Source organism: Uliginosibacterium sp. H1 (assembly GCF_036017065.1).
Lineage (GTDB): Bacteria > Pseudomonadota > Gammaproteobacteria > Burkholderiales > Rhodocyclaceae > Uliginosibacterium.
The window spans coordinates 1-57,671 of record NZ_JAYXHR010000003.1; the positions used below are offsets into that span (position 1 = coordinate 1).

45 protein-coding genes (1 of these 45 running past the window's edge) are annotated in these 57,671 nt (G+C 65.7%); 25 read left to right on the forward strand and 20 right to left on the reverse strand.

Annotation, left to right across the window (positions count from 1 at the left end):
- The coding region (locus VVD47_RS16780) for an extracellular solute-binding protein (protein WP_327604662.1) at nt 1-309 on the forward strand (309 nt) is incomplete at its 5' end.
- 82 nt (nt 310-391) lie between these two features.
- Here the strand turns inward: VVD47_RS16780 and VVD47_RS16785 are convergent.
- On the reverse strand, nt 392-1,153 hold the full coding sequence (locus VVD47_RS16785; protein ID WP_327604663.1) for an FTR1 family protein: 762 nt from the start codon (nt 1,151-1,153) through the stop codon (nt 392-394).
- A gap of 154 nt (nt 1,154-1,307) precedes the next feature.
- Here VVD47_RS16785 and VVD47_RS16790 point away from each other — a divergent pair, with 154 nt between their 5' ends.
- On the forward strand, nt 1,308-1,634 hold the full coding sequence (locus tag VVD47_RS16790) for a hypothetical protein (RefSeq protein ID WP_327604664.1): 327 nt from the start codon (nt 1,308-1,310) through the stop codon (nt 1,632-1,634).
- 288 nt (nt 1,635-1,922) lie between these two features.
- Here VVD47_RS16790 and VVD47_RS16795 read toward each other — a convergent pair whose 3' ends face one another.
- The 7 genes from VVD47_RS16795 to VVD47_RS16825 form a co-directional block, all read right to left on the reverse strand.
- On the reverse strand, nt 1,923-10,670 hold the full coding sequence (locus VVD47_RS16795; protein ID WP_327604665.1) for a GH36-type glycosyl hydrolase domain-containing protein: 8,748 nt from the start codon (nt 10,668-10,670) through the stop codon (nt 1,923-1,925).
- 366 nt (nt 10,671-11,036) lie between these two features.
- Nucleotides 11,037-11,516 carry a polyhydroxyalkanoate granule-associated phasin gene (locus VVD47_RS16800; RefSeq protein WP_327604666.1) on the reverse strand — a complete coding sequence of 160 codons (480 nt, stop codon included), beginning with the start codon at nt 11,514-11,516 and terminating at the stop codon, nt 11,037-11,039.
- Between the two features lie 96 nt (nt 11,517-11,612).
- Entirely contained in the window at nt 11,613-11,927 is a 315-nt protein-coding gene (locus VVD47_RS16805; RefSeq protein WP_327604667.1) for a BON domain-containing protein, read from the reverse strand.
- Nucleotides 11,928-12,055: 128 nt separating this feature from the next.
- Nucleotides 12,056-12,310: a GlsB/YeaQ/YmgE family stress response membrane protein gene (locus tag VVD47_RS16810; protein WP_327604668.1), complete on the reverse strand. Its 255-nt coding sequence runs from the start codon at nt 12,308-12,310 to the stop codon at nt 12,056-12,058.
- A 636-nt stretch (nt 12,311-12,946) separates the two neighbouring features.
- Entirely contained in the window at nt 12,947-13,150 is a 204-nt protein-coding gene (locus tag VVD47_RS16815) for a CsbD family protein (RefSeq protein WP_327604669.1), read from the reverse strand.
- 168 nt (nt 13,151-13,318) lie between these two features.
- A complete protein-coding gene (locus VVD47_RS16820) occupies nt 13,319-13,657 on the reverse strand; it encodes a DUF883 family protein (RefSeq protein ID WP_327604670.1) in 339 nt (112 codons plus the stop codon).
- Between the two features lie 150 nt (nt 13,658-13,807).
- Nucleotides 13,808-14,287 carry a hypothetical protein gene (locus VVD47_RS16825; protein ID WP_327604671.1) on the reverse strand — a complete coding sequence of 160 codons (480 nt, stop codon included), beginning with the start codon at nt 14,285-14,287 and terminating at the stop codon, nt 13,808-13,810.
- A gap of 412 nt (nt 14,288-14,699) precedes the next feature.
- Between VVD47_RS16825 and VVD47_RS16830 the strand changes: the two genes are divergently transcribed.
- Nucleotides 14,700-15,416 (forward strand): Crp/Fnr family transcriptional regulator, encoded by a 717-nt coding sequence (locus VVD47_RS16830; protein WP_327604672.1) that lies wholly within the window; start codon nt 14,700-14,702, stop codon nt 15,414-15,416.
- Between the two features lie 74 nt (nt 15,417-15,490).
- A complete protein-coding gene (locus VVD47_RS16835; protein WP_327604673.1) occupies nt 15,491-16,198 on the forward strand; it encodes a Crp/Fnr family transcriptional regulator in 708 nt (235 codons plus the stop codon).
- 32 nt (nt 16,199-16,230) lie between these two features.
- On the opposite strand, the gene VVD47_RS16840 is transcribed toward VVD47_RS16835, so the two are convergent.
- Complete coding sequence (locus VVD47_RS16840; RefSeq protein WP_327604674.1) at nt 16,231-16,365, reverse strand: hypothetical protein; 135 nt, start codon at nt 16,363-16,365, stop codon at nt 16,231-16,233.
- 375 nt (nt 16,366-16,740) lie between these two features.
- Here VVD47_RS16840 and VVD47_RS16845 point away from each other — a divergent pair, with 375 nt between their 5' ends.
- The 5 genes from VVD47_RS16845 to VVD47_RS16865 are packed head-to-tail and all read left to right on the forward strand — an operon-like array spanning nt 16,741 to nt 23,826.
- A complete protein-coding gene (locus VVD47_RS16845; RefSeq protein ID WP_327604675.1) occupies nt 16,741-17,943 on the forward strand; it encodes an efflux RND transporter periplasmic adaptor subunit in 1,203 nt (400 codons plus the stop codon).
- Between the two features lie 12 nt (nt 17,944-17,955).
- Nucleotides 17,956-21,117, forward strand: coding sequence for an efflux RND transporter permease subunit (locus VVD47_RS16850; RefSeq protein WP_327604676.1), 3,162 nt, complete (start codon nt 17,956-17,958; stop codon nt 21,115-21,117).
- Nucleotide 21,118: 1 nt separating this feature from the next.
- The gene (adeC, locus tag VVD47_RS16855) at nt 21,119-22,555 is read left to right on the forward strand and encodes an AdeC/AdeK/OprM family multidrug efflux complex outer membrane factor (protein ID WP_327604677.1); all 1,437 of its coding nucleotides are present in this window, start codon (nt 21,119-21,121) and stop codon (nt 22,553-22,555) included.
- A 13-nt stretch (nt 22,556-22,568) separates the two neighbouring features.
- Entirely contained in the window at nt 22,569-23,177 is a 609-nt protein-coding gene (locus VVD47_RS16860) for a TetR/AcrR family transcriptional regulator (protein ID WP_327604678.1), read from the forward strand.
- 10 nt (nt 23,178-23,187) lie between these two features.
- Entirely contained in the window at nt 23,188-23,826 is a 639-nt protein-coding gene (locus tag VVD47_RS16865) for a TetR family transcriptional regulator (RefSeq protein WP_327604679.1), read from the forward strand.
- 101 nt (nt 23,827-23,927) lie between these two features.
- Here VVD47_RS16865 and VVD47_RS16870 read toward each other — a convergent pair whose 3' ends face one another.
- Both VVD47_RS16870 and VVD47_RS16875 read right to left on the reverse strand, forming a co-directional pair.
- Nucleotides 23,928-24,323, reverse strand: coding sequence for a host attachment protein (locus VVD47_RS16870; protein ID WP_327604680.1), 396 nt, complete (start codon nt 24,321-24,323; stop codon nt 23,928-23,930).
- Between the two features lie 210 nt (nt 24,324-24,533).
- On the reverse strand, nt 24,534-25,307 hold the full coding sequence (locus tag VVD47_RS16875; protein WP_327604681.1) for a zinc-dependent peptidase: 774 nt from the start codon (nt 25,305-25,307) through the stop codon (nt 24,534-24,536).
- Between the two features lie 194 nt (nt 25,308-25,501).
- Between VVD47_RS16875 and VVD47_RS16880 the strand changes: the two genes are divergently transcribed.
- A complete protein-coding gene (locus VVD47_RS16880) occupies nt 25,502-27,703 on the forward strand; it encodes a RelA/SpoT family protein (protein ID WP_327604682.1) in 2,202 nt (733 codons plus the stop codon).
- Nucleotides 27,704-28,307: 604 nt separating this feature from the next.
- On the opposite strand, the gene VVD47_RS16885 is transcribed toward VVD47_RS16880, so the two are convergent.
- The 5 genes from VVD47_RS16885 to VVD47_RS16905 all read right to left on the reverse strand — a co-directional run bounded on the left by VVD47_RS16885 (nt 28,308) and on the right by VVD47_RS16905 (nt 33,286).
- Complete coding sequence (locus VVD47_RS16885; protein WP_327604683.1) at nt 28,308-29,468, reverse strand: ROK family transcriptional regulator; 1,161 nt, start codon at nt 29,466-29,468, stop codon at nt 28,308-28,310.
- A 184-nt stretch (nt 29,469-29,652) separates the two neighbouring features.
- Nucleotides 29,653-30,477: a GntR family transcriptional regulator gene (locus tag VVD47_RS16890; RefSeq protein WP_327604684.1), complete on the reverse strand. Its 825-nt coding sequence runs from the start codon at nt 30,475-30,477 to the stop codon at nt 29,653-29,655.
- Nucleotides 30,478-30,608: 131 nt separating this feature from the next.
- On the reverse strand, nt 30,609-31,814 hold the full coding sequence (locus VVD47_RS16895) for an amidase (protein WP_327604685.1): 1,206 nt from the start codon (nt 31,812-31,814) through the stop codon (nt 30,609-30,611).
- Nucleotides 31,815-31,874: 60 nt separating this feature from the next.
- On the reverse strand, nt 31,875-32,795 hold the full coding sequence (locus VVD47_RS16900) for a polysaccharide deacetylase family protein (protein ID WP_327604686.1): 921 nt from the start codon (nt 32,793-32,795) through the stop codon (nt 31,875-31,877).
- Nucleotides 32,792-33,286: a hypothetical protein gene (locus VVD47_RS16905; protein WP_327604687.1), complete on the reverse strand. Its 495-nt coding sequence runs from the start codon at nt 33,284-33,286 to the stop codon at nt 32,792-32,794. Before VVD47_RS16905 ends, VVD47_RS16900 begins: the two co-directional genes overlap by 4 nt.
- 256 nt (nt 33,287-33,542) lie before the next feature.
- Here VVD47_RS16905 and VVD47_RS16910 point away from each other — a divergent pair, with 256 nt between their 5' ends.
- From VVD47_RS16910 to VVD47_RS16945, 8 genes are all read left to right on the forward strand, one after another.
- Nucleotides 33,543-34,754: an ABC transporter substrate-binding protein gene (locus VVD47_RS16910; protein ID WP_327604688.1), complete on the forward strand. Its 1,212-nt coding sequence runs from the start codon at nt 33,543-33,545 to the stop codon at nt 34,752-34,754.
- A 241-nt stretch (nt 34,755-34,995) separates the two neighbouring features.
- Nucleotides 34,996-35,874, forward strand: a complete 879-nt coding sequence (locus tag VVD47_RS16915; RefSeq protein WP_327604689.1) for a branched-chain amino acid ABC transporter permease — start codon at nt 34,996-34,998, stop codon at nt 35,872-35,874.
- The gene (locus tag VVD47_RS16920) at nt 35,871-38,489 is read left to right on the forward strand and encodes a branched-chain amino acid ABC transporter ATP-binding protein/permease (protein WP_327604690.1); all 2,619 of its coding nucleotides are present in this window, start codon (nt 35,871-35,873) and stop codon (nt 38,487-38,489) included. The genes VVD47_RS16915 and VVD47_RS16920 overlap by 4 nt, the downstream gene beginning before the upstream one ends.
- A 113-nt stretch (nt 38,490-38,602) precedes the next feature.
- Nucleotides 38,603-39,007 carry an oxalurate catabolism protein HpxZ gene (gene hpxZ / locus VVD47_RS16925; RefSeq protein ID WP_327604691.1) on the forward strand — a complete coding sequence of 135 codons (405 nt, stop codon included), beginning with the start codon at nt 38,603-38,605 and terminating at the stop codon, nt 39,005-39,007.
- Between the two features lie 53 nt (nt 39,008-39,060).
- Nucleotides 39,061-40,644, forward strand: a complete 1,584-nt coding sequence (locus VVD47_RS16930) for a gamma-glutamyltransferase family protein (protein ID WP_327604692.1) — start codon at nt 39,061-39,063, stop codon at nt 40,642-40,644.
- Nucleotides 40,645-40,916: 272 nt separating this feature from the next.
- On the forward strand, nt 40,917-41,297 hold the full coding sequence (locus VVD47_RS16935; RefSeq protein WP_327604693.1) for a GntR family transcriptional regulator: 381 nt from the start codon (nt 40,917-40,919) through the stop codon (nt 41,295-41,297).
- Between the two features lie 10 nt (nt 41,298-41,307).
- On the forward strand, nt 41,308-42,186 hold the full coding sequence (locus VVD47_RS16940) for an ABC transporter ATP-binding protein (protein ID WP_327604694.1): 879 nt from the start codon (nt 41,308-41,310) through the stop codon (nt 42,184-42,186).
- The gene (locus VVD47_RS16945; protein WP_327604695.1) at nt 42,183-43,418 is read left to right on the forward strand and encodes a hypothetical protein; all 1,236 of its coding nucleotides are present in this window, start codon (nt 42,183-42,185) and stop codon (nt 43,416-43,418) included. The genes VVD47_RS16940 and VVD47_RS16945 overlap by 4 nt, the downstream gene beginning before the upstream one ends.
- Nucleotides 43,419-43,424: 6 nt before the next feature.
- Here the strand turns inward: VVD47_RS16945 and VVD47_RS16950 are convergent, their stop codons facing one another.
- The 4 genes from VVD47_RS16950 to thiD all read right to left on the reverse strand — a co-directional run bounded on the left by VVD47_RS16950 (nt 43,425) and on the right by thiD (nt 46,741).
- Nucleotides 43,425-43,838, reverse strand: a complete 414-nt coding sequence (locus VVD47_RS16950) for a hypothetical protein (protein WP_327604696.1) — start codon at nt 43,836-43,838, stop codon at nt 43,425-43,427.
- 110 nt (nt 43,839-43,948) lie between these two features.
- Nucleotides 43,949-45,229, reverse strand: coding sequence for a glutamate-1-semialdehyde 2,1-aminomutase (gene hemL, locus VVD47_RS16955; protein WP_327604697.1), 1,281 nt, complete (start codon nt 45,227-45,229; stop codon nt 43,949-43,951).
- Nucleotides 45,230-45,258: 29 nt separating this feature from the next.
- Nucleotides 45,259-45,891 carry a thiamine phosphate synthase gene (thiE, locus tag VVD47_RS16960; protein ID WP_327604698.1) on the reverse strand — a complete coding sequence of 211 codons (633 nt, stop codon included), beginning with the start codon at nt 45,889-45,891 and terminating at the stop codon, nt 45,259-45,261.
- Between the two features lie 10 nt (nt 45,892-45,901).
- Complete coding sequence (gene thiD / locus VVD47_RS16965; RefSeq protein ID WP_327604699.1) at nt 45,902-46,741, reverse strand: bifunctional hydroxymethylpyrimidine kinase/phosphomethylpyrimidine kinase; 840 nt, start codon at nt 46,739-46,741, stop codon at nt 45,902-45,904.
- Nucleotides 46,742-46,865: 124 nt separating this feature from the next.
- On the opposite strand from thiD, the gene VVD47_RS16970 reads away from it, so the two are divergent.
- The 7 genes from VVD47_RS16970 to dusB all read left to right on the forward strand — a co-directional run.
- Nucleotides 46,866-47,018 (forward strand): rubredoxin, encoded by a 153-nt coding sequence (locus VVD47_RS16970; RefSeq protein ID WP_443080999.1) that lies wholly within the window; start codon nt 46,866-46,868, stop codon nt 47,016-47,018.
- A 220-nt stretch (nt 47,019-47,238) separates the two neighbouring features.
- Nucleotides 47,239-47,604: a twitching motility response regulator PilG gene (pilG, locus tag VVD47_RS16975; RefSeq protein WP_327605123.1), complete on the forward strand. Its 366-nt coding sequence runs from the start codon at nt 47,239-47,241 to the stop codon at nt 47,602-47,604.
- Nucleotides 47,605-47,624: 20 nt separating this feature from the next.
- On the forward strand, nt 47,625-47,990 hold the full coding sequence (locus tag VVD47_RS16980) for a response regulator transcription factor (RefSeq protein ID WP_327604701.1): 366 nt from the start codon (nt 47,625-47,627) through the stop codon (nt 47,988-47,990).
- Nucleotides 47,991-48,059: 69 nt separating this feature from the next.
- Nucleotides 48,060-48,584 carry a chemotaxis protein CheW gene (locus tag VVD47_RS16985; protein WP_327604702.1) on the forward strand — a complete coding sequence of 175 codons (525 nt, stop codon included), beginning with the start codon at nt 48,060-48,062 and terminating at the stop codon, nt 48,582-48,584.
- A gap of 93 nt (nt 48,585-48,677) precedes the next feature.
- Entirely contained in the window at nt 48,678-50,837 is a 2,160-nt protein-coding gene (locus VVD47_RS16990) for a methyl-accepting chemotaxis protein (protein WP_327604703.1), read from the forward strand.
- Between the two features lie 128 nt (nt 50,838-50,965).
- The gene (locus VVD47_RS16995) at nt 50,966-57,304 is read left to right on the forward strand and encodes a hybrid sensor histidine kinase/response regulator (RefSeq protein ID WP_327604704.1); all 6,339 of its coding nucleotides are present in this window, start codon (nt 50,966-50,968) and stop codon (nt 57,302-57,304) included.
- A 167-nt stretch (nt 57,305-57,471) separates the two neighbouring features.
- Nucleotides 57,472-57,671, forward strand: the 5' end (the start) of a protein-coding gene (dusB, locus tag VVD47_RS17000) for a tRNA dihydrouridine synthase DusB (protein WP_327604705.1). The gene runs 841 nt beyond the window's last position; 200 of the gene's 1,041 nt are visible here — the first part of the coding sequence; it begins with the start codon at nt 57,472-57,474; its stop codon lies beyond the right edge, outside the window.

Here is a 57,671-nt window from a genome sequence, read left to right on the forward strand (position 1 = left end):
GGCATCAACGTCGTGCTGCCCACCTTCGCAAAGGGCGGCACCCACGTGAACGTCTCCGGCGCCGCGATCGCCAGGCACGCGCCCAACAAGGACAACGCCGTGAAACTGCTGGAATACCTCGTGTCCGACGAAGCCCAGGCCATCTACGCCAAGGCCAACTTCGAATACCCGGTGAAGAAGGGTGCGGCGGTCGACCCCGTCATCGCCGCGCTGGGCACGCTCAACGTCGACCCCACCCCGCTGACCGAGATCGCCAAGCATCGCAAGGCCGCCAGCGTGCTGGTGGATAAGGTTGGCTTCGACAACTGATCGCGGATGGGGGAGGCCCACCGGCCTCCCGCAATGAGCGTCGACCATGCGGCGCGCCGGTTTCCACGGCGCGCCGCTTGTCCTATCGTTCGCCAGCCGTGGTGGCGGCTTCGAACCACCAGTTCCGCGCTACCCGGGTCACCACCGGAATCATCAGCAGCGCACACACCGCGAGGTACCAGCCACTGCCGTGCGACAGGGGGGCAGCGAACGCCAGAGCCTGCGGATCATTCCTTACGCCTGGAAGGCGTTGGTACAGATCAACTGCGGAGCTGACCAGCAACTGGACCGCGAAAAAAGACAGCAGCAGTGCAGACAGCCTGAACAGCGCAAGCAACTGCACGCGAGCCCCCAGGGTCCGGTAAACAGGCAGCAGGGCCATTGCGCAAGCAAGCCCCAAAAGGCTGCCCGCCACCAGTTCATGCATCTCCGACACGGCCATTTGAGCCCTGGCAAAGATGCCCACCTCGACGGCTTCGCGCAGTACGACCAGTGCCGAGAAAATGCGGATCGCCCACCTTGCCCAGGCGTGGTCGAGCCAGATATCCAGTAGCGAGCTCACCCGGCCCTGGATGGCTTGCGCGGAAGACGCCATGCCGGTCGCCATTGCGAGAATGCCGGCCGCGAAGAACAGGTTCAGCATCGACTCCAGGCTGCTTCCCCGCGGCATCAGTGCGAGCCACCCGATAACCACGGCCGCGGCCGCCAGCCCGCAAGCCGCCCCGGTCCGGACGTCGGAACGTAAGGCGGCATGGCCGGACTGCTGGAGGTAGGTCCAGAGCGCCCCTAGAATCAGCAGGGTCTCCGCGCATTCGCGCAGGACCAGAAAGAACATGTCGAGCATCGCTTCACTTCCTGAACCATCATCCTTGCAAGTAATTCGCATTATCCTGTGCGCGGCGATCAGCCACCAGTGAGCTGGTGCATGGCGTCGATGATTGTGGAACGAAGACCCTATTGAACTCCCGCCTGGGAAAAGAGGACCGACAGTGGCAGCGATGAATGATCAGGAGCTTCTCGAGCTCGTGGATCGGGCGGTTGATCAGTTCAACGGCAATCTGAATGACCTGGGCAGCGCCATCGGCATGGTGATGATCGGCAGGCGCTACGGATGGCGCGTAGTGCTGCTGATCCACAGCCCGACCACGATCCGAAAGTACGTCAAGATTCTTGGCCTGAAGAACCTGCGCGACGTGCTGCCCGAGGTGGGCGAGCTGGCCGAACGGTCCAATGCCTGGAAGCTCGTGGATGGCACCGCGAATTTCTGGAAGGTCGTGCGTGGACAGATCAGTGGTGTGCGGAGCGCCATCGTCCAGAAAAAATAGATGGCCTGTGACCGGCAAGTGATGCCGGTGATCGAGCAGCCGTGACGGCGACGCAGCCAGCAACCGCGCACTGTTTGCAGACGAGGAGGGGCGCGTTGCGTTCTGGAGCAGACGCTCCTCTTGGGCCACGGCTTAGCGGGCGGCCGTAGTTCTCCAAAGACGGCCGCCCGCTCGGGCGATCAAACGATTTCTGAATGTTCCGCGCAACTGAAGTCGAGAACGTCAATCACCAGCAGCAGGCGTTGCGAAAGTTGGCGCTGGGCCAAGTCGAAGACAGGAAGGGCAGGGCTACTGGCAGTGGGCCTGGACATGGAGGTTCACGTCCACCACATGTTCCCGGCCATCGTCCACGAGCAAACATGCAGCGTCTTTCTGCAAGACACCATCCACGCTGACGGTGATCTCGGACCCTGCCGTCTCATGTCCAACAGGCTGCGTGACGACCAGGCGGTAGAGAGCCTTACCGTGGCGGTAGTGCAGGACAAATCCGGGCCAGTCCGCCGGCAGGCAGGGCGTGATGTGCAGTGTGTCGCCATGCCGTGTCAGGCCCAGCAGTGACTCCAGCAGCAGGCGATACATCCAGCCGGCTGAGCCGGTGTACCAGCTCCAGCCACCGCGGCCTGTGTGTGGCGCCGCGGAGTAGACATCCGCTGATATGACATAAGGTTCCACCTTGTAGCGCTTGGCATCCTCGGCGGACAGCGCATGACGCACCGGGTTGATGAGTCGCTGGACGTCCCAGGCGCGTTCGCGCTCGCCCAGCTGCGCGAAGGCCATGGCTGCCCAGATGGCGGCGTGGGTGTACTGGCCACCATTCTCGCGGACCCCGGGCACGTAGCCGCGGATGTAGCCGGGCTCGGCATCCGAGCGGTCGAAGGGTGGGTCCAGCAACTGGACGAGTCCGGTGTCACGCCGCACTAGCCGGCGGTCCACTGCGTGCATGGCCTGCCGCGCCCGCTGCATTTCACTGGCGCCGGACAGCACGGCCCAGCTTTGCGCAATGGAGTCGATGCGGCATTCCGCGTTGCTGGCCGAGCCCAGCGGGCTGCCGTCGTCGAAGTAGGCACGCAGGTACCAGTCGCCGTCCCAGGCGTGCTCGGCGAGATTGACGCGTAGCTGCAACGCTTCATGGCTGCAGCGCTCCGCAAAGCCCGTGTCTCCGCGCTGGATGGAGAGCGTCTTGAACTGGCGCAGGACTTCGCACAGGAAGAAACCAAGCCAAACGCTCTCGCCTCTGCCGCGTATCCCTACCAGGTTCATGCCGTCATTCCAGTCGCCCGAGCCCATCAGTGGCAGGCCGTGTTCGCCGAAACGCAGGCCGTGATGGACCGCCCGCACGCAGTGTTCGTACAGACTGGCGCTCGTTGCGGAATGAGCTGGCAGGTCGTAGTAGGAGTCGTCCTCGGGATTGACGGGACGGCCCTCGATGAACGCCACGTCTTCGTCCAGTACCGCCAGGTCGCCCGTGACCTGCACGTAGCGGCAGGTGGCCAGCGGCAGCCACAGGTAGTCGTCGGAGCAGCGCGTGCGCACACCGCGCCCGGAAGGGGGATGCCACCAGTGTTGTACGTCGCCTTCCACGAACTGCCGGCTCGCACTGAGGAGTAACTGTGCGCGCAGCAGGTCCGGCCGGGTGTGGGTCAGTGCCATGGCGTCCTGCAACTGGTCACGAAAACCGAAGGCACCGCCCGATTGGTAGTAGCCGCTGCGCGCCCATAGACGACAGGCCATCGTCTGGTAAATGAGCCAGCCATTGACCAGGACATCCACCGTGGGGTCGGGCGTTTCGACCTGCACTGCGCCCATGGTCTGATGCCAGTGCTGCTTCACTGCATCGAGGGCCACCTGGCCCGCCGTGGCACCGCGGGTGCTGAGCACGATCTGGTTGGCGTCTTCCTCGTTGTCGCCAATACCTAGCCGGAAGACGATCTCCCGCTCCTGGCCGTTCGCCAGTTCGAACTTCACCTGGATTGCGCCGCAAGGGTCCAGCCCTGCACCAAGCCGGCCGGAGAGCTGCACGCGTCCCAGGGCGGCCGGCTCTCGCAGCGACCCGTTGCGGCCGATGAACTCGCGTCGATCGCCACTGACGCTCCGGCTAGTGTCATCGACGTCGAAGAAGACAACCTTCTCGGCGAACTCCATGCTGTAAGGGTTGCGGGCATACAGCGCACCGCTTCGTGAAACGCCGGTACTGATGTGCATGGAAGACTTGGCGCGCAAGTCACCGAGCACCCATTCGACATAGCCCGTGGCAGACAGCTGGCGAACCCGGCCGGATTCGTTGCGGATCTTCAGTACGGAGAATTTCACGGCGGAATCCAGTGCCACGTAGATACAGAGCTCGGAGTGGATGCCGCCCACCAGCGTCTCGAAGACGCTGTACCCGAAGCCGTGACGGATGACGAACGAAGCATCGTCGCCTGCGGGATAAGGTGTGGGTGACCAGAACTGCCCACGTTCCTCGTCGCGCAGATAGATCGCTTCGCCGCCGGGGTCGCCGACCGGATCGTTGTGCCAGGGCGTGAGGCGGAATTCATGCGCGTTGTGGCCCCATGTGTAGGCGCTGCCGCGCTCCGACACCACGCTGCCGAATGCGGGGTTGGCCAGTACATTGACCCAGGGTGCAGGCGTGGCCTGACCGGGGGCGAGCGTGATGACGTACTCGCGTCCGTCGCGCGAGAAGCCGCCGATGCCGTTGTAGAGAATCAGGTCGCGGGCGGCGCCTGCATTGCCGTTCCCCCATGCACGCGCCGCCGGGACGTCTGCGGTGATTCGCGGGGGACGGGTAGCCAGCAAGGGAGGCACGCGCGTTTCCATGCGTGCATGAGCGTCCAGCTGGTCCGCCAGGCTGCCACGACTGTCGCTGAGGATGGCGCGGGCCACCGACTGGAACAGCAACCGGTCTTCGCCGGAGATCTGCTCCGCTGCACGCACGAAGATGCCACCCGGCCGCTCCATTGCGTTGGCCTCCATTCCGGAAGCAACCAGCGCGAGGATCTGCTCCTGCAGTTGCTGGCGATAGCCAGCGTGGTCCTCGTTCCAGATCACCAGGTCAACGGCCAGACCCTTCATGCGCCAGTAGGCGTGAGCCTGCACAAGCTGGCGCACCAGACCGATGTTGCCGGCATCCCCGATCTGCAACAGCACGATGGGCAGGTCACCCGAGATGGCATAGCCCCACAGACCGGACTGGTTGCGCCGGTTGCGCACAAGTACCGACGGATCCGCACGTAGCGAGGCGTTGGCATAGAGTACCGATGCCGCCAGGCGCGCATACAGCTGGGTGTCGGCCTCACTCGCATTGATCTGCCGCAGCACGACCTGGCTGTGTGTCCAGGCCAGATCAAAAACGCGTGCGGCGAGGTGTCGGTCGCGATACTTGTCGATCAGCGCCAGAGCGGCCTCCCGAGTGTCTGCCATGCCTGTCACCAGGTCGACAGTGGCAGACTCCTGTGCCGCCAGCGTCAGCGTGCAGCGGATGGAGATGACGGGGTCGAGCACCGACCCGTCGGTCTCTGACAGCGCAGCACCTCCCTCCATCGCCAGTGGTCTGGCTGTGCTGCGTCCGCGCCCGATGAAGCGCAGACGATCCGTCTCGCAGGACAGCGCACCCAGAGTAGGCGCATGTACCGCCATCAGATGGAGTAACCATGGGGTGACTTGACCGGCGGATCGAGGTCGGCGCGTGCAAAGGATGGCATCGCGTGGCGGCAGGATCTCGGTCTGCACGAACAGGTTGCTGAATGCCGGGTGACTGGCGTCGGCGTCGGGTGGCGCGATCACGACTTCACCGTAGCTGGTCAGCTCCACCGTACGTGCGCGTCGAGAATGATTGGTGATGCGCACACGCCGCAGTTCGATGTCGTCCTCGGGCGATACGACGATCTCGGTATGCGTTTCGAAGGACTCCTTGCGCCGTTCGCCTTCCTCGTGGTGCCCACCCGCGGCCGGCAGCACGGCGTCGCGGCGCCGGAACTCGGCCCGTCCTTCGGTGAAGATGGCTTCGTAGCTCAACGGCTCCGTGCGGCTTGGCTGCCAGGCGGTGGACCAGCATGGCCCAGCTTGCTCTGCGCTCAGTTCGCGCAAGTAGCAGAAGCTGCCCCAGTGGTCGCAAGTACTGTCTTCGCGCCAGCGCGTTACGGCCAGATCCTTCCAGCGACTGTAGCCGCCGCCTGCCTGGGTGAGCATCACGTGGTAACGGCCATTGGACAGTAGTTGTACTGCGGGCACCGCACTGTCGACCTGGTTGTACAGACGGACCGGGGAACTCGTCGTGTCCGTGCCGGTACTGGAGGCACTGGCCTGCGCGGTATGCACATACAAGGCTGTGGCCTTGGGAATGCGTTCCTGCAGCAACAGCAACACGGCCTGGAACAGGCGATCCGATGCAAAGCGCCGCTGCATGGGCGCGCCCAGCAGCGTGTGGGTCAGTGCCAGCAGGCTCATGCCCTGGTGATGCGCCATGAAGCTGCGCAGTACCGCATGGGTCTGGTTGCGCGGCAGGCGCGAGGGCGTGTAGTCGACCGCTTCGAAGAAGCCATAACGACCCATGAAGCCTTCGCTGACCATGCGCTGCAGGTTGAGGCAGGCCTCCTCGGCTGCGACCATCAGCGCCAGCACGCATGCGTAGGGTGCGATGACGAGATCGTCACCCAGACCACGCTTGAGGCCCAATCCAGGTACGCCGAACGCTCGATACTGGTAGTTGAGGTGAAGGTCGATGGCGTTGTAGGCAGACTCCGAAATGCCCCACGGCACGCCGCGCTGTCGACCGTACGCGATCTGGCGGGCGACGGATGCCTTGCAGGTCTGGTCGAGCAAGGTGTTGTCGTAGCTGGGCATCACCAGCATGGGCATGAGGTACTCGAACATCGACCCGCTCCATGACAGCAGGACAGGCTCACCGCCGGCACTGGTCAGCAGCCGCCCGAGCGAGAACCAGCTTGCTTGCGGCAACCGCCCCTGTGCGATGGCGACGAAGCTGCACAGCCGTGCTTCGGATGCGAGCAGGTCATAGTAGCCCGCGTCGACCCGGTGCTCGGCGACGTTGTAGCCGATGCTCAGCAGGTTTCGTGTCTCGTCGAACAGAAAGCTGTAATCCATCTCGGCAAACGCGCCGGCCTGAGCGGCCAGGTTGTCGATCTGCTGAATGTACTCGCGTGCGCGTGCGCTGCCTTGGGCGACGTGCTGCTGCAGCGTGGCGATCCATTCAAGATCCGCCGCTGTGGCGGTGTGCGCCGCGGCGGAGGCGTCGTCATGGCGTGCTGCGATCAGGGTACTGACAAGACAGTTTTCCAGTTCGTCATGCAGTCGTTTGTCGAGGCCGCCCAGCTGGCGCAGGCTGGGTAGCGTATCCAGTGCTGCAATGCCGGCGAGACGGGTCAGTACATGCTGGGAGAGGCCTGCTGGATGAGCGAGCGACAACCAGGGGAACAGCTGCTCCAGTTCATCCAGGGCTGCATCGGTTTGCTGCGCGAGCGCGCGGACCCAATCCAGTGCTTCCTCCGTGGATGACGGGTCTTTCTGCAAAGCTTGAGCCAGCGTGTGGGCATCTCGCGCGCATCGCTGGAGCGCTTGTCGTGTGTATGAGATGCGTGGCGAAGGCGTCGTGCGCAGCGCTTCCAGTTCGCGTTGCAGCGAACCCAGCTCGGCCACCGCGATGCCGCCCTGGGTGTCATCGAGAACCATCAGCGTGTCGTTCAGACCCGAGAAGCAGCGTGCGGTCAGGACATGGTCGTCAGGCAGCGCCAGCAGCCCAGCGCGCAGCGTCAGCAGGTGGGCCGCGAGATTGCCGCTGTCTACCGTCGACACGTACATCGGCAGCAGGGGCTGCAGCGTTCGCGTGTCGTACCAGTTATAGAAATGGCCATGATGCCTGGCCATTGTGGACAGCGTTTGCAGCGTGTCCGCACTACGTGTCAGCAAGCGGCCGAGCGGCAGGTATCCGAAGTCGTAGGCCGAGAGATTCGCCAGCAGGCAGAGACCGATGTTGGTGGGTGAGGTCCGATGTGCGACTGTCTCGACCGGCTGCTCCTGCATGTTGTCAGGCGGCAACCAGTTTTCCTGCGCGGTGACGAAGCGCTCGAAGAAACTCCAGGTGCGCCGCGACAGCCGGTGAAGAAGCTGCCGTTGTGCCGTATCAAGGCGCATCTCCCGTGCGGCCAAAGGCAGGCTGATCCACCATGCGATGGCTGGGGCCAGCGCCCACAGGAAAAGTAGTGGCGCGGCTGCAGGCAGGGCGTGGGAATTGAATTGCGCGAGGTAGAAGCCCGTTGCGAGGGCCAGGACAGGTGCAGGCCACATGGCTGCGTAGCGTGCGGCCAAGGCCGGATAGCCCTGTAGTTCCGGCTTGCGCTCGGCACGTCGTTCCACTTCCTGCGAGGTTTGCCAAGCCAGCAAGCGATGGCGCGACACGCCCATGCGCCACAGTGAGCGGACAATGGCATCCAGGCTGAACCAGGCTTCATACGGCAGGCAGGCCAGGGCGAAGCCCAATTGCCCCAGTCGTCGCTGCGCGGAACGCAGCGTCGCCGGGATATGCTGGCTCAGCCGCACTTCGTCCGGCCAGCGGAGCAGTTCCAGCGTCAGCGCACATACGCTGGGCAATGCCAGCATGCCCAGCACGAGTGCCGTCCAGCCGAGCGCCCATCCCGGCGAGTCTGGCCAGGCTGCTGGCAGCCATGCCCAGCCCGCCAGCAGCAGGCCGGTGAAAGCTGCCGGCACCAGGCTGCGACGCAGGTTGTCGAACAGCTTCCATTGCGACAGCAGGCTGAGCGTATTGCGCCGCCGGCTGTCGGACCCGCGAACGCTGCGCCACAGCCACCCTGCGAGTTGCCAGTCGCCGCGGATCCAGCGATGGCGGCGGCTGACGTCCGCCTCATAGCGTGCGGGGTGATCCTCGTAGAGCTGAACGTCGCTGAGCAGGCCGGAACGTGCGTAGCAACCTTCCAGCAGGTCATGGCTCAATATGCGGTTGTCGGGCAGGCGTCCGCGCAGGGCGCGCTCGAAGGCGGCAACGTCGTAGATGCCTTTGCCGATGAAGGAGCCTTCGTCAAAGACATCCTGGTAGATGTCCGACACGGCGCGGGTGTAGGGATCGATGCCCGGCTCGCCACCGAACAGTCGTGCGTAGCGCGAGCGGCTGGTGCCAGGCAGGCTGATGCCCACCCTTGGTTGCAGGATGGCGTGGCCATCCACGACCCGTCCCGTCGCGTCGTGCTGCGGACGATTGAGCGGGTGAGCCATGGCTGCGACGAACTGGCGCGCTGCATCGCGCGGCAGCTGGGTGTCCGTGTCGAGGGTTATGACGTACTTCACGCCCGCCAGGGCGGCCATGTCACCGACGATGAGCGAGAAGCTGCGTGAGGCATCTTCGTTCGTCTTGACGGGACCATCTGCGGCCAGCAACAACGCGTTGAGATCCTCCAGCTTGCCGCGCTTTCGCTCGCGTCCCATCCACACGCGCTCCTGCGCGTTCCACAGGCGCGGACGATGGAACAGGAAGAACAGGTCACGGGTACGGGGACCGTCGTCTCCATCGGCAGGCGCAGCTGTGGCGTACTTGCGGTTGAGCGCCTCGATGCATGAGCGGGCCTGATCGAGCAACGCGCTATCGCCAGGCAGGGTTTCTGCTGCCGCATCCGGAAAGTCGGTGAGCAATCCGAAACGCAGTTGCGCGTCGCGGTTGGCCAGGAAGCGGACCTCCAGCGCTTCAGCCAGGTCTTCGATGTCCTGGCTGCGGGCGATGAGGGTCGGTACCACCACCAGCGTACGCGCATGGGCGGGAATGCCTTTTGCGAAATCCAGTCGCGGCAGGGCGTGCGGTGTGAGCAGCAGGCTGGTGATCCAGTCCACCAGACCCATTGCAGTCTGGCAGCCAGCCAGCAGGCCTAGCGCGGCGATCACGCCGGTCTGCCATAGCGCCATTCCTCCGGGCGCTGTGGAGGCATGCGCCCACAACACCGTCGCCGCTCCCGCGGCAAGCATTGCCATGGCGCCGAGGTACCAGGAAAGTGGCGACTGTGAGATACGACGCCTGAACGTGAGTGGCCACCCCGACCGGATGCGCGCCGCACGCTCCAGCTCCGAAGTACCGCGACCGATCAGGTAGTACCCGACGTGTGCTGCAGGGGTTGTCGGCGCATCACGATGCGCGGATCTTGCCAGGCCAACGGCAAGCTTTGTGACAGATTCTTCCGGGAGCCTGCTTTGGCGTGCCACGCGCTCTATGACGTGGCGGTATCGATCGCGTGTCCCGAAATCCATGTTGCCGTAGGTGCCATCGGGATCCTCGTGGAGAACATGCTCGACCACGCTCATGCTCTCGACGAAATCCTGCCAGTCGATGGCGCCGAAGACGCGCAGGCTGCCAATGCTGTTGCTGATGGAAAGCTGGTTTGCAGCCTGTTGCTGTCCTTCGGACTGCACCAGCTGCTCAATGGTGAGATCCAGTTCGGCGAGACGCTGTTCGATCCAGGTCAGCGGGAGTGCCAGGGCCGGGCCGCGACCACGCAAGCGTCTCGAGAGTTCGGCGACGAATGGGCTCATCATCGGCGGCAGCGAGCGCGCCATGTCCGCGATGACCAGGATGAGACTCTTCGGGTCGTTCTCCGCCGCCTCGCTCATCTTGTCCGCCCAGTTCTCCGCGAGCGTGCGCTCGACCGAACCGGATGCGATGTGAACGCCGACACGACGCAGGTTCTCTATGATCGCCAGCCGCAACATGATGGGCACGGCCCACAACTCGCCAAGAGTCAGCGGTGAGATGCCCTGGTAAGCCGACAGGAAGCGGTGCAGGACGTCCGCATCCACACGGCCATCCCCGTGCGACACAATCTCCAGCGCGATGTCATAGACGCGTGGGTGGGTGGGAGAGTGACTTCCCGGCGGCCGGGCAAGGCATGGCAGTTCGCGGCTGTAGCCTCTCGGCAGGTGGCGTCGCGTCGTGCGGATCTGCTCTTCGATGAGGTAGAAATTGTCGAGAAGCCATTCTGCGGCCGGCGTGATGCGTCGTTTGGCCGCAACGACATCGGTCATGAGCTTGCAGATGTCTGTCAGCGCACGTTCGTTCTCGGCGAGTCTCGGCAGCAGTACGTCAGGGGGATTGCCTGTCGTCAGGCTGCGGTGAGCAGCCGCCAGTGTTCTGCCATGTTGCGCCATCTGTTCGGCGCTGTAGAGCTCCGCCCTCAGGGGGGGATCCGCTTCCTCGAGATCGGGCCAGTTGCTTGGCGGACGTTTCCAGAAGCGGAGCTGGGCAAAGGACAGCCATGCGGGGACAAGTGTGCCGGTGCTCAATCAGTGACCTTTCCGACTGGCCGCAGAACGCTGCGGCAATGATGCGAACAGAGGAGGCTCAGGACCGGGCAGGGGTTGCTCCCGAGAGACGAGAAAACGCGTTGCGGTTCAGGTGCCGGCCAGTCTCAGGAGGTTCTTGCGAACGCGGGTGTGAGCGGGCGCCAGCGCGCGTCGAGCGACCCGCGCCGTCGAACCGGACAGCTTGACGGCGGTGAGGAGCGATCCCGTCAGTGCGTCGCCCACCAGCCTGGCGTGGCGCTCAGCCACCTCGCCTGCGTTCCGACTGTTAGATAGGGAGAGCACGGCCATGGAGGCGGCAGTCATCTGCTTCAGCAGGGTGAGACCGTATTTCTGGTTGAGAAGGGCGAGATCCAGCATTGCGGTGTGCGCGACCGCGACGGCGATCTCCACCTTCTCGCTGCCCATGAGCGCGAATTCATCCCGGTCGCGCGCGTTGGGAACGGGGCCTGATCGCGCAATCCGGTAGGAGCGGTGGCCGATGACCTGCGCGGAATCCATCGCCATCTCGGCGGCCTTCCAGGCCAGCCTGTTCCAGGCGGAAAGAGGCGCCATGAAGGCGGAGACCATTGTTCTCGATGTCATGATGATTCCAGTGAGGGCTGCTTGCAAAGGTGGTAGGGGTGGACGCGGGTTTCCGTCCTGGCGTAAGAAAAGAGACGTGGATCACTTGATCTGCATGTCATTCCTGACCGACTTCACCCCGCTGACACCCCGTGCGACCTCGACCGCACGCGTTGAGGACTCCTTCGAGCTGACAAACCCGCTGAGCTGAACGACGCCCTTGAAGGTCTCGACGTTGATCTCCGCGACCTTCAGTTCGGGTTCGGCAAGGATTGCGGCCTTCACCTTGGTGGTGATGTAGCTGTCGTCCACGTACTCGGCCGTGCCGGCCTCCTTGGGGGTGGAAGCGCAACCGGCGGCAGTTGCGAAGACGATGGCTGTCAATGCAGCCGAGAGGTAGAACCGTGCCTGTTTCATGATGAATGCTCCTTGGGGTGAGATTGGGAGAGCGGGAGTAGAGCGAGCCGGAAGAAGGTGGCGGATGGCTCTGGAAGCTCTCCGGTAGTTCAGGACTGCTGGCCCGTCGTCTTCGCGGATGCTGGTTCTCAGGCGATGGCGTGCCGAACGCCCCGGTACCCCAGCAGCAATACGCCAGCGCCAACAATCCCGGTGATCAGGGTGTTGTTGCTGATGGTTTCAACGCCGGGAACTCCGAATGTGGCGTAGATCAAGCCTCCCGCAATGGCGCCGGCGATCCCGACCAGCACATCGATCAGCAGGCCCTGCGCAGAGCCATCCAGGAGTGTGCTGACGATAATGCCGGCGACGACACCGAGCGCGATCCAAACGAGTAGAGACATGGTGATGTCCTTGCCTGTGCTGCCGGGTCTGGGGGTTTTCCATCGCGATGCGGTGGGGCCGAGCGGGTCTTGGCGCCCGCTATGACAAACGTGGGAAAAGCATGTGTGCAAAGCGAATTTCTGTCGGTGCGCTTGCGCACACAAGAGGGCGCCTCCAGCGCGAGGGCCGTCATCCGGATTGACTACAGGGCCGTGACAGACGGCAAGCGCGTGAAGACAGTGCTGGGAACATGCCATGCCGGGCTGGCATATCTTCCGCCGTCAGGCTGTCTCGTTCTCGCGGTGCTTGATGTATTTCAGGGGCAATGTGAAGCCGGAGGAAACAGACCGTAGCGGCCGGTGGCGCTCGCTCGTTCTAGGACTGTTCTTGAAGGGTGGGCCCGATGACCTGTCCCCCCTCGTTCTCCCAATCATCAACCGGCGAGAGGCGTGGCTCGGTCTGGTGCACGCGCATTCGTTTCATGAGGAGGAGGGCGCTGATAACTGCGACGGCACCACTGCCCACGAGCGCGTAAGGTAGTACGGACCTTCGGCGATGGATCATGTGCGACCTCCATTCGTAGAGAACCTGGCATGGCAACGCGTCCAGAACGTCGTTCATTGAGTCTTCCGCCTGGACGCGGCCTTCGTTCGATTTCAGTCCTCGTTCGACTCTTCAAAGCGCTTGATCTGCACCTCGGCTTCGTCGCGGGAAATGCCATACGCCTCCTGGATCTGTCCCGCTAGCTCCATGCGTCTTCCTGCAATGAAGTACAGCTGGTCGTCCGTAAGCTCTCCCCATTGCGCCTTCACCTTGCCCTGGAATTGCTTCCAGTTTCCTTCTGCGATATCCCAGTTCATGTCGTTCTCCGTTCAGGGCCCGAGGGCCGATAGCAGCAACTCGACCGCAAGGAAGAGATGCGGTCCGGGTAACTGGTGAATACGTTCCGCGTACTCGACCATGTGGGTTCGTGCGACCGGGTTGCGCGACGCATTCAGTTGGGTAAGCGGCCGCAAGGACTGTCCGCGTCAGTCGCGCCTCTTGAGCAGGAGTCCGATGAAAAGGCCGGTCACCGCGCTGGCGCCGAGTACCTGCCAAGGGTGTTCCCTGACGAAGCTGTTGGCGACGGTGACGCCCGCCGTAGCACGCTCTGCAATCATGTCCTTCGTGCCTTGGAGCGCTTGTTTTGCATCGCTCACAACATCATGAGCAGTGCTGGTGTTGACGGGAGCGACGTCGACTGCGCCGGGGCGGGGGACATCCTTGGACGGCTCGCCAATATCGGGGGCTGGTCCTCGTGTATCACCGGGAAGCACTGCTTTGTTGTCCTCCCTGAGAAGGGGGGAAACTCTCTGGTCGATGTTCATTGTCTTTCCTCTCGCGGTTGCATCGGGGGGTGTCCGGTGGGTGCCGGATTCATGGTCAGGGGCGCATGTCCCCTGGTAAATCGATACTTCGGGGCGCACGAGGCAGCGTGCAGGCAGTTGCACTCACTAGGTGGTGCGCCGCCTTTCGCCTCACTTCTGGATATCCTTCTCGTACGTCTCGTTCTTCATGTTGGTGGGTGCGGCTTTGCTGGCGTCCATTGATTTCATCTCGGCGAGCGCGTCTTTCTTGGCTTTCTTCTCGACAGCTTTGGCGTCTTTCATGCAGGTGCTTCTGGCGCTGCCCTTGACTTCATGGCAGTGCTGCCTGGCCACGGCGTAAATCCCCTCGGCTTTTGTGATGCGAGCCTGGTGGATGTTCTTGTCGGTCGGCCTGTAGCTGGACTCCAGTTCTGCGCGGCTGTTCTTCTCGGCGCTTCTGGCCTCTGTCATGCAGATCTCTTTCGAGTTGCCGGACAGACTGTTGCACCGCTGGGCGGCCGTTTGGTATTCCGTCGCACTCTGGCTTTTTCTGCTTTCGTAGTCCTGCGGCGAAAGTGCCTGTGCCGTGGCCAGGTTGCTCAGCGCCAGGCAAAGCACAATCGCGCTGGATCTACTATTGAATGCACTCATGGAGGTCTCCTTCGTATGGTGTTCTGTGGGGGGCTGTCGCTGTTCGCACGCCGGCCTCCGCCAGGTCACCCAAGTCGAGAGAACTAGGCGTGTGGGCTCGGAGCAGCTTCAGAATGACGAAGGGCTCGACGCGGGTCTGTCTGTTGACGCACAGAGCGGCAGGCGCACAGCGTGGCGTTACGCCGGCCCGCCCTGCCGTGGCAAGCCCAGGAGGGCCCTTGCACTGTCCATGCGGCAAGTTGGCTCCCGGACGGAAGGTCGTACGCCAAGCCGTCTGTATGTACGGTATCGAACATAGCGAGGGCGAGCCGGCTTCTATACTTGGGATACGCGCATTCCCGTATGCACCGCCCCCGGCAGCCTTGAAGTTGCGTTGATCGCAGCGGTCGGCCCGATGACCTGGAGAAAGCCCATGCCTGTGGCAGACCCTCGCCAGAACCACTTGCTCGCTGCACTACCCGCCGTTGAATGTGAGCGTCTCTTTCCGTTGCTGGAATTGGTGCCTATGAATCTGGGTGACGTGCTTTACGAGTCCGGCGCGCAGATGCGGCACGTCTATTTCCCCACGACGGCCATCGTGTCGTTGTTGTATGTGATGGAGGACGGTGCGTCGGCCGAGATTGCCGTGGTTGGCAACGAGGGAATCGTCGGGGTTTCGTTGTTCATGGGCGGGGAAAGCACACCCAGCCGCGCCGTTGTCCAGAGTGCAGGACAGGCGTACCGGCTGAAGGGGCCATTCCTGAAAGACGAGTTCTTCCGGGCGGGCGACATGCAGCGACTGCTGCTGCGCTACACGCAGGCCCTCTTGACGCAGATGGCCCAGACCGCCGTGTGTAACCGGCACCATTCGTTGGATCAGCAGCTCTGCCGATGGCTGCTTCTGAGCCTTGATCGCCTGCCTTCGAATAGTCTTGTCATGACCCAGGAGCTGATCTCCAACATGTTGGGTGTCCGTCGGGAAGGCGTAACCGAAGCGGCAGGCAATCTGCAGAAGGCGGGCCTTATTGAGTATCGCCGCGGGCACATCACGGTGCTGGACCGGCCTGGTCTGGAGGCACGGACATGCGAGTGCTACGCCGTGGTGAAGAAAGAGTTTGATCGGCTGTTGCCCTTCGCCGCATCACCATGATGTGTGCGCTGCCGCGCAGACGCGAGCGATGCATTCCCCCAGATTGACCCGTGTGACCTGGAGGAGATCGTGCCGTGTCAGTTGTTGCCCCCGCACTTCGCACCAATCGACTGGTAGCCGCTCTGCCAATCAGGGCGCGTCAACGACTTCTGTCCGCCTGCGAACCGGTGGAACTCTCTCTCGCCGATGTGTTGTCCGTGCCGGGCGAGACCATTCAGCAGGTCTATTTTCCGACCAGCAGTTTCATTTCGCTGACCACCATCCTGGATGAGCAGCTCAGTCTGGAAGTGGGTCTCGTCGGGGACGAAGGCATGCTGGGTACTTCGCTACTGTTGGGGGTGGACGTGTCACCGTTGCATGCACAGGTGGGCGGGGCCGGGAGCGCCTTGCGCATGGAGGCGACACCGTTCCGTCGCGCCGTGCAGGAGAACATCCCGTTGCAGCGCTGCCTCCGCAGGTATCTGTATGTCGTCATGCGCCAGCTTGCGCAGACTGCGGGATGCACCCGCTTTCATCTCGTGGAGGCGCGCCTGGCAAGGTGGCTATTGATGATGCATGACCGTGCACATTCCGATGCGCTCCACATCACCCAGGAATACATTGCCCACGTACTGGGCGTGCGGCGTGCGGGAGTAACCCACGCGGCGACAGCACTCCAGACGAGGCATCTCATCCGCTACAGCCGTGGGCACATCACGATTGTCGACCGCCCTGGCCTGGAGGCGGTGTCATGCAGTTGCTATGCCACCGACAAGGTGGCTTATTCGAGGGTGATGAAATAGCCGCTGCAAACAGGAAAGGCAGCCCCGATGCCTCAATGTGCTGGCAAGAAAGGGGTGCTGCCGCTGTCCCTGAGTTCCTTCTTCAGATGCTTGGCCACACGCTTCTGCTTTGCACTTAGCAGGGGTTGTTTCTTCTCTTCCTTATTGCCCTTCTGTGTCTTGGACATGCTTGACTCCTCCGTGATCGCTTGAGAGCTGAGCCGGAGGCAACGCCAGAACTGGCGGGCCTGAGAGTCAGGTGAGTTCTCAGTGTAGGCGGATGTGGCAAAAATGCCTGAATGGATGTGGTTCCCCGCGCAGATTGCCCGCTATCGAAGCCCCGTTCGGTCGCAACTGACTTGGCAGCTGTGGCGGTCCACGCCAGAACATCGCCGTCGGCTTTCGTCCGGGGGCAGGTGGCGGTGCTTCAATCACCAAAAATTGGACTTGAAATTCCGCATTGCACAAAGTTAGAATGAACATTCATTCTTTTCATGGCGCGCAGCCCGTCCACGCCCTGGAAAGTCCTGGATCCCCGCAAAAAAAATACTTGAAGGTGAAGCATGCACACGAATGACAAGACTCTGCGCCGGCGTGCCGGCTGGGCGCTTGCGCTGGCTATTGGTCTCGGCCTGACGGCTTGCGGCAAGCAGCAAGGGGGCGGGGCGCAGGGTGGCGGGCAGGCACCGGAAGTCAGCGTGGTCACCGTCGGTACGCAGTCGGTGCCGGTCAGTACCGAACTCGCGGGCCGCACCGTGCCGTACCAGATCGCCGAGGTGCGTCCGCAGGTCAGCGGCATCGTGAAGGAGCGCCTGTTCCGCGAGGGTGCGGACGTGAGTGCTGGTTCGTCGCTGTACCAGATCGACGCGGCGACCTACCAGGTGGAGTACGAGCGTGCCCAGGCCGCGCTGGTGAAGGCGGAGGCGAACGTGGCGACGACGCGTTCGCGCGCGCAGCGCTACGAGGAGCTGGTGGCGATCAAGGCCGTGAGCCAGCAGGACCGCGATGACGCGGTGGCCTCGCAGAAGCAGACCGAGGCCGACGTGGCGGTGGCGCGTGCCGCGGTGGAAGCGGCGCGCATCAACCTGGCGTACACGAAGGTGGCGGCGCCGATCTCCGGCCGCATCGGCAAGTCGACAGTGACGCCGGGTGCGCTGGTGACGGCCAACCAGGCCACCGCGCTGACCACCATCCAGCAACTGGACCCGGTGTATGTCGACGTCACCCAGTCCAGCAGCGAGCTGCTGCGCCTGCGCCGTGACCTCAACGACGGCCGCCTGAAGCGCGCCGAGGTGGGCCAGGCCCGTGTGCGGCTGCTGCTGGAAGACGGCACGGCCTACGCACGCGAGGGCAAGCTGGCCTTCTCCGACGTGACGGTGGACCAGGGCACCGGCACGGTGACGCTGCGCGCGGTGTTCCCGAACCCGGACAAGGTGCTGCTGCCCGGCATGTACGTGCGCGCGGTGCTGGAGGAAGGCGTGCGCGAGAACGCCATCGTGGTGCCGCAACAGAGCGTTAGCCGCGATGCCAAGGGCAATGCGGTGGCGATGGTGGTGAATGCCGAGAACAAGGTGGAGCCGCGCATGCTCAAGACCCAGCGCGCGCTGGGCAACCAGTGGCTGGTGAACGAAGGCCTGCAGGTGGGCGACCGCGTCATCGTGGAAGGCCTGCAGAAGGCCCGCCCCGGCGCACCGGTGATGCCGGTGCCGTGGGACCCGAAGGCCCAGTCCGCACCCGCTGCCGCCCCTGCCGCGGCCGCGAAGTAAGGAGCGTCGCACATGGCTCGCTTCTTCATAGACCGGCCCATCTTCGCGTGGGTCATTGCCATCGTCATCATGCTGGCGGGTGCGCTGTCGATCATGCAGCTGCCGATCGCGCAGTACCCGACCATCGCACCGCCGGCCGTCGTCATCAACGCCAGCTATCCCGGCGCGTCCGCCAAGACCATCGAAGACTCGGTGACGCAGATCATCGAGCAGAAGCTGACCGGCCTCGACGGTCTGTTGTACATGAACTCGACCAGCGATTCGTCCGGTCGTGCCTCGATCACCCTGACCTTCAACGCGGATACCAACCCGGACATCGCGCAGGTGCAGGTGCAGAACAAGCTGCAGCTCGCCATGCCGTTGCTGCCGCAGGCGGTGCAGCAGCAGGGCGTGCAGGTCGCCAAGTCGGCGCGCAACTTCCTGCTGGTGATCGGCTTCGTGTCGGAGGACGGCAAGGCCAACCAGACCGACCTGTCCGACTACCTCGTGGCCAACGTGCAGGACCCGCTGTCGCGCGTCACCGGCGTGGGCGAGGTGCAGGTGTTCGGCGCGCAGTACGCCATTCGCATATGGCTGGACCCAGCCAAGCTCAACAACTACAAGCTGACCCCGTCGGACGTCACCGCCGCGCTGCAGGCGCAGAACGCACAGGTGTCGGCCGGCCAGCTCGGCGCCGCACCCGCGGTGCCCGGCCAGCAGCTCAATGCCTCGATCACTGCGCAGAGCCGCCTGCAGACCGTCGAGCAGTTCCAGGACGTGCTGTTGCGCACCAACGCGCAGGGCGGCACCGTGCGCCTGCGTGACGTGGCGCGCGTGGAGCTGGGAGCGGAGAACTACGGCACCGTGGCGCGCTTCAACGGCAAGCCCGCGGCCGGCATCGGCATCAAACTGGCGGCCGGCTCCAACGCGCTGGAAACGGCCGATGCGGTGAAGGCCAAGATCGCCGAGATGAGCCCGTATTTCCCGGCCGGCGTCTCCACCGTGATGCCGTACGACACGACGCCCTTCGTCAAGCTGTCGATCCAGGAGGTGGTGAAGACGCTGATCGAGGCCATCATCCTGGTGTTCCTGGTGATGTACCTCTTCCTGCAGAACTTCCGCGCCACGCTGATCCCGACCATCGCGGTGCCGGTCGTGTTGCTGGGCACCTTCGGCGTGCTGGCAGCGTTCGGCTACTCCATCAACACGCTGACGATGTTCGGCGTGGTGCTGGCCATCGGCCTGCTGGTGGATGACGCGATCGTGGTGGTGGAGAACGTCGAGCGCGTGATGAGCGAGGAAGGCCTGCCGCCCAGGGAGGCGACGCGCAAGTCGATGGGGCAGATCACCGGTGCGCTGGTGGGCATCGCCCTGGTGCTGTCCGCGGTGTTCGTGCCGATGGCTTTCTTCGGTGGCTCCACCGGCGTCATCTACCGCCAGTTCTCGATCACCATCGTGTCGTCCATGGTGCTGTCGGTGGTGGTCGCGATGATCCTCACACCGGCCCTGTGCGCGACCATGCTCAAGCCGATCGAGAAAGGCCACAAGCACACCCAGGCGGGGTTCTTCCGCTGGTTCAACCGCATGTTCGACCGCAACACGCAGCGCTATGAATCGGCGGTGGGCCGCATGCTGGCGCGCACCGGTCGCTACATGGTGATCTTCGTGCTGCTGGTGGCCGGCATGGCCTTCCTGTTCACGCGCATGCCGACGTCCTTCCTGCCGGAGGAAGACCAGGGAATCATGTTCACGCAGATCATGCTGCCCGCCGGTGCCACCCAGGAGCGCACGCTGCAGACCATCGAAAAGGTGGAGCAGCACTTCCTGGAGAACGAGAAGGACGCGGTCAGCTCGCTGTTCACCATTGCCGGCTTCAGCTTCGGGGGCTCCGGCCAGAACATGGGCCTGGGCTTCATCCAGCTGCGCGACTGGAAGGAACGCGAGCGTCCCGACCTGCACGTGAAGGCGGTGGCCGGTCGTGCGATGGGTGCGTTCTCGAAGTTCCGCGACGGCCTGGCGTTCGCCTTCGTGCCGCCGGCGGTGATCGAGCTGGGCACCTCCAACGGCTTCGACCTGCAGTTGCAGGATCGTGGCGGCCTCGGTCACGAGGCGCTGATCGCGGCACGCAACCAGTTCCTCGGCCTCGCCTCGCAGGACAAGCGCCTGGTCGGCGTGCGCCCCAACGGCCAGGACGACCAGCCGGAATACAAGCTGGACATCGACCACGCCCGTGCCGGTGCGCTGGGGGTGACGGTGGCGGACATAAACAGCACCCTGTCGATCGCCTGGGGCAGCCAGTACGTGAACGACTTCATCGACCGTGGTCGCATCAAGAAGGTGTACATGCAGGCCGATGCGCCCGCCCGCATGCTGCCGGAGGATCTGAACAAGTGGTACGTGCGCAACAACAAGGGCGAGATGGTGCCGTTCTCGGCGTTCGCCACTGCGCACTGGGACTACGGTTCACCGCGTCTGGAGCGCTTCAACGGCATGCCGTCGATCAACCTGCAGGGCCAGGCTGCACCCGGCCTCAGCTCGGGTGACGCGATGGCCGCGGTGGAGGAGATCATGGCCAGGCTGCCCGCGGGCATCGGCCACGAATGGAGCGGCACCTCGTATGAGGAACGTCGTTCCGGCGCACAGGCCCCGGCGCTGTATGCCATTTCACTGCTGGTAGTGTTCCTCTGCCTGGCAGCGCTGTACGAAAGCTGGTCGGTGCCGTTCTCGGTGATGCTGGTGGTGCCGCTGGGGGTCATCGGTGCGCTGCTGGCGGCCAGCACGCGCGGCCTGTCGAACGACGTGTACTTCCAGGTCGGCCTGCTGACCACCATCGGCCTCGCGTCGAAGAACGCGATCCTGATCGTCGAGTTCGCCAAGGAGCAGATGGAGCAGGGCAAGGAGCTGGTGGAGGCGACGATGGAGGCGGTGCGCATGCGCTTGCGGCCCATCCTGATGACCTCGCTGGCCTTCGGTCTGGGCGTGGTGCCGCTGGCGATCGCCACCGGCGCGGGCTCGGGCAGCCAGAACGCCATCGGCACCGGTGTGCTGGGCGGCATGATCACCAGCACGGTACTCGGCATCTTCTTCGTGCCGGTGTTCTATGTGGTCATCCGTCGCATCTTCAGCAAGCGTGAGGCCACCGCGGTGGCCGCCGGGACGACCCCCGCGACGCGTACCGCACAGGAAGGACATTGATATGAACAAGTCATTGCTGGCATCGGCCATCACCACGGCCATGACCTCGCTGCTGCTCGGGGGCTGCGTCAGCCTCGCGCCCGACTACCAACGACCGGTCGCGCCGACGGCGGACGCCTGGCCGCAGGGCGCGGCCTACAAGCCGACGGCGGAAGTCGCGGGCAAGGCCGCCAACGAGATCGGCTGGCGCGAGTTCTTCGCGGACGCCCGCCTGCAGAAGCTGATCGAACTGTCGCTGGCCAACAACCGCGACCTGCGCGTGGCCGCACTGAACATCGAGCGCGCACGGGCGCAGTACCAGATCCAGCGCGCCGACCAGTTCCCCACCGTGCGGGCGACGGCGGGCGAGACCGTGTCGCGCACGCCGGCCGACCTGGCCGGGGGCGGCGATGCGCGCATCAGCCGCCAGTACAGCGTCGGCCTGGGCGTGGCGAGCTACGAGCTGGATTTCTTCGGTCGCGTGCAGAGCCTGAAGGACGCCGCGCTGCAGACCTATCTGGCCAGCGAAGAGGCGCGACGCAGCGCACAGATCGCGCTGGTGGCCGAGGTGGCGAATGCCTATCTCAGCCTGGCCGCCGACCAGGAGCGGCTGAAGCTGTCGCAGGACACGCTGGCAAGCCGCCAGGAATCGTACGAGCTGACGCGTCGTACCTACGAGCTGGGGGCCGCGTCGGCCCTGGCGCTGCGCCAGGCGCAGAGCACCGTGGAAGGCGCGCGGGGCGACGTGGCAACCTTCACCACCCGCGTGGCGCAGGACCGCAACGCACTGGCCGTGCTGGTCGGCGACGCCGTGCCCGCCGAGCTGTTGCCGCCGGACCTGGGCAGCGCCGTCGCCGCGGTGAGCGACCTGCCTGCCGGCGTGCCGTCCACCGTGCTGCAGGGCCGCCCGGACATCCTGCAGGCAGAACGTCGCCTGCAGTCGGCGAATGCCAACATCGGCGCCGCGCGCGCGGCTTTCTTCCCGAGCATCACCCTGACGGCTTCGGCAGGGACGGCGAGCGCCAGCCTGGACGGACTGTTCCAGTCCGGCTCCGGCGCCTGGAGCTTCGCGCCGTCGATCAGCCTGCCGATCTTCGACATGGGGCGTCGCGAGGCGAACCTGGATGTGGCGCGTACCGATCGTGACATCGCGCTGGCCCAGTATGACAAGGCGATTCAGTCCGCCTTCCGCGAGGTTGCCGATGCGCTCGCCGTGCGTGGCACGGTGGACGAGGAGCTGTCGGCACGGCAGGCGCAGGTGGAAGCCTTCGCCGAGAGCCTGAAGTTGTCCGAGGCCCGCTTCCGCGGCGGCGTGGACAGCTATCTCGCCGTGCTGGACGCGCAGCGCTCGCTGTACGTCGCGCAGCAGTCGCTGATCGGCGTTCGCCTGTCGCGCCAGGCTAATCTCGTCACCCTGTACAAGGTGCTGGGTGGCGGCCTGGTGGAGCGCAGCAGTTGAAAGTGGCGCGGCGATGAGCACACCCCGCAGGCATCACGACCCCGAGCGCGCCGAGGCGCGTCGCTGCCAGGTTCTGGACGCGGCCGCCGGGTGCTTCCGCGAGCACGGCTTCCACGGTGCCAGCATGGCGGAGATCTCGAAGCGCGCCGGCATGAGCGCCGGGCACATCTACAACTACTTCGCCAGCAAGGAAGAGATCATCTTCGGCATCGTCGACCGCAATGTCGAAGATGTGCTGGAACGCATGCAGACCCTGGTGGATGGCGGCCGCGACGTGCTGGACGTGCTGGTGGACCGCGCCGCCGAGGGGGTGGCGCACAACACCGAGCCAGCCTATGTGTCGCTGATGCTGGAGGTCAGCGCCGAGGCGGCGCGCAATCCGGCGGTGGCGGCCAAGGTGCGTGCGGCGGACCGCATCCTGCTGGGCCGGCTGCACGAGCTGCTGATGTCCAGCGGCAAGGCCACGGCGTATCGCGAAGATCCGGCACGACAGGGGCGGCTCAACATGCTGGTGGCGATGTTCGAAGGCATTCGCCAGCGGGCGCTGGCCTGTCCCGATCTCGACCTCGACAGCCTGGTGGCGCCCATGCGCAACGTCATCCGCGCGGTGCTGACGGGCTGAACGGGCCGGCATGCGCCGCACCCGCGACGAGGCATCCCTCACCCGCGCGCGCCTGCTCGACGCCGCCGAGCAGCTGTTTGCGGAGCGCGGTTTCCCGGCGACGCGGCTGGATGACATCGCCGCCGCAGCGGGGGCGACGCGTGGCGCTTTCTACTGGCACTTCAAGAGCAAGGAAGAAGTGTTCGACGCGATGCTGGCACGCGCGGCGGAACACATCGGCGCCGCGCTGGCTTCCTCCCGCCGGCGTGCGGCGGACGATCCGCTCGGTGCGTTGCGCGAGCGGATCGACACCGTCCTCCTGCATGTCGAGCAGGATGCGCGCTTCCAGCGCGTGGTCATCATGCTGATCTGCGGGCCGCACAGCCACACGATGCCCTCATCACTGTGCGAGCAGGCCAACACCCTGGGTGCGAGGGCCATCGACGAGTTTGCGATGCTGTTGCGCGCGGCTGAATTGCGGGAGCAACTGCCACCGGGACTCGACAACAGGCTGGCCGCGCAGGCCTGCCATAGCCTGCTGTGTGGCGTGATCGCCGACTGGTTGCGCGCGCCGGCGGTGTTCGACATCCGGCGGGATGGCAGCCGGATGATCGATGCCTTCTTTGAATTGCTGCGGGAGTCGCGGGCGCTGCGCGCCACGCTCGCGTGAGCCCAGCCGGCACGGCGGCCGGGGTTGCAGGCAGAACGGGGAGCCATGGCTCCCCGTTGTTTCGTCAGTACCAGGCGTTGCTCACGCGCGCAGATGTTGCCTCAGGCGCACAGGCAGTGCGACAGGTCGCTGGTCAGCTCCCGGGTAGGTGTGCGGGTGTAGTCCTTGTCCACGCGGGTGCTGACAAGTTTCTCGGTGGGGTGATCCAGCTCGGCATTCAGCAAGCCCATGAATCCCGGCGGCGCCACCAGGATGGCGCGTGCAAAACGGTTCCTACTTCGCCCTAGCTGTAACTCCCCGGCCAGCTGGTGGGCAAAGCTCCTCGCCGAGGGTGGCTTGCCCTCCCTGCGCGGCGAGGCACGTCCATCCGCCGGATGCATCACCAGGTCCTCGGCAGCCTTGGCTTCCTGCACCAGTTCCAGACCCTTGTTGGGGCCGTGGTTGGCGAACAGGCGGGCGCGACGGGCGTTGGCGACGAGAATCCAGGTGATCGACATGTTGAATGCCTCCGGCAGTGTTCCATCGGGTGAAACATGGGATGCCGCCGCGGGCTGCGGCGGTTCTCTCAGCATAGGCAGACAAGCAGCGGTGTTACAAAGACATGACGACGGATCAGGCGCAGAGCCAGCACTGGCGCCGATATTTTTTTGAGGCCTGCGTGCATTCCGCGCCACGAGGGGGATTCCCGGAAATGCCAAAGGCATTTTCTAGGCGCGGCGCAGGCGGGCGAGCGGATCCTGCCGGTAGAACAGGCAATACTGGGCGTACAGCTCCGGATAGTCTTCGGACAGCAGCTCCGGATCGGTGAAGAACACCTCGCTGGTGACCGCGAAGAACTCGGAGGGGTGGGTGGCGGCATAGCTGTCGATGGCGGTGTCCATGTCCTGCGCTTCCGCTTCGTCGACCAGGGCACAGAAGTCCTCGTAGGCATCGTCCAGCGTGTCGAGCCAGGCATCCTCGTCCATGTCGGCATGCAGCGGCGGGAGGCCGTCGGCCGGGCCGTTGAGCATGTCGAGCTTGTGCGCGAACTCGTGGATGACGACGTTGGCGCCGTCGTAGTCGGCCGGGTCGTCGAACCAGGCCAGCACCACCGGGCCGCCGTCCCAGGCTTCGCCCAGCGCGTCCTCGTCGTACTCGTGCAGCACGCCGTCTTCGTCCACGCTGCGGCGGGGGATCACGAAGGCGCCGGGGTACACGATGATGCCGCTCCAGCCGTCGTAGGCGCCCAGTCCCAGCTTCAGCACCGGCAGGCAGGCCTGCAGCGCGACCGACAGCCGCAGGTCGTTGCCGGGCACCAGCCCCTGCGCGCCGGAGAACACCTTGCGTTCCAGGAAGGCCAGCGCCATGGCGCGCAGGTCCGCGCGCTCCTGCTCGTCGAGCGGATCGAGGAAGGGGAGATGGCGCTCGGCGCTGCGCCACAGGTCATCGCTGATCGTGGCGCGCGGGGTGGGTAAGAGCAGTCGCCTGAGCGCATCGAGCATGGCGTCAGTGTATGGCGAATGAGGCACAGGCGAGGAGATAAACGAGGACATAAACGAAGACATGGGCGATGGCATGGGCGATGGCATGGGCGCGCACTGCCTGTGTCGTGATGTGCAGACAGCGCGGTCTGACCAGTCAGTACATTCCCGATGGTCCGCCGGTCGCGAAGAAGCCCTGTGGGATAATCGCGCCCATGGTTTCCGTCCAGCATTCCGTCGCCAACACCAGTATCGATACGCCGCTACCCCGCGTGCTGGCCGAGGGGCTGCCCGAAGAGGCCGTCTCCTATCTCGAGCAGGCCGTCACCTGGGCGCAGGCCGCTTACGGCCAGCGCCTGCTGGGCAGTCGCGAAGGCGTCTGGGAACATGCCCTGGGCATGGCGCTGATCGCCGTTTCCTTGCGCCTCGACCTGGAAACGCGTCTTGCCGCGTTGCTGTTCGCCATCGGCGAGCATGAGGAGGACGCAGCCGAGCGCATCGAGGCACGCTTCGGCTCGGTGGTGGCGCGCCTGGTGGAAGGGCTGCGCCGCCTGAGCCGCCTGCGCCTGAGCGCACGCGGAGAGTCTTCCGCCACCGCGGCCGATCTGCGCGCGCAGACCGAAGTGCTGCGCAAGATGGTGCTCGGCATGGCCGAGGACATCCGCGTCGTGTTGCTGCGGCTCGCCTCGCGCGTACAGACCCTGCGCTTCTTCGCCAGCCGGCCGGCCGAAGTGCGGCCGGAAGTGGCGCGCGAGAGCATCGACCTGCTGGCCCCGCTCGCCAACCGGCTGGGCGTGTGGCAGCTGAAGTGGGAGCTGGAAGACCTGTCCTTCCGGTTCCTGCAGCCGGACACCTACAAGCAGATCGCGAAGATGCTCGACGGTCGCCGTGTCGAGCGCGAGGCCTTCATCGCCGAGGTCATCGAAACCCTGAAGCGCGAGGTCGGCAAGCTGGGCGTGCAGGCCGAGGTCTATGGGCGGCCGAAGCACATCTTCAGCATCTACAACAAGATGCGCTCGAAGGACCTGGACTTCGACCACGTGTATGACGTGCGCGCATTGCGGGTACTGGTGCACACGGTCGAGGAGTGCTACGCCGTGCTGGGCCTGGTGCACGAGCTATGGACGCCGATCCCGAACGAGTTCGACGACTACATCAACCAGCCCAAGGGCAACAATTACCAGTCGCTGCACACGGCGGTGCGCGCGGCCGATGGCCGTGCGCTGGAGGTGCAGATCCGCACCTACGACATGCACAAGCATGCCGAGCTGGGCGTGGCCGCGCACTGGCGCTACAAGGAAGGCTCGTCCCACGGCGGTGACTATGACGAGAAGATTGCCCTGCTGCGCCAGCTGCTGTCGTGGCGCGACGAAGTCACCGACGCGGCCGAGTGGGAAGAACAGACCAAGCGCGCCGCGCTGGACGACACCATCTACGTGCTGACACCGCAGGGCCGCGTCATCGACATGGCGGCCGGCGCGACGCCCATCGATTTCGCCTACCGCCTGCACACAGACCTCGGCCATCGCTGCCGTGGCGCCAAGGTGGACGGCCAGATGGTGCCGCTGGACACGCCGCTCACCAACGGGCAGAAGGTGGAGATCATCAGCGCCAAGCAGGGCGGGCCGTCGCGTGACTGGCTCAACCCGCAGCTCGGCTACCTGGCGACCGCCAATGCGCGTGCCAAGGTGCGGCGCTGGTTCGTCGCGCAGGAGGAGGAGGATACCGTCGCCCAGGGGCGTGCCCTGGTGACGAAGGAACTGCAGCGCATGGGCGAGACCCAGGCCAACCTCGAACTGCTGGCCGAGCGCCTCGGCTTCAAGGACGCGGAAGGCTTCTTCCTGGCGGTCGGCCGCGGTGACGTCGGCTCGCGGCAGATCCACAGCGCCTTCCAGCGGCCGGTCAACACGGCGCTGGAACCGGAACTGGTGATCGGCGAGAGCCGGGCCACCGAGTCTCCGGACAAGATCCTGGTCGTCGGTGTGGGACGCCTGCTCACGCAACTGGCGCGCTGCTGCAAGCCGGTGCCGCCGGACCGCATCCAGGGCTTCGTGACGCGGGGCCGTGGCGTGTCGATCCACCGCAGCGACTGCCGCAGTTTCCAGCACATCGCCCAGCGCCATCCGGAACGCATCGTGCCGGCCGAATGGGGCGGCGGCGTGACGCCGGAGGCCGGCAAGGTCGATGTCTACCCGGTGGACGTCGTCATCGAGGCGCAGGACCGCCAGGGCCTGTTGCGCGACATCTCGGACGTGTTCTCGCGCGACAAGGTGAATGTTATCGGCGTGAACACCGTGTCACGCAGTGGGCGCGCCTACATGCGCTTCACCATCGAGGTGAGCAGCGGCACCCTGATGCAGCGCATGCTGCAGCAGATCGGCGGGGTGGACGGCGTCAGTTCTGCCAGCCGCGGCTGATCGCCGCCAGACGCTGCCGCTTTTCCCGCCTTTCCAGCCTTTTCCCCTCCGTAGCGCCCCCACGTCTGCCCGCTGGCTGCGGCCACCATCCACTCGTCCCGGCATTGGCCGCGGTTATCCGGCGGCGTGTGATGCAGTACGCAAACAATAGTCCGGGCGCTTTTACTAAATTTTCAATTGGTGCACAATACGAACAAACGTGGCCGACCCGGTGGTATCGGGTCGCTGCAGGAAGTGGTCGGTCCGGTGGCAACACCGGGTCGGCGGCTGGGGCGGTTTGTGCCGGAACAAACCGTCCTTGACCGTGGTCAGTCCACGGTGGCTCCGGCTGCAGTGGCGCTTCAGCGCGAGCTGAGCGCGTGTTTTGTCTCTGAAGTATTTCAAGGCGACCTCTCCGGTCGCCTTTTTTTTGCGCCGTTTCCCGGCAGTGGTGGAGCCATGTCGATGACATCGGCTGCCGAGATGAAGGGCGCAGCGAGCCCGTGGGTTTATGCGTGTTGGTCCGACCTGCGTACAAATTGTGTGTCGGAACGTAAAATCACGGCATGAAAAAGCCGACCCGCAGGTCGGCTTTTCCAGTCATCGAGCGGTCGGGCGGTACGTCTCAGACCGGGCGGACCAGCTGGTGCAAGACCAGCGCGGTGGCGCCGATGGACACGGCGTGTTCGCCGAAGCGGGTCACGGTCACGTTGGGCGAGCTGAGCCCGGCTTGCGCCGCCAGCTGGTTGAGCGTGTTGCGCGCGGCGTCCACGTAGGCATCGCCCAGGCGGCAGCAGGGGCCACCCAGGACGATCTGCGCCGGGTCGAAGGTGGACCACAGGTTGTGCAGCATCACGCCCAGGTAATGCCCGGCGTAGCGCAGCACGTCGTGCGCCTTGGAGTCCCCGACGGCCAGGCGGGCCTTGAATTCGTTGGGCGTCACGCCCAGCGCTTCCGACATGGCGCGCAGGCTGATGAGCGCCTCGGCGCAGCCGTGGCGGCCGCAGGTGCACAGCGGGCCGTCCGGCACCAGTTGCTGATGGCCGACGTCGCCGGCAAAGCCGCCGTGGCCGGACAGCAGGCGGTCGCGCACGAACATGCCGGCACCGACGTTGAGGCCAAGGTGGATGTACAGCAGCGGCTCATCGATCTGCATGCTGGCGAACTCGACTTCGCCGAGTGCGGCGCAGGCGGCGCGCCGCTGCAGCAGGATCGGCTGGATCGGCAGGCCGCCCGCCGTCAGGTGTTGTTCGAGGGCGGCACGCACCGGCACGTCCTTCCAGCCGGCCGCCGCAGAGGAGCGCAGCACGCCGCTGCTGGCGTGTACCGGCCCCGGCACGCCGATGCCCAGGCCGAGGATGCTGCGGCCCTGGTCCTGCACATGGCGGGATACGGTGAGGATGGCGTCGGCCAGTGCCGCGAGGATTTCGTCGACATCGTTGCGCGGGTTCTGCCGCGTCACGATTTCCAGCACTTCGCCGGTGAGCGTGGTGGCGGTGGCTTCCACGAAGTCGAGGCTGAGGTCGCCGCCGATGAGCGCCAGGCGCGTGGTGTCCAGTCGCAGCGGGGTGGGTCGGCGGCCGATGCTGCCGGTGACCAGCGCATCGTCCTCGGCCAGCCAGCCCTCGTCGATCAGCTCCTGGACCAGCAGGCTGACGGTGGACTTGGTGAGGCCGGTGTGGGTCGCCAGGTCGGCGCGGGACAGTCCGGGTTCGCTGCGGATCAGCCGAACCAGGGCCATACGGTTGATGTTCTTCAGGAACTTCTGGTCGCCGGTAATCGTCATTTTTCGTTCTCGGCCAAGGTTCTGTTTGTGTTTTGTCTGCGCGCGGATTGTAGCAGTGTCGCGCAGACTGTCATTCAGCCCTGATCGCCAGCGATAGTGGGGTTTTCGCGGCGTTGACGCCGGCCCGGGGCGTCCGTCCGGATGCCTGCCTGAGGCCGGGAACGATTTCCGTGCCCCGGCCTGCTCAGCCCATGCCCAGCATGCGTGCCAGGCTCTTGTTGGCGCTTTCCCGCTCCACGCAGACGTTGCGCTCCAGTTCCAGCAGGTGCTCGTCCATCACGCGCACGGCGGCGTCGGCGTCGCCGTGTTCGATGAAGTCGACGATGCGGGCGTGCTCGTCGTGCTCGCAGGAGGCATTGCCCGGGGGTTCGTACAACGCGACGATCAGCGAGCAGCGCGACACCAGCTCGACCAGGTATCGCTGCAGGATGGGGTTGCGGGCGAGTTCTGCCAGGCGCAGGTGGAAGGAACTGGCTAGGCGCGCCCAGGACGGCTGGTCGAAGCGGTGCATGGCCTCGTGTTCCTGCGCGAGCTGCTTGCGCAGGGCGCTGAGGTCGGCGCGGGTGGCGTGCTGGGTCGCCAGCCGCACGATGGCGGCTTCCAGCGCGCGGCGCGCCTCGAAGATCTTGCGCGTCTCTTCCGGCGTGGGCGCGGCCACCACGGCGCCGCGGTTGGGACGCAGCTCCACGATGTGGTCATGCGCCAGGGTCTGCAGCACCTTGCGCACGGTGGCGCGGCTGACGTCGAAGAGCTCGCACAGCGATGACTCGGGCAGCTTGGTGCCGGGGGTCAGGCGCTGGGTCATGACGCTTTCGAAGACGGTGTTGTAGATGCGCGTCTCCACATCGTCGCCGGTGCGCATGCCGGGCAGGCCCGTGTTCAGCAGTGCCTGCTCGTCCGCAACGGCGCGTTTTCTGGCGGGAGCGGGGGCAACGCGGGACGCGCCGGCGGATTTGCTCCTGCTGCGGGCCGGGGGCTTTGCGGTGCTGGGCTTGGCGGGTCGGGCCATGATGTGTTCAACAATCCCTGTCGACAATGGCGGGGCGTGGAATGCGCGGAGGCGATTGTCGCCGTTTCAGCGGTGCCGCGCATCCATTGCTTAAGAGGGGAGACACCGCGAGAGACGCCGCGACCTCGCACTCAGGCCTGCAGCGATCGCCATGTGTCCACCGCGAGGCGGATCAGCGCCAGATCGCTGCCGACGGGGCCGATCAAGGACACGCCGGCGGGCAAGCCGTCGGCGTCGCGTAGCGGCAGGCTGACCTGCGGCAGGCCGGCGAGCCCGGCGATGCAGCAGATGCGCAGCGTGCGGGCGCGGATGTCGTCGATCTCCGCACCGCCTGCCCCGCGCAACGGCGCTGCGGTGGCGGCGGAGGGCACGATCAGCACGCGATCCGTCCCCACCACGGCGCGTACCTGTGCCCGGATCGTCTTGCGGCGTTGCGCGGCGACTTCCGCAGTCTCCGCGGTGACTTCGCTGGCGGCGCGCCAGCGTTCGGTGATGGCCTCGCTGAAGCGCGGCGCGTGGGTGTTGATCCAGTCGCCATGCGTCACCCAGCCTTCGCGCGCGCCCAGCGTGACGTAGGTACGACGCCAGTCCTCCAGGCTCTCGCCGGGCGCGATGGCGACGCGGCGCGCGCCTTCGGCGAGTTGCGCGTCGAGTTGCGCCGCCACCGCGGCGAGCAGCGGCTGGAAACGTGCTTCCGCTTCCATGCATGCCTCCTCCACCAGCACGGCGCCGCGCGGAAGGAAGTCGCTGGCAGACAACAGCGCAGCGCCCACGCGGGTGAAGGTGCTGGCGTCATGGGCGAACCAGGTCGCGGTGTCGAAGCTCGGGTGCAGCGGAACCAGGCCTTCGCGCGACAGCAGCCCGTGCGTCGTGCGCAGGCCCCACACCCCGCAATAACTTGCCGGCACCCGAGTGGAGCCGCCGGTGTCGGTGCCCAGCGCGAAATCCACCAGATGCGCGGCGACGGCTGCCACCGATCCGCTCGACGAGCCTCCGGGAATGCGCGCCGGTGAAGTCGCGTTCATCGGCATGCCGTAGTGCTGGTTGTCGCCGTGGATGCTGAAGGCCAGCTCATCGGTGATCACCTTGCCGGCAAGCTGCGCTCCGGCGGCGAGCAACTGGTTGACGAGCGCGCTGCTCACCTGGGGCACGGCGTGGGTGGCGAGCCAGGTGGGATTGCCGGCGCCGGTGGGGTGTCCGGCCACGTCGAACACGTCCTTCACGGCAAAGCGCAGGCCGGCCAGCGGGCCAGAAGGTGCGCCGTCGATGATGAAGCGGCCGTGCGGGACCCAGGCGTTGACGGTGTCGTCGATGGGAAAGGTGGTGGTGCTGCTCATGGTGAAACCGGTTCCTGATTCTTCAATGATGGAGGGGCCAGGGACGCAGCGGCATCGCTGCTACAGGCCGAGGCTCTCGACGTGGGCACAGATGGCGCCTGGCGTGGTGATCCATGCCTCGCCAGTGTCCCTCGCGCGACAGATGTGCTCCAGCGCGCGACGCAGATGGCGCAGGCGGTAAGGCTGGCCGACGAGGTAGGGGTGGAGGGCGATGCCCATGACCAGTGGCTGGCGTTTCGATTGTGACAACATCTCGTCGAAATTGTCGACAATCATCTGCGCGAAATCCTTCCCGTCCATCTGCCGCGCGATGATCATCGGAATGTCGTTCAGCTCCTGCGGGTAGGGAACGGCCCACAGGTGGCGGCCGCTGCGGGTCTGCATGCGATGGGGCTGGTCGTCGTGACACCAGTTGAGGTTGTAGGTGTAGCCGGTCTCGGCCAGCAGGTCGGGCGTCAGGTGGCTCTCGGAGATCCAGGGTGACAGCCAGCCGCGCGGCGCGGTGCCGCTCTCGCGGGCAATGCGCTCGCGGCAGTAGCCGAGAAGGGCGTGCTCGCCGGTCTCGCCGAGTTCGGCCTGGCGCACGGAGTTGCTGTGCCCGTGGCCGATCAGCTCGTCGCCCCGCGCCGCGAAGGCGGCCACCAGCTCCGGGCTGTGGTCGTAGAGCGCGGTGTTGACGATGCAGCCGGTGGGCAGCGCCAGTTGGTCGAAGAGTTCCAGGCAGCGCCATGCCCCTACGCGGTTGCCGTACTCGCGCCAGCTGTAGTTGAGCACATCCGGTTCCGGCGACACCGGGCCGATCTTCGCGCCCAGGCCCTCGCCGAAAGCGAAGTGCTCCAGGTTGAAGCCGATGTACACCGCCAGCCGCGGCGCCCTGCTGGTATGGCTTCCGTCGGGTGCCGGCCAGTCGTAGTCGGCGCGCCGGGTGATGGCGCTGTAGGGAAAGCGCGCGTGATGGGTCAGCGGACCGAAGTTGCTCATGCCGCTGCTCCGGTCTTGTGGTCCGGATTCATGGGCGTGGCCCAGGGGGCGGCGAGGCCGGCGCGCACCAGCATCCATTCGGCGCTGTCGTTCCATACGTCCATCTGCACGATGAGACCATCGCGCAGCACGTAGCGGTCGACGTAGCGGTTGCCCTCGAACGGGGTGCCATCGGGCCAGGCGCCATACAGGGTGCCGATGTTGTAGACCACCGCCTCCTCGTCGCTGGCGCCGCGCACGACGTCCGTGCGTTCGAACTTCTTCTTCACCCAGGCGTAGCGGCCGGCATTGAAGGCCGTGCAGTCCGCGGGCTTCGCCATCGCGCGGCCACCGGTGAAGCGGATGGTCATCTGTGGTGACACGAAGCGGCTGGCGGCCTCCGGGTCCGGAATCATGATGAGGCTCAGGAACGCCTCGACGATGGCGCCGGGGGCCTGCGGGGCGGCATTGCCCGGTGCGGGCGTCGTGCCCGCTTGTGATGCATGGCTCATGGTGTTTCGTCCGTTTTCGCACCGTCAGGGTGCGCAGGGTTGGCTACAGGCAATACGGTTTGATTGTCAGCAAATGTCGTGCCGCATTGTCCACAATGTGTATTCACTGGTGTGCGCGTTGTGTGTCCAGTTATGCCCACACTGGCACGGGCTTTGCTCAAGAGGAGCGATGGCGGCGAGCGGAGCGTTCCGCGGCTGCCCGGTTTGTCCGGTCCGGTTTTCCGGGCCTTCCTCATGCGCTTGCTGGAGAACACACATGAATCGCAACACCCGTTCCTTCGTCAGTGTCCTGGGCCGCCGCAGTTTCATCGCGGCCGCCATGGCGACATCGCTGTCTGCCGGCCTGCCTGCGTACGCGGCCGACCCGATCAAGATCGGCCTGGTGACGGCGCTGTCCGGCCAGTCCGCCCTGGCCGGCGAGGCCATCACCCGCGGCATGACCATCGCCATCGAGGAGATCAATGCCAAGGGTGGCGTGCTGGGTGGTCGCAAGCTGGAGCTGGTGCGTCGCGATGACGAAGGCAACCCGGCCAAGGGCGTGACCGCCGCGCGCGAGCTGATCTACAAGGAGAAGGTGGCCGTGCTGTTCGGTGGACTGGATACGCCCGTATCCATCGCCATCGTGCAACTGGCCAACCAGGAGAAGGTGCCGTTCATGGGGCCGTGGGCAGCCGGTACGCCGATCACCCAGAATGGTGCCAACCCCAACTTCGCCTTCCGCGTGTCGGCGGTGGACGAGATCGTCAACCGCGCCATGCTGGGCTACGCGCAGAAGACCTTCAGTGCTGCCAAGCCCGGCATGATCCTGGTGAACAATCCCTGGGGTGAATCGAACGAGAAGGGCCTGCATGCCGCGCTGGCGGCCAAGGGCATGAAGGCCGTTGGCGTGGAGAAGTTCGAAGCCAGTGACGTGGACGTCGTGCCGCAACTGACCCGCCTGAAGGCCGCGGGCGCCGATGCGCTGTTCATGGTCGGCAACGTCGGCCCGTCCGCGCAGGTCGTGAAGTCGCTGGACCGCATGGGCTGGAAGGTTCCGGTGGTGTCGCACTGGGGTCCGGCGGGTGGCCGCTTCACCGAGCTGGCCGGTCCGAACGCGAAGAACGTGCACTTCGTGCAGACCTACAGCTTCTTCGGCAAGCAGTCGCCGGTCGGCCAGAAGGTCATCAAGGCCCTGCAGGCGAAGTACCCGGACATCAAGGCGGTGGATGACATCACTCCGGCCGTCGGCGTCGCCAATGCCTACGACGGCGTCCAACTGGCCGCGCTGGCGATCACCAACGCCGGTTCCACCAATGGTGACGCGGTCCGCCAGGGCTTCTACAAGATCGGCAGGTACGAAGGCCTGATCAAGACCTACGACAAGCCCTTCACGCCGACGGTGCATGACGCCATCACCGAGAACGACTACGTGTGGGCGTATTTCATCGATGACTACATCCTGCCGGTGGGCATGACCTCGAAACAGTAACAGTCGATACGTCGATCAACGGGATCGGTTCGCAAGCGTATTCACCGCCCGATCCCGTCATTCCCGCGCCCCTCGACAGGCTCGGGGACCGTGCGGGAATCCGGTGTCGTTGCAGTGTCGTTGAATCGGCACCGACACCGGAAGACAACAACGACGCAGGGCTCCTGCCTTCGCAGGAGCGACGGAAGCGGGGGAGCACGGCTCCCCGCATCCACAAGAAGAAACGAACAAGGTTGATCTGATGCTTCTCCTCTCCGCCCTCATCAGCGGCATCGGCCTCGGCAGCATGTACGGGCTGATGGCGCTGGGCTTCCACGTAACCTACGCGGTGTCCGGCACCGTGAACTTCGCGCAGGGCAGCTCCATGATGCTGGGCGCGGTGCTGACCTTCGGCTTCGCCAAGGCGCTGGGCTGGCCGATGTGGCTGGCCATCCTGTTGGCACTCGCGTTGTGCGCGCTGTACGGCCTGCTGGTGGAGATCCTCGCGGTGCGACCCTTCGCCAGCCGCGGCTCGAATGCCTGGCTGATGTCCACCGTCGCGCTGGGCATCGTGCTCGACAACCTCGTCATGTTCTCCTTCGGCAAGGAGCCGCGCAGCCTGCCGTCGCCGCTGGCGCAGACGCCGATTGACATCGGCGGGCTGGGGCTGGGCGTGTATCCGCTGCAACTTCTCATTCCGGTGGTGGGCCTGCTGCTCGCTGCCGTGCTGCATTTCGTCGCCCGTCGCACCCGCTGGGGAACGGCCATGCTGGCGGTGGTGCAGAACCGCGACGCGGCGCGCCTGATGGGCATCCCCATCACCCGCGTGGTGGCCGGTGCCTTCGCGCTGTCCACGCTGTTCGCCGGCATCGCCGGCGTGCTGATCGCGCCGCTGTTCAACGTCAATGCCGACATGGGCACGCTGTTCGGTCTCAAGGCCTTCGCGGTCGCCATCCTCGGTGGCATCAGCAGTGCCTGGGGCGTGATGATCGCCGGCCTGCTGTTCGGTGCGGCGGAAGCGCTCATCACCGCCACGCTCGGCTCCGGTTACACGCAGATCATCAGCTTCGCGCTGGTCATCCTGGTGCTGGCGGTGCGGCCCAACGGGCTGTTCGGTCGCGCGGAGGTGCGCAAGGTATGAACGCCCCGCAATCTCCCGTCACGAAAATGGCTGCTGCGCTGACCCAGGCACCGGTCCGTAATACCGCGTCGCCTGCAGGTGGGGGCGTGCTCATCGGCGGCATTGCAACCCTGCCGCAATGGCTGGCCGGTGCCGTGCTGCTCGCGGCATGCGTCGGGCTGGCCGCCACGGTCAATGGCTACTACGTGTACGTCCTGGCCAACGTGGCGCTGCTGGCCATCGTCGGCATCGGCCTCAACGTGCTGCTGGGCCTCAGCGGGCAGGTGTCCTTCGGGCACGTCGGCTTCTACGCGCTGGGCGCCTACGTCGTCTCCATCCTCACCACCAAGGCCGGCATCAGCTTCTGGCTGGCCTGGCCGCTCGGTGCGCTGTTCGCCGGGGCCATGGGCGCGCTGCTGGCCTTGCCTGCCTTGCGGGTGAAAGGCCCCTACCTGGCGATGGTGACCATCGCCTTCGGTTTCATCGTGGAGCACAGCGCGGTGGAGATGCGCGAGCTCACCGGCGGGCAGAACGGCATCATGGGTATCGCCGCGCCGTCGCTGGGTGTCGAGGCCCTGCGGGGCGAGCGGGCGATTGCCGTGCTGGGCCTGCTGGCCGCGGCGCTGGCCTTGATCGCCTTCGTGCGCCTGTCGCGCGGCACCTGGGGCGCGGCGCTGCGCGCGGTGCGCGACTCGGAAACCGCAGCGGAATCCATTGGCCTCAACCCGCTTGTCATCAAGACCGTGGCCTTCGCGGTGTCGGCCTTGCTGGCGGGGCTGGCGGGCGGGCTGTACGCACCGCTGTCGGGCTTTGTCACGCCGCACACCTTCGGTTTCATCCAGTCCATCCTTTTCGTGCTGGTGGTGATGATCGGCGGCGCTGGCTCCATCACCGGGCCGCTGGTGGGCGCCATCATCGTCGGCCTGCTGCCGGAACTGCTGTCCAGCCTGGAGGAATACCGTCTGCTGTTCTTCGGCGCCCTGCTGCTGGTGGTGCTGTGGGTCGCACCGGAGGGCATGGTCGGCCTGCTCGCCAAGGCGGTCGCGGTTGTGCGCAGCCGTTTCGGCCGGCCGGCAGCCGCGATGGCGCCGCGCACGGAGGCGACCCTGCCCCTGAAGCTGGATGGCCGGGCGCGTCGCGAAGTGCAGGCCAGCGGTCTGTCGATGATCTTCGGCGGCGTGCGTGCGGTCAGCGAACTCTCCTTCCGCGTGCTGCCGGGCAAGGTCATCAGCCTGATCGGCCCGAATGGCGCGGGCAAGAGCACCGCGCTCAACATGTTGAGCGGCTTCTATCGCCCGAGTGCCGGCAGCTTCAAACTGGGTGACGCGGCACTGCAGGGCAGTGGTGCCTGGCGCATTGCGCGCGGCGGCGTGGCGCGTAGCTACCAGACCTCGCAGCTGTTCGGCAGCCTGAGCGTGGAGGACAACGTCGCGCTCGCCCTGCCGCGGGGTCGCCTCGGCGGCTTGCTCGGCGCGGCACGCATCCGTGCGCCGCAGGCACGTGAGCGCGCCGCCGCCCTGCTGGCATGGTGCGGCTACCAGGGCAGGCTGGACGCCACGGCGGCAGACCTGCCGCACGTGGACCGCCGCCTCGTCGAGATCGCCCGCGCGCTGGCCACCGACCCGGACGTGCTGTTGCTGGACGAACCGGCCGCCGGCCTGTCGCGCGAGGACAAGGAGCGCCTGTCAGCGCTGCTGCGCCGGATCGCCGACGCCGGCATCGGCGTGCTGGTGGTGGAGCACGACATGGCGCTGGTGATGGGCGTGTCCGACCACATCGTCGTGCTGGATGCCGGCCACTACCTGGCCGAAGGCACGCCGGCGCAAGTGCAGCAGAACCCGGCGGTGCGGCGCGCCTACCTGGGCGAAGGCGACAGCGCGGCACGCCTCGCGTCTTCGACCACGCGACGGAAGGCCGACGAGCATGCGCCGGAACTGCTGGGCGTTGGCAGCCTGAGCACCGGCTACGGCGCCGAGCCGGTGTTGCAGGGCGTGAGCCTGCAGGTGCGGCAGGGCGAGATGGTTGCGCTGCTGGGCGCCAATGGTGCCGGCAAGTCCACGCTGATGCGCACGCTGGCCGGGCTGCATCGGCCGGTACAGGGTGGCATGCACCTGGGCGGCACCGAGCTGGGACTGCTGCGTGCGGACCGCATCGTCGGCATGGGTCTGGTGCTGGTGCCGGAAGGCCGCCAGGTCTTCCCCGAACTGAGCGTGCTGGACAACATCCGCCTCGGCGCCTTCCTGAAGCCGGACGGACGCGAAGCCCGCGTGGAGGAGATGCTGCAACGCTTCCCGCGCCTGCGCGAGCGCCTGCACCAGCGCGCGGGCTTGCTGTCCGGCGGCGAACAGCAGATGCTGGCGATTGCACGCGCGCTGATGGCGCAGCCGAAACTGCTGTTGCTGGACGAGCCTTCGCTGGGCCTGGCACCGAAGATCATCGAGGAACTGTTCGCCGCGCTGGACCGCCTGCGCAGCGAATCGATGACCCTCCTGCTGGTGGACCAGATGGCGGCCCTCGCACTGGCGCTGGCGGACCGCGCCTACGTCATCGAAGGTGGGCGTGTGGTGGCGCAGGGGACGGCGGCGGAGATTGCCGCCGACGATGCGCTGACGCGGGCCTACCTGGGCGGGCATTGAGCAGGTGGGGACTGAGCAGGTGGTACTGAGAGAACCTTTCCGTCATTCCTGCCTGCGCAGGAACGACGGCGCCCCAGCCAGGGGCACACACACACCGGGAGACCTGAGAAACGATGAGCATCGACATCCCGCAAGACATCAACATTCCGGAAGTGCTGGCCGAAGTGACCGCCGCCTTCCAGCGCTACGAAGCCGCGCTGGTGAGCAACGACGTCGAGGCACTCGACGCCTTGTTCTGGGACAGCACGCACACCCTGCGCTACGGTGCCACCGAGAACCTCTACGGCTATGCCCAGATCCAGGCCTTCCGTGCCGGGCGGTCGTCGAAGGGGCTGGCGCGCAGCATCTACAACACGGTGATCACCACCTATGGCCGCGATTTCGCGACTGCCAACACCGAGTTCCAGCGGGATGGCAACCCGCGCCTCGGGCGGCAGAGCCAGACCTGGATGCGCACGCCGGACGGCTGGAAGGTGGTGTCCGCCCACGTGTCGCTGATGGATGCGCCGGCAGGCTGACGATTCCGTCACTGTCGTGTATCCGATCCGAAAATTCTCAATCAAGAAAACCCATGTTGCATAGTAGAAGCTGTCGTGGCGGTATGGTGACCGCGCCCCATCACCTCGCCGCGCAGGCAGGTGCCGCCGTCCTGCGTGAAGGGGGCAACGCGGTGGAGGCGATGGTGGCCGCCGCGGCGGCCATCGCAGTGGTGTACCCGCACATGAATGGCATTGGTGGCGACGGCTTCTGGCTGATCGCCGAACCCGGCAAGGCCCCGGTGGCGGTGCGGGCCTGTGGCCAGTCTGCCGCGCTGGCCGACCAGGCGTTCTACCGCGACCACGGCGACACATCGATTCCGGCGCGCGGTGCGCGTGCCGCGCTGACGGTGGCCGGCGCGGTGGGTGGCTGGCAGGCGGCACTGGACGTCGCGGCGCCCTGGGGCAAGGCCCTGCCGCTATCAAGTCTGCTGGCGGATGCGATCCGTCATGCGCAGGACGGCGTCACGGTGACGCCTTCACAGGCTGCGCTGACGAAATCCAAATGGAATGAGCTGAAGGACGTGCCGGGCTTCGTCGAGGCCTTCGCTGCCGATGGCCAGCCGCAGGTAGGCGATACGCTGAAGCAGCCGCGCATCGCCGCGACGCTCGCGCGTCTTGCCGAGGCTGGCCTGGACGACTACTACCGTGGCGATCTGGCACGCAGCATCGCGCGCGACCTCGAAGCACTCGGCAGCCCGCTGCGCCTCGCCGACATCGCCGGCTACCGCGCCAGCGTCGTCGAGCCCCTGTCCGTGCAATTGTCGGTTGGTCGCGTCTTCAACCAGCCGCCACCGACGCAGGGCGTGTCCTCGCTGAACATCATCGCGCTGTTCGACCGCCTGGGCGTGAAGGAGGCGGAGGGCTTCGCGCACCTCCACGGCCTGGTCGAGTCCACCAAGCGTGCCTTCCGCTGGCGCAATCGCCACGTCGGCGACCCCGCGTACATGACGGCCGATCCGCGTGAAGCGCTCAGCGACGCCGTACTGGATGCCGAGGCGCGTGCCATCGACATGCAGCGCGCCGCGCCTTGGCCGGAAGTCGCAAAGCCCGGCGACACCATCTGGATGGGCGCCGCCGATGCGCAGGGCAGGGTGGTCAGCTACATCCAGAGCGTGTTCTGGGAGTTCGGCAGCGGCCTGGTATTGCCGGAGAGTGGCGTGCAGTGGCAGAACCGCGGCGCGTCCTTCACGCTGGCACCCGGCCCCAACGCGCTGCTGCCGGGCCGCCTGCCTTTCCACACATTGAACCCCGCGCTGGCGCAACTTAAGGACGGTCGCGTGCTGGCCTACGGCACCATGGGCGGCGAAGGCCAGCCGCAGACGCAGGCCGCGGTCTTCACGCGGCACGTGCTGTTCGGCCAGGACATGCAGGCCGCCGTGACGGCACCACGCTGGCTGCTGGGCAAGACCTGGGGCGAAGACTCCACCAACCTCAAGCTGGAATCACGCATCGCCCCGCAGGTCATCGACGCCCTGCGCGCCGCCGGCCATGACATCCAGGTGGTGGGCGCCTTCGAGGACATGATGGGCCACGCCGGTGCCGTCGCCTTCCATCCGGATGGCCGCATCGAGGGCGCGACAGACCCGCGTGCAGATGGGGCCTGCGCGGGCGTCTAGCTGACCGTCCGCCCGGTTCCCTCGGGATCGCGAGATCGCCTTGGGTGCCATGGGTGCGCCGTAGTGCGCCATAGGTGGGATAACCCTGCGCATTTCGGATCGGTAGCTTGTCGTTCCTGCGAAGTCAGGGCCTCAATGTCGTTCAGAACCGCCGGGCTCCTGCCCGCGCAGAAGCGACGGACATGACTGGAGCCAGGCGCCATCCACTGCGAGGCGCTGGGGATTCCTTGCCTGTCTTGTGTATTGGTGTGTTAATACACTAGTATTCCTCCATGCCGAGCCGCTTCCATCTCGATCCGCATCTGCCGGAGCCCATCTATCGCCAGTTGATGGACCAGGTGCGCCGTCTGATCGTCGCCGGCCAGCTACGAGCCGGCGACGAGCTGCCGTCGGTGCGGGCCATCGCGGCCACGCATGCGGTCAATCCGATGACGATCTCCAAGGCCTACTCGTTGCTGGAGGCGGAGGGCGTGCTGCAAAGGAACCGCGGCGCAGCGATGTCGGTGGCGGACGGTGCCGACGCAGGGAACGAGCAGGCTATCGATCTGCTGGCGCCCGCGCTGGACCGCGTGGTGAAGGAGGCGGCTCAACTGGGCCTGACGCAGGCGCAGGTCGTCGCCGCCCTGCGCAAACGGATGGGCGGCACAAAGTGAGGAGACGCGTATGAACACAGCATTGATCGAGGCACATGGACTGCAGCGCAAGATGGCTGGAAAGCCGGTTCTGCGGGATATCTCCCTGAACATCCGTGCGGGTGAAACCCTGGGGCTCGTTGGTCGCAACGGCGCCGGCAAGACCACGCTGCTGCGGTGTCTGCTGGGGTTGGCATTTCCGGACGGTGGCGAAGCGCGGGTGTTTGGTGAATCAGCAGCGTCAATGTCCGCGCAGGCTAAATCGCGCCTTGGCTACGTGGCGCAGGGTGGCGACGTTCCGGCCCTTCTTTCGGGCAAGGAGTTGCTGGACATGATGGAAGGCTGGCAGCCGAACTGGTCCAGGCCTTGGGCGAACGAGTTGGTACAGCGCTTTGCGGTACCGCTGCAGACAAGAGCCGACAAATTGTCCGGCGGGGAGCGTCAGCTGCTTGCCCTCGTGCTGGCAATGGGGCACCGGCCGGACCTCCTGGTGCTGGACGAACCGGTCGCGAGTCTGGACCCGGTGGTGCGTCGCGAGGTGGCCGCGACGCTGGCCGAGTTACAAGCCGATCACGACACCGCAATCGTTTTCTCTACGCATGTACTCAGTGATCTGGAGCGTCTTGCGTCGCACCTCGCGGTGCTGGAGGAGGGCGGGCTGCCGTTCCTGCGTGAGGCTGACTCCATCAAGCAGGACGTCTTGCTTTGTCTGATTGCAGGGCGCCAGGGACCTGTTGCGCGCCCTGAACATGACGGAATCCTGTCCTGGCGACCCAGCGGGATGGGTTCGGTGCGGGCGCTGATCGACACGAGTCGGCTTTCTCTGGACGTGCTGCGTCGCGCCTTGGACGCAGATATCGAGTCCCGCGCCCTGAACGTCGAGGACTTCGTGGTGGAGTACCTGCAATGAGTGCCGTGGTGACCCGCTATGCATGGTGGGCATCGCCGCGCCAGTCTGCCGTGTTCATACTGACACTCATCTCGTTCCTGGTCGCCCAGTTGGTGGCGCAGGGTCATGTCTCACTGGGGAGTCGTGCGGAGTGGGTGTGGGAGGGCCTCGGCGTATTCGCCGCATTCGGCCTTTTCACCGCGTCGTTCATGTTGCTTGGCAAGGGACTGATGCGTATGGCGGCCCTGGCTCGCGCGGAGACCGCGCATCTGTTGCCGGATTTCCGGCGACGCATGCGCGACGGGGTGTGGGGTTGGGCTGCACTGGCATTGCTGGCCGCAGGACTCGCGGCCGCCACACTTCCCTCGGGTACCGCCAGATTGGGTCTGGTATTCGTGGCGGTTACATGCTGCGTTGGAATCTTCCCCAGCAGCCTTGACCAGATGCTCCGCACCGTTCGCGGACGCGGCTACGACCGGCATGGCATGTGGATAGCCATACCCGTCGTGATGCTTCAGTACGTTCCAGGTGCTTGGGGCATCACGTTGCAGGTGGCGGGTACGGTGGTGCTGCTCGTCTGGGTTTTCAGGACTCTTACGACGCGCCCAGAACCGTTCTCCGATGGTTTCCGCCAAGCAGCTGGTCGGGTTCGAATGCAATCTTCGCGGGTTGGCGTTCTACGCGACTCGTTCGTCATTTCCGCCGCTGTCGTCTTGGCCTGCATGCTGATTCATCGGGGTGTGACAGCTTCGCAGCCATTTCTTGCTTACTTCACTATGACCAGTTTCCTGCTGCTCGACCCGCGGGGCGCCGACACAGCTCTGCTGAGATTGCGCTGGTTGGCGGGCGCATCGCGCATGCAGCTGCTGGGACTTGGATTCGGCGCTGCGAGCCGGAATGGGCTCGCGGACACATTCGCCATGGGGCTGTTGCTGGCGATCATTGCGAGTTTCGGTGGGCTCGAATGGCGGGAGGCGATGGGGCTGGTTTGCCAGTTTGCGCTGCTGAGATGCGCGTTCCTGTTCTCAGGCCTGTGTTGGGTCGGGGGGAGGCTGTCTTACGGATGGATCTGTGCGCGCATCGGCTTCCACCTTGCGGTCGTGCTCGCGCTGTTCATGCTGCATGACGCGTGGCAGACCGCACTGGGTGACGAGTATCTGGCTGCCATGGCCGTCGCCGCGAGTGCGCTGGTCATGCATGCAGCGGCTTTTGCCGCAGTGGGAGTCTGGCGCTGGCGCCGGCTGGAGTTATAGGCGGAGCTAGGCTGCAGTTGGCGGTGCCGCAGGCGGCGTCGGCTGCAGCGACAGCTCTGCCAGCTTGCGATGTGCCGCATGCGTGGCGTGCGGCAGCAGGCCGGTGAGGTCGGCGAGTTCGAAACGCTGCGGGTCGATCTTCTGGCCGTTGGCGAAGATGAGGTCGAAGGCGTCGGGTTTCTGCAGGGCCATGCCGAGCAGCAGCAGCATCGGCAGCGGGTTGCCGATGCGCGGCGCGCTGCCGGACAGGTTGTCCTGCGCGATCACCATGAACGGTTGCGGGGTGGTGCTGTGGCGGGCCGTCCAGATGCGTTCGCGCTGGTCGGTCTTGGTGGTGAAGGGGGTCACCGTGTTCCAGCGCGTGATGACGAGTTCGGCCGTCGCGACCGTTTCCGGCCACGACAGGCGGGTTCTCCACATGAAGCTTTGCAGACCGGCCATGACGAACGAAGTGGGACAGGCGAAGGGATGACGGCTGGATTTACGGCGTGACGCCGGCCACGCTTGAGCTTCGTTCGTGTCGGAACGTGTCAGGCGAGGCTGGCAAAGGCCGTGCGGGCCGCGTCGACGGTGGCCTGGATGTCGGCGTCGGTGTGCGCGGCGGACACGAAACCGGCTTCGAAGGCGGAGGGGGCGAAGTAGTGGCCCGCGTCCAGCATGGCGTGGAAGAAGCGGTTGAAGCGTTCGCGGTCCGCCGCCATGACTTCGGCAAAACTGGTGGGAGGCGTCTCGCTGAAGTACAGGCCGAACATGCCGCCGACGGCCTGGGCGGAGAACACGCAGCCGGCCTCGCGCGCCGCGTGCTGCAGCCCATCGACCAGGCGACGGGTGTGCGCCTCCAGCAACTCGTAGAATCCCGGCGCACTGATGAGCCTGAGCGTGGCAAGCCCGGCCGCGACGGCCACCGGGCTGCCGGACAGGGTGCCGGCCTGGTACACGCTGCCCAGCGGTGCGACCTTCTCCATGATGTCGCGGCGACCGCCGAAGGCACCCACCGGCATGCCGCCACCGATGACCTTGCCCAGCGTCACCAGGTCCGCCTGGATGCCGTACAGCCCCTGCGCCCCGGTGAGGCCGACGCGGAAACCGGTCATCACTTCGTCGAAGATCAGCACGACGCCGTGGCGCGTGCATAGCTCGCGCAACAACTTCATGTAGGCCTGCGAGGGGCGCACGAGGTTCATGTTGCCGGCGATGGGCTCGATGATCACGCAGGCGATCTCGCCGCCGCGGGCGCGGAAGGTTTCTTCGAGTTGTTGCGGCTCGTTGAAGTCCAGCACCAGCGTGTGCTTTGCGAAGTCCGCCGGCACGCCGCCCGAGGACGGATTGCCGAAGGTGAGCAGGCCGGAGCCGGCTTTCACCAGCAGGCTGTCGGCGTGGCCGTGGTAGCAGCCTTCGAACTTGACGATGGCGTCGCGCCCGGTGAAACCGCGGGCGAGGCGGATGGCACTCATCGTGGCCTCGGTGCCGGACGACACCAGGCGCACCATCTCCAGCCCCGGCACCATCGCACACAGGGTCTCGGCCATCTCGATCTCGCGCTCGGTCGGCGCGCCGAAGGACAGGCCGAGCGTGGCGGCCTGCTTCACCGCGCGCACCACGTCCGGGTGCGCATGGCCGACGATGGCCGGTCCCCAGGAGCCCACGTAGTCCACGTACTGCTTGTCGTCGGCGTCCCAGGTGTAGGCGCCTTGCCCGCGGGTGATGAAGCGTGGCGTGCCGCCAACCGAGCGGAACGCCCGCACCGGCGAATTGACGCCGCCGGGAATGGTTTGCTGGGCGCGAGCGAAAAGATCTGCGTTACGGCTCATGGAACGTCCTTCGGGAAAAATGGATGCCGTCAGGCGGCAGGCGAGGCGGTGAACAGCGCTGCGAAGCGTGCCGCCTGGGCGCGCGGATCCGCGGCGTTGTAGATGTCGGTGATGACGGCCAGCAGGTCGGCCCCGGCGGCCACCAGCGGCGGCGCGTTGTCGGCGGTGATGCCGCCGATGCACACCACGGGCAGGCCGAGTTCGTCCCGCGCGCGTCCGATCAGCGCGCGCGACGCGGCCACGGCATGCGGTTTGGTGGAGGAGGGATACATGGCGCCGAAGGCCACGTAGGCAGCACCGCCCGCTGCCGCAGCCCGGGCGCGCTCCATCTCGTTGTAACAGGACACGCCGACGATGAAGCCAGCACCTGCGCGGGCGCGGATGGCTGCCAGGTCGCCATCGTCGCGGCCGATGTGCACGCCGTCGGCGTCCACCGTGAGTGCAAGGTCGAGGTCGTCGTTGACGATGAAGCAGGTGCCGGTGGCCTTGCAGAGCGCCGCCAGGGCAGCGGCCTGTTCGAGGCGCTGCGCCGGCTCGGCGTGCTTGTGGCGATATTGCAGGCAGGTGGCGCCGCCCTCGATGGCCGCGCGGCTGACGTCGAGCAGTCGCGCGGTGTCGTCCCAGTCGGGCGTCACCAGGTAGAGGCCACGGCGCAGTTCCATGCGTGCCTCGTTACTTCTGCCGGATTGAATAGAAGCGGTCGGGGATCATCTGCCCCATGCCTAGCCGCAGGCCGTGCGCGAGGGTGTCCCAGGTGTAGCGCTGGGCCGCCTGCACGGCTTCCGGCACCGGCATTCCGTGGGCAAGGAAAGCCGCGATGGCCGCCGCGAGCGTGTCGCCCGCGCCGTGGTAGCTGCCCGGCAGCCGCTCCCAGGCGTCGGTGCGGATCGTTCCGCGCGCTCCGTGAAGGGTGTTGACCACCTGCGGGGTCTGCTCGTGGGCGCCGGTCACCAGGACGTGCTGGGCCCCCAGCTCGATGAGGTGGCGCGCGCAGTCGGCGAGGCTGGTCTCGGCGCCGCCGGCTTCCTCCTCGCCGTCGTCTTCCTCCTGGGCGAGCCGGCGCAGTTCCATGGTGTTGGGCGTCAACACGGTGGTGAGCGGCAGCAGCAGTTCGCTCATGGCGGCCAGCATCTCTTCATCGACCAGCGGGTCGCCACGGCCGGTGGTGATGACGGGGTCGAACACCAGCGGGATGTCCGGGTAGTCGGAAACCACCTCGGCCACCGCCGCGACGTTCTCGATGCTGACCAGCACGCCGACCTTGAAGGCCTGCACGCGCATGTCTTCCAGCAACACGCGCGCCTGGTCGACCACCCAGTCGCCGTCGCTGGCCTGCACGTCTTCGATACCTGCGGTGTCCTGCAGGGTGAATCCGGTCAATACCGACAGCGGATGCGTGCCGAGGGCCGCAAGCGTGAGGATGTCAGCCTGCATTCCACCGCCGCCCGTCGGGTCGGATGCGGCGAATGTCATGACGACAGGAAGGGGGGATGAGGCAGGCTTGATATCCATCGCGAAAACCGCAGGAAAACGCTAAAGCTCGGCAGGGCAAATGCCGAAATGCGCTAAGATCGATCGAGTTTACCTGAACGTTTCCCACATGTCCGAAGGCAGCGTTAACGACTTCAAAGCCTATATGTGTCTCATCTGCGGCTTCATTTATGACGAAGCTGCCGGTGTGCCGGAGGAGGGCATCGCCCCCGGGACGAGGTGGGAGGACATTCCTCCCAACTGGCAGTGTCCGGAGTGCGAAGCGCGCAAGGAAGATTTCGAGATGGTCAGTATTTGAGCAGTGCCGTATGTCGCATCGCAGCACGTTCAATACATTGCGACCACAACAGTTTTGGGTATATTCATACGCCCGTTTGGGCAAGTCGTCACCGACCGCAGGGGCAGATGCGGCGGGGCTGGCAGGCACGTAGAAGCTGATCGGCTCCCGAAGGGGCCGGAGCGAATGAATAAGGGAGACCGCGTTGGCTGAAGGATCGGACGCCTCTGGCGTCAAGGTTATGGTCATCGACGATAGCAATACGATTCGTCGCAGCGCCGAGATTTTCCTGGCTCAGGCCGGCTACCAGGTGCTCCTGGCCGAAGACGGCTTCGATGCGTTGTCCAAGATCGCGGATCACCATCCGGATCTCATTTTCGTCGACATCATGATGCCGCGCCTGGATGGCTACCAGACCTGCGCGCTCATCAAGAAGAACCCGCGTTTCGCCTCCACCCCCGTGGTCATGCTGTCGTCCAAGGACGGCCTGTTCGACCGCGCGCGTGGCCGCATGGTCGGGTCCGACGAATACCTCACCAAACCCTTTACCAAGGACAGCCTGCTGAAGGCTGTTTCCGCGCACACCGTTGCGCGTACTCAACGATAGTCAGTGCTGGGAGAAGCGCCATGCCGGTCAAGAAGATCCTCGTCGTAGACGACTCGCCAACCGAACGTTTCGCCATGGCGGAATTCCTCACCAAGAACGGCTTCGCTGTCGTCATGGCCGAGAACGGTGAAGACGGCGTGGCGAAGGCCCGTGCCGAACTGCCGGACCTGATCCTCATGGACGTGGTGATGCCCGGCATCAACGGCTACCAGGCGACTCGCACCATCTCGCGCGACGAAGCGACCCGCAACATCCCCATCATCATGACCACCAGCAAGGACCAGGAAACGGACAAGATCTGGGGCATGCGCCAGGGTGCGTTCGACTACATGACCAAGCCGGTCAACCAGGACGACCTGCTGAAGAAGATCGCAGCCATCGGCTGAGATCGCAGGACACGACACGCGTCGCATACACGAACACAAACAGACACCAGGCAGGGGTAATCCAGACACATGGCCAAGCGAATCAGTTTGCGCGAATTCCAGCAGGACCTCGCCAAGCGCCTTGCCGAGGTCAAGATCGCCGGGCACCGCTCCGCGTTGCTGGCGGTCACTGCGGCGGGCGAGAACTGGCTGGTCGACCTGCAGGATGCCGGCGAGATCATCGCCGCGCCGTCCCTGAGCCCGGTGCCGCTGACCCTCAACTGGTTCCGGGGTGTCGCCAACGTACGGGGCAACCTGTTCAGCGTTGTGGATTTCGCCGCATTCTGCGGAGAGGCGCCCATAGCCTTGACGGCGGATTCGCGGATCATGCTGATCGGCGCAAAGCATGGGCTCAACACGGCGCTGCTGGTGTCCCGCGCGCTGGGTTTGCGGAACCCGGAAGATTTCGAAGTGGATGAAGCCTTCGTTGACGCGCGTCCCTGGATTGCCGGGGCAATGCGCGACAGCCAGGGTCGCTTGTGGAAACGTCTTGTCGTGCGACCGCTGCTGGCGGATCCGCGCTTCCTCGACGCGAGTATCGATCACCGGCATTGAACTGAACGTCACCAACTTAGATAGGGCGTGTGGGGCGCCCCGAACGCCCCCTGTCTCGGCAAGACAAGAGTCCGCAAGGATCGGAGCAAAGGCATGGCACTGAAACTGAAGAATCCGCTGGGTGGCATTTCGTTCCCCTTCAAGAAAGGGGGGCGGAGCAAGGACGATGTTCCTCTGGGTTCTGCCAGCACGATCATGGACAGCTCGGGCGACGCCCCGAAGCCCGGGAACCTGCGCGTCCGGCTGCCCCTCATCGGCAACAAGCCGATTGCCGAGCAGCTACGTGTCTTGGGTCTGCTCTTCGCGGTGTTTGCGGTGGTCGCGGTGCTGCTGACCTACATGCAGATCCGCCAGGCCTCGCACGGCACGACCTTCGTGTCCGCCGCGACGCAGATGGGTACCCTGTCCCAGAGTCTCGCGAAAGCGGCCCAGCTCGCGGTGACCGGTGGTCGCACTGGCTTTACGGAATTGAAGGAAAGCCGCGAGCGTTTCGCGACGCTGATCGACGCCGTGAACAACGGTGGCGAGATCGACGGCAACTCCATTCCTGCCAGCCCGGCCGCTGCATCCGCGGAGCTCAAGGAACTGAACGACGCCTGGGCAAGCACCAACAAGCTCGCCAATGACCTCGCCTCGCAACAGGTCAGTTTGACCCGCCTGGGTACGGCGGTGACGGCCATCAATGCCAACAACTCCCAACTGCTCGACCTCTCCGAGCAGGTCGCCGCGCTGAAGCTGCAACGCGATGCGCCGGCGGCCGAGATCGCTACCGCCAACCAGGTGGTGATGCTGACGCAGCGTATGGCGAAGAACGCCAACGCGCTGCTCGCGTCGGAAGCGGTGGACCCGGAGGTCGTGTTCCTGCTCGGCAAGGACGCCAACAGCTTCGAGGAGCTGCTGACCCAGTTGAACGAGATGACCCGCGATCCGGAAACCAAGGAGAAGCTGGAACAGCTGCAGCGTTACTCCACGCGCCACCTGCTGGCCGTCGGCGGGATCCTGAACAACGTGCAGCTGCTGGTGCAGGCCAAGCGCGCCGGTCGCCAGATCTTCGCGGAATCGCAGAACCTGCTGAAGTTCACCAACAACCTGGCGACCGCCTACAACACGGCCTACACCAGCAACCGCCTCATCATCGCCATCGTGATCTCCGCCGTGCTTGCGCTGATCATCCTGGGCCTGATGGCGCTGGCCTACGGTGACGACATCGCCGCCCGTCGTGAAGAAGCGGAAACGCAGCGCGCGCTGGCGGAAGGTGAAAAGAACATGACGCAGCAGGCCATTCTGCGTCTGATGAACGAAATGGGCGACTTGGCGGACGGTGACTTGACGATCCGCGCGACGGTGACCGAAGACGTGACCGGCGCCATCGCCGACTCGGTGAACTACACGATTGAAGAACTCTCCGTGCTGGTGCGTCGAATCAACGACGCGGCCGGTCGCGTGACGGCCGCTACCGAATCCGCGCAGCGCGTCTCCGGTGAGCTGCTCGACGCTTCCGAACGCCAGTCGCGCGAGATCCAGGGCGCCGGATCGCAGATTCAGGACATGGCGCGTTCGATCAGTACCGTATCGTCCAACGCGCTGGAAACCGCGCAGGTGGCGCGCCGCTCGCTGGAAGCTGCGCGCAAGGGTGCGGACGCGGTGCAGAACTCGATCTCCGGCATGAACGAGATCCGCGAGCAGATCCAGGAAACCTCGAAGCGGATCAAGCGACTCGGCGAATCCTCGCAGGAGATCGGTGAAATCGTGGAGCTGATTTCCGACATTACCGAACAGACCAACGTGCTGGCGCTGAACGCTGCCATTCAGGCGGCGAGCGCAGGTGAAGCCGGCCGCGGCTTCACGGTGGTTGCGGAAGAAGTGCAGCGCCTCGCGGAACGCTCCGCCGAGGCGACGAAGCAGATCGCCGCGATCGTGAAGACCATTCAGACCGACACCCACGACGCCGTGGCCGCTATGGAAAGTTCGACGCGGGGTGTGGTGGAAGGGGCCAAGCTGTCCGACGCGGCCGGTCAGGCGCTGTCCGAGATCGGCGACGTGTCGGTGGAAATGGCGACGCTGGTCGAGAAGATCTCCTCCGATACGCAGAAGCAGGCGTCCGTGGCTACCGAGGTGTCGGAAGCCATGCGCGGCATTCTCGCGATTACCGAACAGACCACCCGAGGTACGCAACAGTCGGCGTTGTCGATCGGTCAGCTCGCCGACCTCGCTGTCGAACTGAAGGGTTCCGTGTCGGGCTTCAAGGTCTGAACACCAACATGACGCAACGTCGCCCGGCTTCGTTGCGCGAAATCCCGTCTGCCAACCATTCCTGCCCGGCGCGCGTGCGCGTGCCGGCGCCTGTGGCCGCATCCGTGCCACTCCTCCGAGGCTAGAGCATGAGCACCAGCGATTTCGATATCGGACCGCTCACCTGGGTGAAAAGCGAGATCGACGCGGCCCTCGACCGCGCGCGCGAGAGCATCCAGAAGGCACAGAGCGGCAGCGAACGACGCGAACCCCTGCGATTCGCCCAGACTCACGTCCACCAGGCCAGCGGTGCCCTGTCGGTGGTCGGCCTCGACGGCGTGTCCCAGTTTGCCGATGCGATCGACAAGCTGCTGGCCAGCCTGGCAAGTGGCGAGCGCGAGCCGGATGACGCGAGCATCACCCTGGCGCTGCGTGGCATTGCGGTGCTGGCCAACTACATCAACGAACTGCTGGCTGGCGCGCCGCACCAGCCGCTGCGTCTGTTCGATACCTTCCGCGAGCTGGTCGCGGCGCGTGGCGGCGAAGCGCCGGTGCCGAGCGAACTGTTCTTCCCGGACCTCGGCGTACGCCCGGCACTGGCACAGGCCCGTGACGTGGACCCGGCCCGCGCGGCACATGAGTTGCGCGTCATGCGTGGCCGCTTCGAGAAGGGCCTGCTGGCCTGGATCCGCCAGCCGAAGTCCCCCGAAGGCCCCGAGGAGATGCTGAAGGCGGTGCGCCGCATCGAGCAATTGCAGGCGTTGCCCGCCACCCGCGCATTCTGGTGGGCTGCCATTGCGTTCTTCGAAGGTGTTGCCCAGCAGACCATTCCCACCGATCGCGCCGCGCACAAGCTGTGCCGCCGTATCGACACCCAGATGCGACGCCTCATCGAGGGCTCGCAGGTGGTGGCCGAGCGTCTCGTGCGCGACGTGCTGTACTTCGTTGCCACGGCCGCCACCGACAGCCCTCACGCCCAGGCCGTGCGTCAGGTGTATCGCCTGGAGCGTCTGCTCCCGTCGCCCGAGGCGCAGCTTTCCGACACCCTGCGCCAGCCGCTGGCACTGCGCGTGCGCGAAGCCCTGGAGCAGGCGAAGGATTCGTGGAACCGTTTCTCGGCAGGTGCCGCCGTCGCCCTGCCGCAGTTCGTCGAACAGCTTGCCGAGCTGAGTGCGCGTGCTGCGCCCATGCGCGTCGCCCAGGTCGACCGTTTGCTGGGTTCGCTCAATGAACTGCTGGGCTGGCTGCGTGCCGACCCCTTGCGTGCCAATGAAGCGCTCGCCATGGACGTGGCAACCGGCCTGCTGGTCATCGAACAGACCAACGAGTCGCCGAACGCCGACCCGGCCACGCTGCGACGACAGGTCGACACGCTGTGCGAGCGCTACGCTGCCCGCGCCCGCGGCGAGATGCTGCCGGCGCTGGACGACAGCGTGTTCGGCGAGACCTCGCGGCGTGCGCAGGAAAAGCTGTTCTTCAACCAGTTGGCGCGCGAGATCCTCACCAACCTGGGGCAGATCGAGCAAACCCTGGATGCCTTCTTCCGCAATTCGGCACAGCGCGACGGGCTGCCGGGTCTGTCCGGCCCGCTCAAGCAGATCGAAGGTGCCTTCGCCGTGCTGGGCGAACCGCGTGCGGTGCAACTGGTGCGCGAGGCCGCGCAGCGCGTCGTCACCTTTGCTGGACAGAGCGAGCCGCCCTCGCAGGACGAATGCAAGGACGTCGCCCATCAGCTCTCGGCGCTGGGCTTCTACGTCGAAGCGCTGAAGACCGGACCGGCGAAGCTGGAACATTTCCTCGATCCGGATTCGGCCAAGCTCTCCGACAGCGAAGTGGAAGCCGTCACCGTTACCGTGGAGGCACAGCTCGCACGCGACAGCCGTGGCACCCAGGAGCTGGTGGAAGCGCTGAAGGAAGCGCCGCAGGATGAAGGCCTGCGCCAGCAACTGGTCAGCAACCTGGAAGCCCTGCGCGAAGACGCCCATCTCATCGCCGACAGCGAGCTGGAACAGAACGCCCGCGATGCGCTGGCCAGCCTGAAGTCCGGCGAAGTCGGAACGGCCGAGCTGGCCGAGGCGCTCTCGCATGTTTCCCCGATTGCCGCGCCGCAGCCGTCCGAGGAAACCGCCCGCCTGATGCAGACGAGTGGCGAGGAGCTCGACGCCGAACTGCTCGAGATCTTCCTGGAAGAGGCGACCGAGGTACTGGAGACGCTGCGCAGCGCACATGCCGTGGTCAGCGCCGAACCGCACAACGTCGAGGCGCTCACGACGCTGCGCCGCGCCTATCACACGTTCAAGGGCAGTAGCCGCATGGTCGGTCTCAACGACTTCTCGGAGGCCGCAAGGCACGTCGAGATGACGATGAACCGCTGGCTACAGCTCGACAAGAACGGCAGTGCCGAGATCCTCGCACTGGTGGAGCATGGCCGCGTGGTTTTCGACGCCTGGGTCAAGCAACTGCGTACGGGCGGCAGTGTCTGGTACGACGCCGCTGCGCTGATCAAGCATGCCGACGACCTGCTGGCCCATCTCGACAATCCGGACGAGCCGCCGCCCGGCAAGCAGCCGGTGCCGGCTGCGGCTCCCGCAGCAGCAGTGGCCGCAGCCGTCGGCGGCAGCGCGCCGGCAGCGGGCGGCACGAAGATGGAACTCGATGTCGACCTGTCGGAAGACATCGAGCCTGCTCCTGCCGTGGCACCCGCCGCGAAGCTGGTCGAACATTCGCTTTCCGAGACCACCTTCGACTTCGACGCCTTCGATTTGCCGGAACTCGGCCACGGCGAGACGCGCTACGAAGCCTCGCTGGAAGAGACCCGCCTGGACGTGCCCTCGCTGGCGGCACTCGGTCTGGACGAGGCGCCGTTCGACGTCAGCGACGAACCGCAGGAGATGGACCTCACCAGCACGCAGCTGACCGGTCCGGCCACCGAACTCGAATCGCCTGTCTTCACCCCCATGCCTGCTCCCGTGTCAGCGCCGGCAGGCGATGCTGTGTCCGGGGCGCTGACGCATACCGATCTGCACCCTGTCGCGGAAGACGAGGTCGTCGCCGAGATGGATCTGACCAGTTCCCTGGTGGGAATGGATCTGGCTCGCCTGGAGCGAGCCGAGTCGGACCATGCCGAGGTCGACCTCACCGACAGCTCGCTGGATCCCAGCATGTTGCGACAGGTGGAAGACATCGGCCAGGAGACCTCGCTGGACCTGCCGAGCTTCGCGGAGCTGGAGGCGATCGCGAGTGGAGAGCCCCGTGAAGAAGCCGTTGCCGAAGGTGGCGAGGAACTGCCGGGCGACGATGCCCTGACCCTGGCGGACCTGGAGGCCCGTGAGGCCGCCGAAGACCTGCCGGTGATGGCGGAAGCGGTGAGCGAGGCTGCGACCGATGTGTCTGCGCCGACGTCCTCGTTCGTGACCGAGGTGGTGCCGTCGGCTGCCACGCCAGTGCCGGCGGAGCCGAAGCTGCAGGAAGTGTCGATCGAGGACGAAGCCGAGGGCGACATCGACCTGCCGCATATCAACCTGTATGCGCTGGGCGGCGAGGCACTGCCCGACAGCATGGCGCAACGCGTGGCCGAGATCGTCAACACCACGCCGCCGCCCGCCAGCGACAGCGAGGTGACGCTGGGCGAGCACACCATCTCGCGCGGCCTGTTCGACATGTACATGGGCGAGGCGCGCCAGCATCTGGCCGTGCTGCGTGAAGAAATCGGCCTGCTGCAGGCCAATCCGCTTCGCACGCCGTCTGCTGCGTCGGTGCGTGCAGCCCACACGCTCGCCGGCATTTCCGGCACGGCCCGTATCGAGCCGGTGCAGGCGCTGGCCAAGGCGCTGGAGCATGCGCTGCATCACTTCTGTGATGTTGGCCGCACGCCCGACCTCAACCAGACGGCCGTGATGGCCACCGCCGTGTCCACCCTCGAAGCGATGGTCGCCGAGGTGGAGCGCATGAGCGTGCCCCTGCTGGTTCCCGAACTGGTCGATCAGCTCGACAACCTGCGTCCGCAGTTCGACGCGCCGCGTGAGCCGGCGCCGCTCGAGCCCGCGCCGATCGCCCAGGCGAACGAAGCGCCGGCTGCGGTGACCGCCTACGACCTGCCCGAGCCGGAGCCCGTGGTCATCGCCGCGGCGGACGACGAGGACGACGAGCCCCTGCACACCGTGCAGGACGATCTCGACGAGCAGTTGCTGCCGATCTTCTTCGAAGAAGCCGACGAGCTGACTGCCGAGATCGAGGCCACGCTGCGCCAGTTGCGCAGCCAGCCGGACGACGCGGAAGCGATGAAGTCGCTGGCCCGTTCGCTGCACACCTTCAAGGGCAGCGCACGGATGGCCGGTGCGATGCGCCTGGGCGAATACATCCACGAGCTTGAAACCCATATCGAGGCTGACCTGCTCGCGCAGAAGGCCGGCCCGCAGCTTGTGGACCAGATGGAAAACGGCATCGACGCCATCGGTTCCCAGCTGGCCCTGCTGAAGGATCCGTCGGCCGCGGTGCAGGCGCCGGCGCAAGCCGCGTCCGCGATGCCCACGGTGGAAGAGGAAGCGGCCATTTCGTTCGGCGCGCCGGTGTTCGCCGAAGCCCCGGCTGCAGACGCGCCAGTCGCCCACAGCATGGCGGTCCAGCCCATCCAGCTTGCGCCGCCGCCTGTCGACGAAATCGAGCCGGCGCAGGTGCGGCCGAACCTGCGCGTACGGGCCGACCTCATCGACCGCTTCGTGAACGAGGCCGGCGAAATCTCCATCGCGCGGACCCGTGTCGAGGGCGAGATGCGGACGCTGCGCCGTTCGCTGCTGGACCTGACCGAAAACGTGATCCGTTTGCGCAACCAGTTGCGCGAAGTGGAAATCTCCGCCGAGTCGCAGATGCAGTCGCGCATCGCCGCGGCGGAGTCGCAGCACGCCGAGTTCGACCCCCTGGAGTTCGACCGTTTCACCCGTCTGCAGGAAGTGACGCGGATGATGGCCGAGTCGGTGGGTGACGTGACGACCATCCAGCAGAACCTCCTGCGCAACCTCGACGCAGCCGACACCGCCCTGCACTCGCAGGGGCGCCTGTCGCGCGACCTGCAGCAGGCGCTGATGGGCGTGCGCATGGTGCCCTTCGACGATCTCGCCGACCGCCTGCATCGCGTCGTGCGCCAGACCGCGAAGGAACTGGGCAAGCGCGCCAACCTCGACATCCGCGGTGGCCGCATCGAGATCGACCGCAGCGTGCTGGACCGCATGACTGCGCCGATCGAGCACCTGTTGCGCAACGCCATCGCCCACGGCGTGGAAACGCCGGACGTGCGTTCCGCGAATGGCAAGTCCGAGATCGGCCAGATCACCATCACGCTGACCCAGCGGTCCAACGAAATCTCGCTGGCAATGGCCGACGACGGCCGTGGTCTCAACTACGAACGCATTCTGGCGCGTGGCCGCGAGGCCGGATTCGTCCAGCCGGGCGACCAGCCGAGCGACAGCCAGCTCACCCAGCTCATCTTCGAGCCGGGCTTCTCCACCGCCGAGACCGTGTCCGGCGTCGCGGGCCGCGGCGTCGGCATGGACGTCGTGAAGAACGAAACCCTGGCGGTCGGCGGCCGTATCGACGTGTCCTCCACGCCGGGGCAGGGCGCGCAGTTCCTCATCCACCTGCCGCTGACCCTGGCGGTCACGCAGGCGCTGCTGGTGCGTGCCGGTGGCCGCACCTACGCGGTGCCGTCCAACATGGTCGAGCAGGCGCTGGAGCTGAAGGAAACGCCGCTGCAGGAAGTCCGCGACCGCGGTTACGCCGAATGGAAGACCCAGCAGTACCCGTTCCGCTACCTGCCGCGTCTGCTGGGCGATACCGCGACGCAGCCCGAGCAGGGCCGTTTCCACTGGGTGCTGTTGCTGCGTGCCGGTAACGAAACCCTGGCCATGCACATCGACGAACTGCGCGGCAACCAGGAAATCGTGGTCAAGAACGCCGGCCCGCAGTTCACGCGTCTGCAGGGTTATACCGGCGCCACCGTGCTGCCGGACGGCGAGATCGCCCTGATCCTGAACCCCGTGGTGCTGGCCGGCCGCTACCGCAGCAGCGAGGAGCAGGGTGGCAGCGACGAGTTCGCGCCGGTGGCCGATACCTACGAGGTGCCGACGGTCATGGTGGTCGATGACTCGCTCACCGTGCGCAAGATCACCAGCCGTCTGCTGGAGCGCGAAGGCTACCGCGTGGTCACTGCCAAGGACGGTGTCGATGCCCTGGAGCAACTCGTCGAGCTCAAGCCCGACGTGATGCTGCTGGACATCGAAATGCCGCGGATGGATGGCTTCGATCTCGCGCGTAACGTGCGTGCCGACGACAAGCTCAACGACATCCCGCTGATCATGATCACGTCGCGGATGGCCGACAAACACCGCAACTACGCGATGGAAATCGGCGTCAACCACTACCTCGGCAAGCCCTATCAGGAAGAGCATCTGCTCGAACTGATCGCTGGATTCATCGCTGCCGCGCGGCGCTGATCTACCACACAAAACGCCCGCACCGACCGAGGGGCAGGTTGTGCAGTTTGCGCAACCTGCCCCTTAACTTTCACTTACTTCGGGGTGTGGGGCTGGGGTAGAATCCGCCCTCCCCGAACGTCTTTCCCTCGACGAGAGTTCGTTGCTCTCCGTTGATTCCCATTGCCATGGAATTTGCCGGCATCCGCCTGAAGAACAACCTGTTTGTCGCTCCCATGGCGGGTGTGACCGACCGGCCATTCCGGCAGCTGTGCAAGAAGATGGGGGCGGGACTGGCGGTGTCGGAAATGGTCACGTCGAATGCGCTGCTTTACGGCAGCACCAAGACGCAGCGTCGGGCCAACCACGAAGGCGAGGTCGATCCGAT

Bases quoted from the DNA above. Each gene is read 5' to 3' on its own strand.
- VVD47_RS16785 (WP_327604663.1), bottom strand. From the start codon at position 1,153: ATGCTCGACATGTTCTTTCTGGTCCTGCGCGAATGCGCGGAGACCCTG.
- VVD47_RS16790 (WP_327604664.1), top strand. From the start codon at position 1,308: ATGAATGATCAGGAGCTTCTCGAGCTCGTGGATCGGGCGGTTGATCAG.
- VVD47_RS16795 (WP_327604665.1), bottom strand. From the start codon at position 10,670: ATGACCGATGTCGTTGCGGCCAAACGACGCATCACGCCGGCCGCAGAA.
- VVD47_RS16800 (WP_327604666.1), bottom strand. From the start codon at position 11,516: ATGGTCTCCGCCTTCATGGCGCCTCTTTCCGCCTGGAACAGGCTGGCC.
- VVD47_RS16805 (WP_327604667.1), bottom strand. From the start codon at position 11,927: ATGAAACAGGCACGGTTCTACCTCTCGGCTGCATTGACAGCCATCGTC.
- VVD47_RS16810 (WP_327604668.1), bottom strand. From the start codon at position 12,310: ATGTCTCTACTCGTTTGGATCGCGCTCGGTGTCGTCGCCGGCATTATC.
- VVD47_RS16815 (WP_327604669.1), bottom strand. From the start codon at position 13,150: ATGAACTGGGATATCGCAGAAGGAAACTGGAAGCAATTCCAGGGCAAG.
- VVD47_RS16820 (WP_327604670.1), bottom strand. From the start codon at position 13,657: ATGAACATCGACCAGAGAGTTTCCCCCCTTCTCAGGGAGGACAACAAA.
- VVD47_RS16825 (WP_327604671.1), bottom strand. From the start codon at position 14,287: ATGAGTGCATTCAATAGTAGATCCAGCGCGATTGTGCTTTGCCTGGCG.
- VVD47_RS16830 (WP_327604672.1), top strand. From the start codon at position 14,700: ATGCCTGTGGCAGACCCTCGCCAGAACCACTTGCTCGCTGCACTACCC.
- VVD47_RS16840 (WP_327604674.1), bottom strand. From the start codon at position 16,365: ATGTCCAAGACACAGAAGGGCAATAAGGAAGAGAAGAAACAACCCCTG.
- VVD47_RS16845 (WP_327604675.1), top strand. From the start codon at position 16,741: ATGCACACGAATGACAAGACTCTGCGCCGGCGTGCCGGCTGGGCGCTT.
- VVD47_RS16850 (WP_327604676.1), top strand. From the start codon at position 17,956: ATGGCTCGCTTCTTCATAGACCGGCCCATCTTCGCGTGGGTCATTGCC.
- adeC (WP_327604677.1), top strand. From the start codon at position 21,119: ATGAACAAGTCATTGCTGGCATCGGCCATCACCACGGCCATGACCTCG.
- VVD47_RS16860 (WP_327604678.1), top strand. From the start codon at position 22,569: ATGAGCACACCCCGCAGGCATCACGACCCCGAGCGCGCCGAGGCGCGT.
- VVD47_RS16865 (WP_327604679.1), top strand. From the start codon at position 23,188: ATGCGCCGCACCCGCGACGAGGCATCCCTCACCCGCGCGCGCCTGCTC.
- VVD47_RS16870 (WP_327604680.1), bottom strand. From the start codon at position 24,323: ATGTCGATCACCTGGATTCTCGTCGCCAACGCCCGTCGCGCCCGCCTG.
- VVD47_RS16875 (WP_327604681.1), bottom strand. From the start codon at position 25,307: ATGCTCGATGCGCTCAGGCGACTGCTCTTACCCACCCCGCGCGCCACG.
- VVD47_RS16880 (WP_327604682.1), top strand. From the start codon at position 25,502: ATGGTTTCCGTCCAGCATTCCGTCGCCAACACCAGTATCGATACGCCG.
- VVD47_RS16885 (WP_327604683.1), bottom strand. From the start codon at position 29,468: ATGACGATTACCGGCGACCAGAAGTTCCTGAAGAACATCAACCGTATG.
- VVD47_RS16890 (WP_327604684.1), bottom strand. From the start codon at position 30,477: ATGGCCCGACCCGCCAAGCCCAGCACCGCAAAGCCCCCGGCCCGCAGC.
- VVD47_RS16895 (WP_327604685.1), bottom strand. From the start codon at position 31,814: ATGAGCAGCACCACCACCTTTCCCATCGACGACACCGTCAACGCCTGG.
- VVD47_RS16900 (WP_327604686.1), bottom strand. From the start codon at position 32,795: ATGAGCAACTTCGGTCCGCTGACCCATCACGCGCGCTTTCCCTACAGC.
- VVD47_RS16905 (WP_327604687.1), bottom strand. From the start codon at position 33,286: ATGAGCCATGCATCACAAGCGGGCACGACGCCCGCACCGGGCAATGCC.
- VVD47_RS16910 (WP_327604688.1), top strand. From the start codon at position 33,543: ATGAATCGCAACACCCGTTCCTTCGTCAGTGTCCTGGGCCGCCGCAGT.
- VVD47_RS16915 (WP_327604689.1), top strand. From the start codon at position 34,996: ATGCTTCTCCTCTCCGCCCTCATCAGCGGCATCGGCCTCGGCAGCATG.
- VVD47_RS16920 (WP_327604690.1), top strand. From the start codon at position 35,871: ATGAACGCCCCGCAATCTCCCGTCACGAAAATGGCTGCTGCGCTGACC.
- hpxZ (WP_327604691.1), top strand. From the start codon at position 38,603: ATGAGCATCGACATCCCGCAAGACATCAACATTCCGGAAGTGCTGGCC.
- VVD47_RS16930 (WP_327604692.1), top strand. From the start codon at position 39,061: ATGTTGCATAGTAGAAGCTGTCGTGGCGGTATGGTGACCGCGCCCCAT.
- VVD47_RS16935 (WP_327604693.1), top strand. From the start codon at position 40,917: ATGCCGAGCCGCTTCCATCTCGATCCGCATCTGCCGGAGCCCATCTAT.
- VVD47_RS16940 (WP_327604694.1), top strand. From the start codon at position 41,308: ATGAACACAGCATTGATCGAGGCACATGGACTGCAGCGCAAGATGGCT.
- VVD47_RS16945 (WP_327604695.1), top strand. From the start codon at position 42,183: ATGAGTGCCGTGGTGACCCGCTATGCATGGTGGGCATCGCCGCGCCAG.
- VVD47_RS16950 (WP_327604696.1), bottom strand. From the start codon at position 43,838: ATGTGGAGAACCCGCCTGTCGTGGCCGGAAACGGTCGCGACGGCCGAA.
- hemL (WP_327604697.1), bottom strand. From the start codon at position 45,229: ATGAGCCGTAACGCAGATCTTTTCGCTCGCGCCCAGCAAACCATTCCC.
- thiE (WP_327604698.1), bottom strand. From the start codon at position 45,891: ATGGAACTGCGCCGTGGCCTCTACCTGGTGACGCCCGACTGGGACGAC.
- thiD (WP_327604699.1), bottom strand. From the start codon at position 46,741: ATGGATATCAAGCCTGCCTCATCCCCCCTTCCTGTCGTCATGACATTC.
- VVD47_RS16970 (WP_443080999.1), top strand. From the start codon at position 46,866: ATGTGTCTCATCTGCGGCTTCATTTATGACGAAGCTGCCGGTGTGCCG.
- pilG (WP_327605123.1), top strand. From the start codon at position 47,239: ATGGTCATCGACGATAGCAATACGATTCGTCGCAGCGCCGAGATTTTC.
- VVD47_RS16980 (WP_327604701.1), top strand. From the start codon at position 47,625: ATGCCGGTCAAGAAGATCCTCGTCGTAGACGACTCGCCAACCGAACGT.
- VVD47_RS16985 (WP_327604702.1), top strand. From the start codon at position 48,060: ATGGCCAAGCGAATCAGTTTGCGCGAATTCCAGCAGGACCTCGCCAAG.
- VVD47_RS16990 (WP_327604703.1), top strand. From the start codon at position 48,678: ATGGCACTGAAACTGAAGAATCCGCTGGGTGGCATTTCGTTCCCCTTC.
- VVD47_RS16995 (WP_327604704.1), top strand. From the start codon at position 50,966: ATGAGCACCAGCGATTTCGATATCGGACCGCTCACCTGGGTGAAAAGC.